A 57,671-nucleotide genomic window follows, 5' to 3' on the forward strand; every position below is an offset into this window, starting at 1 on the left:
AAAAAAAAGAAAATAAATGTTCAAGTTTTTGATACAAAAAATGAAAAAAAGAGGATAAAAAATTTCATCCATTCATATAATTTATCTAATACTCATGCTATTATAGGTCCTTTTTTTCGTTCTTCTTTAGAAGAAGTTGCTAAAAATAACAAAAATACGCCTATTATTTCTCCACTGATAGCTTCTGACTCTTTAAATTATTATCCAAATGTTATTCAATCAGAAACAAAAGATATTTATCTTGTAGAACCTATTTTAGAAAAAATAAAATTTATTTATCAAAAAAATAAAATAAAAACTTTGTATTTGATAGGTGAGGATCCATCTAAAAAAATGACAAATTTTCTAAAAAAGAAGCTATTACAATGGAATATTCATTTTCAAATTTATTATTTGAAAAATAATTTTGTTCATATTAGTCAAAATATTCCTTTTTTTGCTATTTTTTTAGGAGGAAATCCTGTATTAGGAAAAGATTTTATTGATTTTATTAAAAATAATGAAAAAATAATCCCTTTTGGAGTAGGTTATCATAATATTTATGACAAAAATATTTCCTTACTCAGAAAATATAAATTTATATTCACAAAAAAATATCATTTGAATCAAAATGATGAAAATAAAAGAAAAATGTTTCATTTTATAAAAAATAAATTTGTAAATCACTTAAATAAATACCAATTATTGGGATTCGATTTAACTTATGACATCCTAGAAAAACTTTTTGAAAACAAAAATTTATTTAAGACAATAGACAAAAGATCTTTTTCAGGATTAATCAGAAAATATAAATATCATAAAGTATCTGATAAAGGAGGATATATAAATAAGGGATTGTGGGTTATACGTTTTTGATTTTTAATTTCTAATATAAGGATTTTGTCTTTTTACAATATTCATTTTTTTCATTTGAATTTTTATAATTTGAATTTGATCATGTAACAATCCAGAAATATCTGTTTTTTTCGCTTCCCACAATAAAAGTTCAGCTCTTTTCTTATCTCCTTTTGATAAAGACGCTATTGCAAGATTCAATTTTGCAATGGCTATGTTTTGTTTAAATTTGAGTCCAAAATCCAAAGCCTTCTGCATATAATTTTCTGATTGAAGTATATTTTTTTCTGAATACAAAATTCCATTTAAAAAATAAAAATAAGCCATTTGATTCTTAGTAAGTTGTAATTCAGGGTTTTTAACATATTCTAAATACTTTTTTAATCCATTCATATCTTTTTTACGTATTTTTAAAAAAGCCAATAATAAAAATTCATTTCTAAAAATAAAAAAAATAGGGATCAAACTTAATAAAAATAGAATACTTCCATAGAAATAATTTTTCTGAAAAAATAGAAAAATAGATACTAAAAAAATTAATAAAAATAATATTACTTTTGAATACTTACTCATGATTGAATTTTTTATTCAAATATTTTTTTTTTTGATCCAATTAATAAGATCTTGGTAATTTAGACTATTTAAAGTATGTCCAGATTCATATTCTTTGTAATGTAAAGAAAGGATTTTCTGCTTATTAAGAAACTTTAATCCTCTTTTTGTCCAACTTAAAGGAATTACTGTATCATATTTTCCATGAGATATAAAAAATTCTAAATGAGTATAAATATTTGGATTCATTTTTTCCGTCAAAAGACTTTTTTCTAAATATCCACTCAAAGCGATTACTTTTTTTATTTTATTAGGTTTTTTTAAGGCTATAGCATAGCTCAAAATAGCTCCTTGACTAAAACCACATAACCAAACTTTATTTTCTTTTAATTTATACTCTTGAATAGCTTCATCTATAAAAAAAGATATTTTTTCAATAGTTTTTTGAGCTTGTAAAATATTAATAAATTTTTTTTCATTAGAAAAATCAATATCATACCAAGAATATTTATCTATTCCAATGGAATAAATTCCTTGAATGCTAATTATGAAAAAATTTTCAGGAAGATCTTTTTTGAAAGAAAAAAGATCTCTTTCATTGCTTCCATATCCGTGAATCATCAAAAAAAGAGCAATTTCATTTTCATTGTTCGGTTTTTTTATAATATGTTTAATAGAAAGTTGATTTTTTAAAAGCATAAAATATGTTATTTTTTATTCATTTGATATACTGTTCCATTTTCTATTTTTAGTTTTTCATCAGACATGTCTGCTAATTGCATATTGTGAGTGACAATTAAAAAAGTTTGTTTTAGTTTCTTTCTAAAGAAAAAAAAATTATGTAATTCATCCGCATTTTTTTTATCTAAATTTCCAGAAGGTTCATCTGCAAAAATGATTTTAGGATTATTAATTAAAGCTCTTGCTACAGATAATCTTTGTTTTTGTCCTCCAGATAGTTCTTCTGGTTTTGAATCTTCATATTTAGAAAGATTTAATTGGTTTAATAAATTTTTAGCTTTTCTTTTTACATCGTTTTTATTTTTTCTGTTTATAAATCCCGGCAAACAAATGTTTTCTAATGCAGTAAATTCAGGAAGAAGTAGAGGTGTTTGAAATACAAAACCTATTGTTTGATTTCTTAAAATAGAAAGCTCTTTTTCTGAAAGAGATAAGACATCTTTTCCATTGATTCTTAGAACAGTTTTTATTTTTTTTTTTAGAGTAGGTTTTTCCAAAGTTCCTAATATATGTAACAGTGTACTTTTTCCTGCCCCAGATTCACCCAAAATACACACCATATTACCTTCTTTCACAAAAAGATTCACTCCTTTGATTACTTCATCTTTTCCAAAAGATTTGTAAATATTTTCAGCATGAATCATTTTCCGTAAATTTAAAACTCTTTAATCATAAACCAAATCAACAAGTTAAAGAAACATTTCAAAAATAAGCGAATTTTAGTTTAAATTTACTTATAAATAAAATTATTTTCAATGAATTTACATGAATACCAAGGTAGAGAAATACTGAATTCTTTTTCAATTCAAGTTCCATATGGAATACTTGCTTCTTCTCCAGAAGAAGCTGTAGAAGCAGCAAAAATTATTTTTAAAAGAACTGAAAAAAAATCTTTGGTGATTAAAGCCCAAATACATGCAGGAGGACGTGGAAAAGCTGGTGGTATTCAAATAGCGAAAACTTTAGATGAAGTTTATGAAAAATCGAAAAATATTTTAGGAAAATTTCTAGTTACTCCACAAACTTCTAAAAAAGGAAAGTTAGTTAGAAAAATTTTATTGTCTGAAGATATCTATTCTTACGAGTTAACCCCTCCTAAAGAATATTATCTGTCTATATTACTTAATCGTGACATAGAAAAAAATATGATAATCTATTCCAAAGAAGGAGGAATCAATATAGAAGATCTTTCAAAAAAAAAACCAGATAAAATCTATACAGAAGAAATAGATCCAGTATTGGGATTACAATTATTTCAAATTAGAAAAATTGCTTTTAATCTGGGAATGAATAACGATTCTTTAAAAAATTTTATTTCTTTTTTAATTTCTCTTTATGAAGTTTATATAAATTTTGATGCATTGCTGTTAGAAATCAATCCTTTAATCAAAACATTTGATAAAAAAATTATTCCTGTAGATATAAAAATTGTATTAGATGATAATGCTTTGTTTCGTCATAAAAAATATTCCATAATGGATGATCAAGAAGATCTTGATCTTCTTGAAAAAGAAGCTTATAAAGCTAATTTAAATTTTTTAAAATTGGAAGGAAATGTAGGATGTATGGTCAACGGAGCGGGATTAGCTATGGCTACTATGGATATGATTAAATTTTGTGGTGGAAAACCAGCTAACTTTTTAGATATAGGAGGTTCTGCGGATAAAGAACGTGTAGAAAAAGCTTTTTCTCTTATATTGATGGACAAATCTGTTAAAACAATATTGATCAATATATTTGGAGGGATAGTCCGTTGTGATACAGTAGCGAAAGGAATAATTAATTCATATTCTAAAATAGATCATGATATTAAAATTCCGGTGGTTGTTCGGTTACAAGGAACAAATGAGGAAATAGCAAAAAAAATGCTTCAAAATAGTTTTTTGCCTATTTATTCGACAGATACATTGAAAGATGCTGCTGATAAAATTCAAGAAATTTTGCAGATAGATGCTTATGAATAAGGTTTTTTCTGATAAAATTGTATTAGCTGATAAATATAAACCATTAAAATGGAATGGTTTGGTAGGACAATATAAGATTTCTATCACCCTAAAAAAGGCAATACAAGAAAATCGTTTATCTAAAATTTTATTTTTTTTTGGACCAAAAGGAGTAGGAAAAAATACATGTGCACATATTTTAGCTAATGAATTGAATTCATTTTCCGAATTAGAAGATTTTTCTTTAAATACGTTTGAAATTAACGGTTTTTTTCACTCCTCATTAGAGGATATTTATAAAATTATTCATCAATCTCGCTCTTTTCCTAAAAAGGGGAAGTACAATATTTTTATTATCAAGGAAATACATAGGTTTTCTAAAGATTTTTTTGATTTTCTTTTGAAATTTATAGAAGAAAAAAATCCGCATATATTATTTATTTTTTGCGGTACAGAAGAAAAAATAGTTCCAGAATTTATTCTATCACGTTGTCAAATTTTTGAATTTGAAAGCATTTCTGTAAAAGATATTTTTTTTCATTTAAAAATGATTTCTGAAAAAGAAAACATAGAAATAGAAAATGAATCTTTATTGATTATTTCTAAGCATGTAAAAGGATCTCTGAGCAAGGCTATTCATTTATTTGATAGATTAATATCATGTAATGAAAAAAAAATAACCAAATGTTTCATAATGAATAAATTGGGAATAATTGATGTAAAGTACTATTTTGAAATAGTAGATTATCTTTTAGATAAAAATGTTTATAAAACATTGACACTGTTAAATCAAATTTATCAAAATAAAATTGACTCTTATAATCTGGTAATTGGATTAACTAAACATTTCAGAAATTTATTTCTTTCGAAGAATTATGAAACAGTTTCCATTTTGAAATTTAAAAAGAAAATCATACAATCTTATATCGAACAATCAAAAAAAATATCTTTCTTTTTTTTAATTCATGCTTGGAGTGTTTTCCATCGTTTGGAAAAAGAATACAGATTAAACAATCAAAATTTAAGATTGACAGTAGAAATAAATTTAATTCAATTGGTACATTTTTTTTCTATTCATAAAAGAAATCATGAAAATTCTCTAATAGAAAAAGAGAGTAAAGAATTTTCCTCTTATAAAGAAAATGAAAAAATTCATTTTTTACAAAAAAATTGGATCAAGTTCGTACAAAAATTTTCAGAAAAGATAAATCCTATTTATTTAGATTTTTTGAAAAATGAAATCCAATTTCAAGTCATAAAAAATAAAATATTTTTTATGATTCCTTGTAAACTGGAAAACAGAGATTTTTTATCAATTCAAACCAATTTTGAAAAATTGGTCAAAAAAAAATTAAATAATCCACATTTGGAATTTAAAGTAATAAAAAAAGATTCAAAAAAATATCCAATAGAACAGTACAATTTTTTGTCTCAAAAAAATAAATTAGTAGAAACATTAATAGAAAGATTGAATTTAAAAATATCTTCTTCACAAGAAGAAAAAAACCTTTTATAATCAACAAACTTGATGTTAAAATTTTTCTAAAAAATTTATATTCATTTTCTAAGAAAATTGATAATATGTTTTATCTTTTTTATGAACACTAAACACTTTTAATGATTTTAATTTATGATTCATTATTACTCGTCAAACAGTAGAAAAAAAATTTTTTTCTCTTCTGCTTATTCAGATGAAGATATTGAAAATGATAGTTCTACTTCTTCTTACGGATCTGGAGGAAGTGGAACAGGTTCCGGTTATTATGGAGGAGCCTCAATCAGAAGCAAAACTCCTGTTTTGGATAATTTTGGAAGAGATTTGAATGCTATGGCAATGAAAGGAAAATTAGATCCTGTAGTAGGGAGAAACAAAGAAGTAGAACGTGTATCTCAAATATTGAGTAGAAGAAAAAAAAATAATCCTTTACTCATAGGAGAACCTGGAGTTGGTAAGTCTGCGATAGCTGAAGGATTAGCACTACGTATTGTACAAAAAAAAGTTTCTAGAGTATTATACAATAAAAGAGTAGTTGTTTTGGATTTAGCCAGCTTAGTTGCTGGAACTAAATATAGAGGACAATTTGAAGAAAGAATGAAGGCAATTATAAATGAATCAGAAAAAAATGCAGATTTAATCCTTTTTATAGATGAAATTCACACTATGATTGGTGCAGGAGGGACTACTGGATCATTAGATGCGTCGAACATATTTAAACCTGCTTTAGCAAGAGGAGATATTCAATGTATTGGTGCTACCACGTTAAACGAGTATAGACAATATATAGAAAAAGATGGAGCTTTAGAACGAAGATTTCAAAAAATTATAGTACAACCTTCTTCTGAAGAAGAGACTATAGAAATTTTGAAAAAAATAAAAGTAAAATATGAAAGTCATCACAATGTTCTTTACACAGAAGAAGCAATAAAAGCTTGCGTCACCCTTACTGTACGATACATTGTTGATCGTTATTTGCCAGATAAAGCGATTGATGCTTTAGATGAAGCAGGATCTCGCGTTCATATTAAAAATATAAAAGTTCCACAAGAAATAGTTCTTCTAGAAAAAGAATTGGAAAATATCCGTGAAGAAAAATCAAAAGTAGTCAAAAGTCAAAAATACGAGGAAGCTGCACGTTTGCGTGATACGGAAAAACGTATAGAAAAACAATTAATCAAAGCCCAAAAAGAGTGGGAAGAATCTTCTAAAGAAAATAAAGAAATCGTATCCGAAGAAAATGTTGAAGAAGTTGTATCTATGATGAGTGGAGTCCCAGTAAACAGAATAGCTCAAGCTGAAATGAAGAAATTAAATAAAATGATAGATATATTAAAAGAAAAAATAGTAGGACAAAATGAAGCAGTAGAAAAAATAGTAAGAGCGGTTCAAAGAAACAGAACTGGATTAAAAGATCCTAATTCTCCTATAGGTTCTTTTATATTTTTAGGACAAACAGGTGTTGGAAAAACTTATTTAGCGAAAATTTTTGCAAAAGAACTATTTGATTCAGAAGAATCATTAATCCGTCTAGATATGAGTGAATATATGGAAAAATTCTCTGTTTCTAGGTTAATAGGAGCTCCTCCAGGTTATGTTGGTTATGAAGAGGGAGGACAATTAACAGAAATTATACGTCGTAGACCTTATTCCATCATATTATTAGATGAAATAGAAAAAGCACATCATGAAGTCTTTAATATTTTGTTGCAAATTTTAGATTACGGATATGTAACAGATAGTGTTGGAAGAAAAATAAATTTTAGAAATACCGTAATTATTTTTACGTCAAATACAGGAACACAACAATTAAAAGAATTTGGTAAAGGAATTGGATTTCATACTCAAGCAAGACAATCAAATAATTATATTAAAAATGTGTTAGAAAAAGCTTTAAAAAGAACTTTTTCTCCAGAATTTTTAAATAGAATAGATGATATTATCATCTTTAATTCTCTAACACAAGAAGATATATCGGAAATTACTCATATAGAATTAGAAAAAATAATACTTCATGTATCTAATCTAGGGTATAAATTAATTTTATTTCCTGAAGTAAAAGACTTTATTAAAAATAAAGGATTTGATCATGAATATGGAGCTCGTCCTTTAAAAAGAGTAATAGAAAAATTTATTAAAAATCCTATATCAGAATGTATAATTAGTGAAAAATTAAAAAAAGGAAATCAAATTTTATTAAAGATGAATAAAAAAAACAACGATGTGGAAATTTCTATTCAATAAATATGAATCTTTTGACTAAAAAGACAAAATTGATTGAAAATATATTAGATTTTTTGTATCCAAATCCAATTAGCACTTTATATTATACCAATGAATATACTTTACTCATTGCTGTTATTCTTACTGCAAGAAGTAAGGAAAAAAAAGTAAATGAAATAACAAAATATTTGTTTAAAAAAATTCAAACTCCTAAAGATATAATTCATCTTTCTGTTGAAAAAATAAAAAATTTCATAAAAAATATAGGACTCCATAATAAAAAATCTAAAAATATTTATGATTTATCTACTATTTTGATAAATAAATACAATAGTATTATTCCTAAAAATATTTCAGAATTAAAATTTTTACCTGGAGTAGGACATAAAACAGCATCTGTTTTTTTATCTCATGTATCAAACATTCCTGTATTTCCTGTAGACACTCATATTCATAGGATGATGTATCGTTGGAAATTAAGTGATGGAAAAAACGTTAAAAAAACGGAAAAAGATGCTAAACGTATTTTCAATAAAATAATCTGGAGAAAATTGCATCTTCAAATTATTTTTTATGCCAAAAAATATTCACCTTCTAAAAATTGGGATGTAAAGAAGGACATAATTTATCAAGAATTATTAAGAAAAAATTTGTTATAAGATTAGAAAGGTAAATCATCAAAATCGTCAGAAGATAAAGATGGAGATATAGCAGAAGTTTTTTTTGAAGAACCTGGAGAATAATCTTCTATTTTCCATCCTTGGATAGAATTAAAATATTTAATCACTCCTTCAGGATTCGTCCATTCTCTTCCACGAATATTGATAAAAACTTTTATTTTATCTTTTGGTCTTATATTTTCTAATAAGTCTACTTTATCTTGAATAAATTCAATTAATATATTTTGAGGATATGGTTCTTCAGTAGTGATAACAATTTCTCTTTTTCTAAATCCACTGTCAAATTTCTGAGATTCAAACAATTTTTTAACTTTTCCTATAATTTCCATGAAATTTTATAATTTATTTTTTTTGCTATTGTTTTTCTTTTTAAGTGTTTCTCCAATTTGATTAGAAATATTAAATGAAGTAATCATATTATTCAACATTTCACTAGCTGCTCCTGGTGAATTCGGCAATAAAATTAAATTGGTGTTACTTCCTTCTCCCATGGCCTGAAGAGTATCATAATGTTGTGTTACCACAATCAAAGCAGAAGCTTCTTGTGAATTGATTCCTACATTATTTAATACCTCAACAGATTCCAATATTCCTCGAGCTATTTCTCTACGTTGATCTGCTGTCCCTTTTCCTTGTAATTTTTTACTTTCAGCTTCTGCTTTAGCTTTAGCAACAATTTTAATTCTTTCAGCTTCTGCTTTATATTCAGCCGCTACTTTTTCTCTTTCAGCTGTATTGATCCGATTCATAGCTTGTTTCACTTGTTCATCTGGGTCAAGATCTGTAACTAACGCTTTAATGATAGAATATCCATAATCTAACATAGAACCTTCTAATTCTCCTTTTACTGCAAGAGCAATGTTATCTTTTCTCTCAAAAACATCATCCAAACGCATTTTTGGTACCTCTGCTCTAACAACATCAAATATATAAGAAGTAATTTGAGCATGAGAATTATCTAATTTATAAAAGGCTTCGTATACTTTTTCTTTAATCACTTTAAATTGAACTGATATTTTTACTTTTACAAAAACATTATCTTTAGTTTTTGTATCCACTAAAATATCTAGTTGTTGAATTTTCAAAGTGAGTTTTCCTACTATATGATCTAAAATAGGAATTTTAAAATTCAATCCAGCATAACGGATGCTATGAAATTTTCCCATTCTTTCAATAATAGATGCTGTTTCTTGATTAACTATAAAAATGAAACTGGAAAAAAGAGATAAAATTAAAAGAGTTAATATTCCATAAAATAGTAAACTAAAAATACTCATACTTAAAAAATTTATAATAAACCTAATTCTAAACGAGCTTCTTCACTCATAAACTCTCTACTCCAAGGAGGATCAAATGTTAAAACAACATCTACATTATTTATTTCTTTTAAAGACTCAATTTTTTTTTTGACTTCTATAGGTAAACTCTCTGCTACTGGACAATTTGGAGTAGTTAAAGTCATTACTATTTTAACCTCTTTTTCACGAAAAACTTGAATATCATAAATAAGACCTAACTCATAAATATCTACCGGTATTTCAGGATCATATATACTTTTCAGCACTGAAATAATACGATCTTCTAAGGAATGATCTTTACTCATTTATCATTTTTTTTTAATAAAGATCCAAATTGATCAAAATAACGAATAGGATAACCTAATTTCTTTATACTGGGTAAAATATCATTAGCTTTTCCAACAATTATAATTCTACCATTCTTGATAGAAAAAAGTTTTTTACATGATTGATGTATTTCATCTGCAGTAACTGATTTTATTTTTTTTAAGTAATTTCTATAAAATCCACTTGGAAGATTATTTTTCAATTCGCAGATAAAAAGATCACTAATTCTGTTTGGATCTTCTAAATCAAGAATAAATTGGCCACTTATTTCTTTTTTCTTAATATTCAATTCTTCATAAGAAACTTTATCCTTTTTTATTTTGATAATTTCTTTTAAGATATCTTTGATCGCTTTTTCTGTAACTTCATTTCTAACTTGAGTATAAACTGAAAAATAACCGATATTTTTATCCGATTTCAAAACAGAATAAGCCCCATATGTATAAGCTTTTTTTTCTCTAAGATTTAAAAACAAACGACTTTGAGGTCCTCCACCTAAAATTCCGTTTGCTAATATAGAAGAAAAATATGAAGGATCACTTTTCTTAAAACAAATAGGTCCTCCGAAACAAATAGTAGATTGTGTAAGAGATGGAAGATCTACTATATTGATTTCTGTTTCAGAAGGAATCAGATATTCTTCTTTAGAAGGTTCATCAAAATATGACTTACTCTCCCATTTAGAAAAATAAAGATCACAGAATTTTTCTGCTTCTTTTTTGGAAATATCCCCTACAAAAGAAAGATAAGATATATTTGGAATATAATATTTTTCGTATAATTTTTTTAAATCATCAAGAGTTATATTTTTAATAGTATCATAAGTTTCATATTCTCCATAAGGATGATCTTTTCCAAAATATAAAACATTTCTAACACGTTGTAAAATAGCATTAGGATCTTTTTCTGAAAGATGAAGATCTATAATTCTTTGTTTTATTATTTTTTCTAATTCTTTAGAGTTATCAAATCTACTATTCAGTAAAATATCACTCATAATGAAAACGGATTTATTCAAATGTTTCTTTAAAGTAGAAATAGATATTTCAAAAAAAGAAGTATACAAATTAGATCCTATATAATCAATCATTTCATCTAATTCTTCCTTGGAATGATTCTTTGTTCCAGAACGAAGCATTTGACCAAAAATTTTTTTTATTCCAGCTTTATCTTTTTCTAAAAAAGGTTGAGAGTCAAATTCTAAACCAACTCTAACTAAAGGAAGTTTATGATTCTCTACAACCATAACTTTCAATCCATTTTTCATTTGAAAAAATTCAGGTTTTTCAACATTAATAGTCGTTTTTCTTTTTAAAGATTTAGGGGGAATATTACGATTAACAGTATGAGCAAACATAATTGTTGTATGAAAAAAAATTGTTATAATAAGAATAATTTTTTTGAAAAGTCTATTTGTTGTCTGGAACATTGTATAAACGAACTCTATTGTTTTTATTTAAATACTTGTTAGCTACTCTTTTGATATCTTCTACAGTTATTTCACGATATTTATCGATATCGGTGTTAATTAAATTCGCATTTTGATAATATAAATAATAGTGAGATAAATTTTCAGAAATACCGCTCATGGAATAATTATCGAATAGAAATTTTTTTTCAAAAAAGTTTCTTTGTTTTTCTAATTCATATTCTGTGATTCCTTTTTCCTTCAGTAGATCAATCTCTTCATCTATGATTTTAGTTAATTGGTCTAAAGTAATTCCAGGATTGATAAGTCCATATATAATAAAAATTCCATAGTCTTCCATTGTATCGAAAAAAGAACCTGCATAAGAAGCCATTTGTTTAGAATTAACAATATTTTTCATGATACGTGAGCTTTCTCCAGAAGACAATACATGATCTATTATCTTTAAGACATAAGAATCTTTATTTGTCATTTTTGGAACTCTATATGATAAAAAGACTCCAGGAACTTTAGTATTTTTATCCACATATGTAGAAAATATTTCTTCCTTAAGAGGCTCTTCTTCTATTCTTTTCATTCTAAAATCTATTTTTCCTCTTGGAATGGAAGAAAAATATTTTTTGATTAGTTTCCTTGCTTCATTCATATCAAAATCACCCGATACAACTAAAACAGCATTATTTGGAACATAATATGTTTTATAAAATTCCTTATAATCATTTTCTGTAGCTGTATCTAAATCTTTTTCGAATCCAATAATAGGATATCTATATGGGTGTTTTTTGAACAATAAAGAAGGAATCACTTCCGAAAAGGCTGTCACATATGGCTGATTTTCTATACGCATCTTTTTTTCTTCTTTTACCACTTCTCTTTGTACATTAATGCTTTCTTCATCCACTTTAGCATGAAGCATTCTTTCCGATTCTAACCATAAAGCCAATGGAAGGCGATCAGATGGCAAAACTTCATAGTAACAAGTCTCGTCATGGTTTGTATATGCGTTATTTTTCCCCCCATTAGATGCTATATACTTAAAAAATTCTCCTTTTTTAATATTTTTAGACCCTTCGAACATAAGATGTTCAAAAAAATGAGCAAAACCAGATTTTCCGGGAGTTTCATTTTTGCTTCCTACATGATATAAAACAGAAATAGAAACTAAAGGGTTTGTATTGTCTTGATGCAAGATAACATGCAGTCCATTTGATAATTTTTCTTCTAAAAATTTTATTTTATACAAATTCTTGTAATCTTTGGAGTTTAAATGATTAAACATCGTAGCTAACATTATTAATAAAAAACAAATCCTGTACATAAACATAAAACAAAGTTAAAGATTAACAAAAGAAATTTACAAATTTTTTTTTCCAAAAAATGGAATTTTTTTCTTTTATTCTATTTTTGTTGAATAAAACAATGTATGAATTTGTTTATTTATATGAAAAAAATTTTATTCTCTATTTTCATTTTATCTTTTTCTTTTTTTTCTTTCTTAATAGCTGAAGAGATACAAGGAGATGCTGAAGAAGGAGCAAAACTTTTTAAAAAAAATTGCACAGCATGTCATTCTATGGATTTAGAAAAACAAATGATAGGTCCTGCTCTATCTAACGTAACCGAAAAAAGAAGCCGTGAATGGTTACATAAATGGATTATAAATAATAAATCTTTGAGAGAAAGTGGAGATAAAGATGCTATAGCTATTTACAAAGAATATGGAAACTTGGAAATGAATTTATTCCCTCAACTCTCTAATAAACAAATAGATGATATTTTATTTTTTATTCAAAATCCAAATTCGATAAAAAAAAAAGAAAAAATAGAAAGTCATGAAATAAACCGTGAAAGTGAAATAGAAGAAAAACAATTTTTAACTAAATTGATTGTTTTTTGTTTTAGCATTCTATCTTTAATTTTACTTTGGACTTTATACAGAATTCAACTTCTAACTAAGTTATTAAGTGAAACAAAAGATCCCATTTTCGACAAAAAAGATTTTCTTATAAAGATTTTATACAATAAAATTTTAGGAAAAAAAAAGATAAGATGGAGATTCCTATTCTGTTTTGTAGGTTTTTTATTTTTGCTAGGAATATATGGGATTTGGAATTCTCTAATGAAAATAGATGTAAATAAAGGGTACAAACCTGTACAACCGATTTATTTTTCTCATAAAATTCACTCTGAAATTAATGGAATTGATTGTCAGTATTGTCATTCTTCTGCAAAATATGGAAAAGTATCCGGTATTCCTTCAGCAAATATTTGCATGAATTGTCATATCACTATTGATGAATATAAAGGAGATTATTTAGAAAAAGGAAAAAATAGAGACGAATACAATCAGGAAATACAAAAAATATATCACTCTGTAGGATGGAATCCGGAAACCAGGAAATATTCTAAAAAAACTCATCCTATTCAATGGATCCGTATCCATAATATGCCAGATTTTGTTTATTTTGATCATTCTCAACATGTTATAAATGGAGAAAAAATGATCAAAAAACTTAAGAAAGTCAATTTGGTTTGTAATGCTTGTCATGGAGATGTCCAAAAAATGGATCAAGTAGAAATGTCTAATGATTTTACCATGGAATGGTGTATTTCCTGTCATAGAAATATAGAAATCGATATAAACAATCAATATTATAAGAAGTATTTTTCGAATGATATAAAAAAAGAAAATAAAATAACTGTAGATATGGTTGGTGGAACAGAATGTGCTAAATGTCATTATTGAAAAATAAATGAAAGCGATTAATAAAATTATTATGAAATTAAAAAATAAAAAAGTAGTTTCAAATTATAACCCAATTAAAGATCTTTTTAAAGAAAAAACATCTAGACGTGATTTTCTAAAATGGATAGGTTTTAGCACAGCTTCAGTCACTTTAGCTGCTTGCAAAGGACCAGTCATTCAATCTATCCCTTATGTTGTTAAACCAGATTCTATAACTCCTGGAATTCCCAATTATTACGCTTCCACTATGATTGATTCTTTTGATATAGGAAGTGTTTTGGTGAAAACAAGAGAAGGACGTCCTATAAAAATAGAACCTAATTCAACTTCAAAATACTTCAACACAACTTCGGCTAGAATACAATCTTCTTTATTATCTCTTTATGATGAAGAAAGATTAAAATATCCTTTTTTAAAAGGAAAAAAAAGTTCTTGGATCAAAATAGATAATTATATTATTCAACATTTGGAAAATATATCTAAAACAAAAAAAAATATAGTATTCCTTTCTTCTTCTTATCCAAGTTTTTCCACCAAAAAGTTAATTCAAGATTTTAAAAAAATATATCCTAATACTAAGTGGATTATTTATGATGCTATTTCCTATTCCAAAGTATTAGATGCATCAGAAAAAATATTTGGAGTTCGTGCTTTTCCCTTTTTTGATTTGGAAAAATCTGAATTAATAGTTTCGTTTGATGCTGATTTATTAGGAGATTGGAGTCCAGAAAATATGGGGCCATCTTATGTATCAAATAGGAATCCTAAAAAATCAATGATGCAACATATTCAAATAGAAAGCAATATGACTATTTCTGGAGCAAATGCAGACATTAGAATAGCGAAAAAACCTTCTGACATTAAGAATATGTTATTTGAAATTTATCAAAAAATTTTTTTTGAAAAAGAACCTAAAAATCAACATGCAAAGGAAATAGCACTTTTAATTGAAAAAGCAGGATCCAAAAGTGTAATTCTTGCAGATGGAGACCAGGAATCTTATGAACTTTCTTTTTTAATTAATAAAAAAATTAAAAGTAATGCATTGCAAAATAATCAATATATTTTATCAAAAGAAAGCAATGATCAAGAATTAGATAAATTTTTAAAAAATTTGGAAAAGGGAAACATTGGATGTTTATTTATTCACAATACTAATCCTATTTACAGTTTTCCATTATCTATTTACAAAAAAATAAAAAAATTCATAAGAGAAATACCCTTAACTGTATCATTTTCTATGAATAAAGATGATACTAATGAAATCATAGATGTATTAGCACCTACTCCTCATTGGCTAGAATGTTGGGGCGATATGAATCCTATTACTAATATTTTCACGCTGATTCAGCCCACCATTCAACATATTTTTGATACAAGACAATTGCAAGATTCCTTAATTATTTGGGGTAAAATGAAATATAAAAATTATTATGATTTCTTGAAAAAAACCTGGAAAGAAAATATTATTCCTGAATCTAATCTTTCATCTTTTAATGAAGCATTGTTTCATGGAGTTGTGCAAACGAAGAATCAAAAATTTATTAAAAAACTTGTAGTGAATGAAAAGAAAATACAAAAATATGGTCAAAAATTAATTAATTATGAAGAAGGAATAAAAGAACATTTTGAACTAAGATTATATACAAAAACAAGCATGGGAGATGGACATCAATATAATAATCCTTGGCTACAAGAATTTCCGGATCCCATCACACGTACTACTTGGGATAACTATTTAACCATGTCATATTTTGATGCAAACAGAATGAAATTAAAGAATTGGAATGTAGGAGATGGATCTTTAAATGGAAATTGTGTAGACTTAATTAGAAATAATAAAATATTAATTCGAGATGTTCCTGTTTTGATTCAACCTGGACAAGCTATAGGATCTATAGGCTTAGCTTTCGGTTATGGACAAAAAAATGGAAAGTTATCCAAATTATGTAATGGAAAAAATGCTTACAGAGTTTATGAAAATTTTTCTATTCTACAAAAAAATATACAAATAAAAAAATCCGAAAGGATACATAAGTTTTCTTGTATTCAATTGCAAAATACAACAGTAGGTAGAAATTTAGTGAGAGAAACAAATTTAGATACCTTTTTAAGAAATCCTAAAGAAATTTGGAATAAAGAAGAAGAAATTTATACTCATAAAGGAAGATTTTCTCCACAAGAAATTTCTCTTTGGGATCAAAAAGAAGGAAATAAAAAAAATGGGCATCATTTTAATTTATCTGTAGATTTAAATGCTTGTATTGGATGCGGAGCTTGCATTATTGCATGTCATTCAGAAAATAATGTTCCTGTTGTTGGAAAAGAAGAAATAAGAAAATCTAGAGATATGCATTGGTTACGTGTGGACAGATACTATTTCAATAATAAAGAAAATCATGATCATAAATCATTAAATATTTATAATAATCCAAAAGTTTCTTTTCAACCTATAATGTGTCAACATTGTGATTATGCTCCTTGTGAAACGGTATGTCCTGTGGGAGCAACTGTTCACGGAAAACAAGGACAAAATATGATGGCTTATAATCGTTGTGTAGGAACTCGTTATTGTGCAAATAACTGTCCTTATAAAGTTAGGCGTTTTAATTGGTTCGATTATGCTAATAATCAAAAATTTGATTTTAATATGAATAATACTTTAGGAAAAATGGTTTTAAATCCGGATGTAGTCGTTAGAACTAGAGGTGTTATGGAAAAGTGTTCTTTATGTATACAAAGAACACAATATGTTATAGGAATAGCAAAAAAGGAAAAAAGAAAAATAAAAGACGAAGAATTTGAAACAGCTTGCAGTATTTCTTGTCCTACAAAAGCCATTACTTTTGGAGATGTTAATGATCAAAATAGTCTTATTTCCAAAAAAATAAAAGATTCAAGATTTTATAAACTTCTCGATTTTATAGGAATCAGACCTAATGTTTCTTATCAAGTGAAAATAAGAAATGATAAAAAACAGTAAAAATGAAATAGAAAAATTATGTCAAATCATTATGAATCTCCTGTTAGAAAACCGTTAATTTTAGGGAAAAAAACATTCAAAAATATTACTGATGACATATTAAGACCTATAGAAAATAAAGCTGGAAATCTATGGTGGATTGCCTTATTTATTTCTATTTTAGCTTTTTTATGGGGATTAGTATGTATTTTTTACACAATCGAAACGGGTATTGGAGTATGGGGATTAAATAGAACAATAAACTGGGCTTGGGATATTACTAATTTTGTATGGTGGGTTGGAATTGGTCATGCGGGAACTTTAATTTCTGCTGTTTTATTATTATTTCGTCAAAAATGGCGTTTATCTATCAACCGTTCAGCAGAAGCAATGACTATTTTCGCAGTTATTCAAGCTGGTTTATTTCCTATTATTCATATGGGTAGGCCATGGAATGCTCATTGGGTATTGCCTATTCCTAATCAATTTGGAACTTTGTGGCCCAATTTTAATTCTCCTTTATTGTGGGATGTTTTTGCGATTAGTACTTATTTTTCTGTTTCTACTGTTTTTTGGTTTATGGGATTAATACCTGATTTTGCTATGATACGAGATAGGGTATCAGATCCTTTTCAAAAAAAGATTTATAGCATTCTTAGTTTTGGATGGGGAGGAACATCAAAAGATTGGCAAAGATTCGAAGAAATTTCCTTGATTTTAGCTGGTTTATGTACTCCATTAGTTTTTTCTGTTCATACTATAGTTTCATTTGATTTTTCAACTTCTGTCATCAAAGGTTGGCATAGTACGATATTCCCTCCCTATTTTGTAGCAGGAGCTATATTTTCTGGTTTTGCTATGGTACAAACTTTGCTTGGTGTAGCAAGAAAAGTTCTTTCTTTAGAAAGTTATATCACGAAAAATCATATCGAATATATGAATATGATTATTTTGCTAACAGGAGGAATCGTTTTATTGGCTTATATTTCAGAATTTATTCTTTCGTGGTATTCAGGAGATTCCTTTGAGAAGTTTATTTATTTTTCTCAAGAAGCAGCTAAAGGTCCATTTTGGTGGGCTTTTTGGGCATTGATTATTTGTAATGTTATAATTCCTCAATTTTTATGGATCAAATCTGTACGTAGAAGTTTTTTTTGGTCTTATGTTATAGCTATAATTATAAATATTGGAATGTGGTTTGAAAGATTTGACATTATTGTTTTAAATCTAAGTCATGACTATCTTCCTTCTTCTTGGACCGGGTTTATTCCATCATTTGTAGATGTTGGAATATTTATAGGAACTATTGGATTATTTTTTTTTCTTTATTTATTATACATACGTTCGTTTCCGGTCATCTCACAATCAGAATTAAAAACAATATTGAAACCTGACAATAAAAAACAAGAAAATGAATAAATATGTACATGCATTATATGATAATGATTACACATTAATAAATAGTATTAAAGTTATTCAAAATCATGGATTTAGTATACATGAAGTTTATTCCCCTTTTCCAATTCACAATTTGGACAAAATTTTGAAATTAAAAAAAACTAATTTATCTTTTTTATCTTTCATATATGGATTGTCTGGTTTTTGTTTAGCAAGCATATTAACTTGGTATGCTATGATTTTTGATTGGCCTCAAAATATTGGCGGTAAACCATCTTTTTCTTGGATAAGAAACCTTCCTTCTTTCATTCCTGTAATATTCGAATTATCTATTTTCTTTTCTGCACATTTTATGTGTATTACTTATCTGATTCAATGTAGATTATTTCCAGGATCTTTTCCTAAAAATCCAGATTCAAGAACCACTGATAACATGTTTTTAATGGAGATTCATACGAAAGAAAATACTAAAAAATTAGTGAACTTATTAAAAGAAAATGGAGCGATGGAAGTCATTATAAAATAAAAATTAACTAACTCAAAGTAATTTATTTGATTTATGAAAAAATGTTTTTATGGAATTGTTATCATTTTAAATGTTATGTTGTTATTAGAATCTTGTTGGTTAGATAAAAAAAAGCCAAATACAGTGTATATGCCAAATATGTATTATTCAGATGCATATGAACCCTATTCAGATCCTTATTTCAATTATAATAAAAAAATTAAGAAAATTCAAATTTCTCTATTTTTAAATGGAAAAACTTCTTCACTTATCCCAGTAAAGGGAACTGTTCAAAGAACTGATTTTTATGATTCTATTTCTGATGAAATAGAAAACAAAGGATTTGATTATTCTAAAAAAATAATTACATATCCCTTTTATAAAAATATAGGAACAAAAGAAGATATTCTGAAAAACGGAGAAAAATTATATCAAATTAATTGTTCTATATGTCACGGAAATGATGGAGATGGACAAGGTCAATTAGTAAAAAATGAAAAAATTTTAGGTATTCCTAATTATAAAGATAGGGATATGACTATTGGAAGTGTTTATTATGTTATTACATATGGTAAAAACAATATGAATTCTTATGCTTCTCAATTAAATAAAATAGACAGATGGAAAATATCGGAATATGTCATGTATCTAAAAAACAAATAAACATGTATCAATTTTCTAAAAAAAATAAAAAAATTATTATTCTTATAATGATTATAGGTTTGATTTTCATTTTTTTGGATAAAATTTTTTTAGAAAAAAAGAAAAATTTTTCGAATTTCAACAAGGTAAAAAACATAAAAGAAATAAAATATGAAGAAAAAAAGAATAAGCCTTGGCCAGGTTTATATATTTCTATTTTTTATTTCACTTCTATATCTTTAGGATCTTTATTTTTTTTAGGAATACAAAATGTCTCAAAATCAGGATGGTCTGTTATTCTTCATCCTATTATGGAGAAAATAGCTTCTTTTATTCCATATGGATGTTTGATGATTTTTATCATTTTATTATTAAATGCAATGGATTTCATTCATATGTTTCATTGGATGGATTCTGATTTATACGACCCATATTCTGCTAAATATGATCAAATTATTGCAAGTAAAAAATTATTTTTAAACATTCCTTTTTTTTTAATAAGAAGCGTTATCTATGTATTAGGATGCATTTTTTTTTATTCAAAGATTAAAAAAATATCTTATACGTTAGATTTAACACATTCTTTAAATGATTATAAAAAATTAAATCTTATATCTGTTATTTTTATTATATTTTTTTCTATTATTTCCATATTTATGGCATGGGATTGGATTATGTCTTTAAATCCACACTGGATTAGCACTTTATTTGGATGGTATGTTCTTAGTAGTTATATAGTAACAAGTATAGGAACTATTTCTATAATAGCTATTTATATGAATAAAAAAGGATATTTCCCCTTATTCAAAAAAAGTCATTTACACGATTTGAGCAAATATTTATTTTCTAGTAGTTTATTGTGGACTTATCTTTGGTTTTCACAATTTTTACTTTATTGGTACGGAAATATTCCAGAAGAAATTTACTATTTTTTAAAAAGAGAAGAAATGTATAATTCAATTCATTTTTGGATGCTTATCCCCAATTTTATAATTCCTTTTTTTGGATTAATAAGTAGTAAAAATAAAACTAATCCTAAAATAGTGTTCACTATTTCCTTAATTTTACTAATTGGACATTACATGGATATATACAATTTAATAGCTCCAGATATCAATAAAAAAGGAATTAAATTTGGAGTATCCGAAATAGGTTCTTTATTATTAATAGGTGGTTTTTTCAGTTATATTTTGTTTTCAAATTTAAAAAAACTCAATTCTGCTACAGGAAATCCTTTTTTTCATGAAAGCAAAAATTACAAATACCCCTACATGTGAACATTATAAAAATTTTTTACAAGAGAAAAAACTTCTTTTAAAGAAGTTTTTTTAGGAATCCATATTTTTTTATGCAAAAAATTTGAAATAAATTTAGCAGTGGTTTTTCCTATAGCAAAAATTTCTGTTTTTGTATTATTTTGTATTTTATTTTTTGAAAAAAAAGATTGTACACCAGAAGGACTAAAAAAAATAATTCCATGATAATCAGATAAATTTTTGATTTTACGAGGAGTTAAAAATGTTTGATAAACTTCATATCGATTTATGTTTTTTTCTTTGAAAAAATTGATGTCTCTACTTAAAGTATTTGTGTTTCCACAAAACCAATCGTAATATTGATTAGATCTTGTTTTTATAATTTCTTCTATTATATCTTGCACATAATTTTTTTTCAAAAAAAAACAATAAGGAAAGTGTTTTTTGATAAAAAAAAATGTTTTTTCTCCTACTACATAGATCTTCTTTTGAATACTTTATTGACAAAAAATCATAAGATTGAATAAAAAAATATTTTTCTGAAAAAATAGAAAAGTCCACAGATTTAGTCATAAGAATATTAATCATTGCTTAACTATTTTTTATCTTTCACAAAATTCATTATAGATTTGTTAGAACCAAAGAGAGTTAATATATCCCCTTTTTGTAAAACAGTATCCCCTGTAACTAATCCAATAACTTTTCTTGTGGAATTTATTTTGGAAGACATAGGATTTTTTATATCTCGTATTACGGTAATTAAAGAAACAGAATATTTTTGCGTTAGTTTTAAACTTTTAACAGATTGTCCATTAAAAGAAGATGGAGAAAAAACTTCTGCTATAGAGTGTTTATTATCCACTCTAAAATAATCTAAAGCATAATTAAAAGATATTTGTTTAGTCAACCTAAAAGCTGCATCCTGTTCTGGATGCACAACATCACTAATTCCCATAGCTTCTAATATGGTGTCATGTATTTTTGATAAAGATCTACTAACTATTCTAAGATTTTTATACTTTTTTTTAAGTATAGCGGTAGTTACTATTGATGACCCTTCGTTTTCTCCGATAGCTACAATACCTAAATCTGCTTGTTGAATAGGTAATACTTTATAAGCGGCTTCATTATTAGCATCCATACATACTACATTTGCTATATGATCCTTTAATAAATCTACTTTTTCCATTTTATGATCTATGCCAAATACTTCATGTCCATTATCTGTTAAATTGAGAGCTAAAGATCTTCCAAAATTTCCTAATCCAACAATTATAATCTTCATGTTTTTTTCATTAATCAATTAATAAGAATATCCCCCTTGGGATACCTGTAATAATAATGAGAACTAATTTTATTTCTTTTTAAGAATCCAATCATTACATTGAATACACCTATTCTTCCTAATAACATTAAACATATTAAAACCAATTTACTTCCATTTGATAAACTAGAAGTAATTCCTAAAGATAAACCTGCCGTAGAAAAAGCAGAAAAAACTTCAAAAGAAATAGATAAAAGATCTTTTTTAGGATCCAAAAAAATGATAATTAAAATACTCATGTATATTACAATTAATGATAACATAATAATTGAAAAAGCTAAACGAATAGATTCTGAAGATATTTCTTTTCTTTGTATCTCTAGTCTATTTTTTCCTCTAGATAAAGAAATAATATTCATTAAAGCCAATGCAAAAGTGCTTGTCTTAATTCCACCACCAGTAGAAGCTGGAGAAGCCCCTATCCACATTAATAAAATAGTGAATAAAATAGTTACTGGAGCTAAACTATTCATGTTTATAACATGAAACCCCGCTGTTCTAGATGTTGCAGAAGAAAAAAACGAAGCAATCCATTTTCCATAAAAAGAATAATGTTCTGAAAGAGAAGAATGATATTCACTGATATAATAAAAAATAGTTCCAAAAGAAAGTAAAAAAAAAGTTGTTATTACAACAATTTGTGTATTTAAAGTCACTACATGTGCAGGATAATGAAAATATTCATCTTTAAAAATTCTATAAAAATATTTTTTTATAGTTAACCATATATATGTAAAAAAATTAAATAAAATATTGAAACCTATTCCGCCCAATATCAATAAAAAAGCGATGATTAATTGGAATAAATAATTAAATCTTACAGATTGTGAATATAGTCCTTGACTCAGAGTAGAGAACCCACTATTACAAAAAGCAGATATAGAATGAAAAATAGAGAAAAATAGAGGATTATCAGATGTATTTTTATCCTTAATGGATAAATAAATGAATAAAGTACCTATAGATTCTACTGTTAGAGTGAACATTACTACTTTAACTGCTAAACTAAGAACGTTACTTGTGGTTTTTATATTTAAAAAATTACTAACAAAAATAGCTTCTTTAAAAGAAAACCCATCTCTAAAAAAATAACTAAAAAAAGAAGTTATAGTTAAAATTCCTAAACCACCCAGTTCAACTAAAATAAGTATGATCACTTTTCCTAAATAAGTAAAATCTTTAGCTGTGTCTAAGACAACTAATCCTGTTACGCATACCGCGCTGGTAGAAGTAAATAAAGCATCTATAAATGATATTTTTTTGACTGTAGATGATGGAAGCATTAATAAAAAAGATCCTAATAAAGATAAAAAGACAAAACTTATAATAAATATAAAAGCGGGATTATGTATTTTTACGTATACTATTCGCATAAAATAAGTAACACGAATAAGTATATATAAAATCAAACTAATCAATAAAGATATTTTTATATCATCTGTAATTTTTCCTTTATTATATAGGAATATTTTTCCAAAAGAAAAAATAAGAAAAACTATTAATACAAAAAAAGATAGAGAAATCATGGATTTATAATCTCTTTTTGAGTTGTGATCAAAAAGAATAAAAATGTGTAAAATGCTTATACTTAATACTATTCCTATAATGATTTCTGCGTTGAAAAATAGGAAAGTTTTCCACCCTAAAGAAAAAATTATATAAATAAATATAATTGGAGTTGCAATTTCTAAAAAATTTCGGAATCTAATTTGAGTCATGATTTTTTATGAAATATTTTTTTTTATTTTTTCTAATATTTCTCTTCCTCCTTCTTTTAAAATTTCTTCAGAACATTGAAATCCAATCAGATCATAATTAGTACCTATCTTAGTTTTTTTGATTTTATGCATTCCATCTAAACTGAGCAATATTCCAGTAAAATAAATAATTTTGTTTTTGATGATGGCGTGAGCTCCTATAGGACTTATGCATCCCCCTCCTAAAGTTTTTAGGAATTGACGTTCTATATTTGCAGATAATCTAGTTTTTTGATCATCTAATTTTTTAATTAGACAATTAATATTTTCATTATTTTCAAGAGTAGAAACGACGATGACTCCTTGTTCTGGAGAAGGGATCATCCAATCTAAAACTTCACAATTAAAACATTTAAAATTATTTAATATTCCTAAACGTTCTACCCCTATTTTAGCAAAAATAGTACCTTTCCAAGGATTCTTTTGTAGTTTATTCAATCTAGTATTTATATTTCCTCTTAAATTAATCAATACATGGTGTGGATAACGATTCTTCCAAAAGGCACCTATTCTAATACTTCCAGTAGCTATCACTGCATGAACTTTTGGATCGTATAAAAAATCATTTTCCCCTTTATACACTAGTGAATCAAAAAAACTTCCTCTTTTTAAATAAGCAGATAATACAATCCCTTTTGGAAAGTTGATAGGAACATCCTTTAAAGAGTGAACAGCCATATCTATTTCCCCTGAAAGCATAATATTAGTTTTTTTTTTGTAAAAATTCCTACATTTTTTAATGTATGAATAGGAACATTTTGAATTAAATCACCTTCAGATTTTATTTGAAATAAGTGAGAAAGATAACCTTCTTTATTAAGTAATTTTTGGACTTTTTTTGCTTGAAAAACAGCTATAGGACTGTTTCGTGTACCAATTCTAATAATCTTTTTCAAAAAAATTATGGATTTTAAATCATTGTTATACTATATAAAATTTAACAACTTTATAAATAAAAAGGGATAAATTTTTCAATATCATCGAATTCTCTATCACAAAATTTAACGTAAGAAATGAAAGACATGTCCATTGCAGATGGATAAACTTTAATAAAAAATCTATTATTAGAAAATATTTTTTGATCTATAAAATCAATATCTCCTATGAAATAGACTTTTTCATTTTTCATTAAGCATGTAAAAAAATTATCATAAATTTTTTTTTTAAAAATAGAACTCAATCTTTTTTTTGATTTATTGAATAATGAAGTATAAAATAAGTCAGATTTAGCATGTATCATTGGAATCAAAAATCCACTTTTTATATTTATTTTTTGACTCAGAATAGTTAAAGTATCCAAAGATAATAAAGGAATTCCTAGCGAAAAACATAATCCTTTGGCAGCTGATAACCCGATTCTTAAAGAAGTATACGATCCTGGTCCTTTACTGACACAAACAGATTTTAAATCTTTAAGACGTATTTTAGAAATTTCTGTAGCATATTGTATGAATGTATGTAATTTATCTGAATGAAAAGGTTGTTTAGAACACTCTTCTACAGAAATTAGACATATTCCATTTTTAGCAATACTTACCGAACAATTTTTAGTAGAAGTTTCTAAATTTAGAATTAAAGACATATAAATTTTAAAATTTTATTTTCTAAAAATTATGAAAACAAAAAAGATAATCAAATATATTGTATCCTGGTTAAAAGAATATATTCATAAATCTAAATCAAATGGTTTTATAATTGGAATATCTGGAGGAATAGATTCTTCTGTTACTTCTTTTTTAGCATCCATGACAAAATTTCCTACAATAATACTAGAAATGCCTATTTTAGAAAAGAAAAAAAATTTTTTGTCAGAAAAACATGCAAAATTTTTGACTGAAAAATTTCCAAACGTTTGTTATCTAAAAAAAGATTTATCGATTTTATTCACTTCTTTTTGTCATGTTATCAATGATAAAAATAAAAAATATTCTCTGGCATTAGCTAATGTTCAATCTCGTATTAGAATGTTGACTTTATACTATTACGCTAATATGAAAAATTATCTTGTTGTTGGAACTGGAAATAAGGTAGAAGATTTTGGTGTAGGTTTTTTTACAAAATATGGGGATGGAGGAGTTGATTTACATCCCATAGCAGATTTGAAAAAAAGTGAAATTTGTATGATTGCCAGAGAATTAAATATTGCAAATGAAATTCAAAAAGCAAAACCAACAGATGGACTTTGGGAAGATCAACGATCGGATGAAGACCAATTAGGAGCTACTTATGAAGAGTTAGAATGGGCTATGGAAATGAAAAAAAAAAAAATTATAATTTTTTAAAAAAAAAAGAATACGAAATTTTCAAAAAATATCAAATCTTAAATCAGAAAAATAAGCATAAAATGATACTCGTTCCTGTTTGCAAAATTCCTTCCTATTTAAAATAAATCATATCAAGAAAAATATGATAGAATAACCATACAGAATCCTTTTCGTAACTTTGTCCCCCTATGGATTAAGTTCATTTTATGATGGAAGAAAAAGAGAAAAAAATTTTAAAAAAAAAAACACTAATAAAAACCATATTTTGAATTATTCAATCAATCATGAAAGTTCTTCACAAAAACAGGCTTTTTTGATGAGTGATGAAGAAAAAATTGAAAAAATAGAAAAACATTTTTTTCAGATTATGAAAATATTAGGTTTAGATATGAGTGACGACAGTTTACGCCGAACACCAAAACGTGTAGCAAAAATGTTTATTCAAGAAATATTTAGCGGTCTTAATCCAAAAAACACTCCTAGTCCTTCTATTTTTGAAAATAAATATAAGTATAATCAAATGTTGATCGAAAAAAATATAACAGTTTATTCCACTTGTGAACATCATTTTCTTCCTATTGTAGGAAAAGCTCATGTTGGTTATATTTCTAATGGAAAGGTGGTAGGGCTTTCTAAAATTAATAGAATCGTGAATTTTTATGCAAAAAGACCACAAGTTCAAGAACGTTTGACCATGCAAATTGTTGAATCTTTACAAAAAATGTTAGAGACACAAGATGTAGCATGTGTGATAGAAGCAAAACACTTATGCGTAAACTCTCGTGGAATTAGAGATATAGATAGTAGCACTGTGACAACTGAACTAGTAGGATCCTTCAAAAAAAATTCAGTAATTCGAAGAGAATTTCTGCACCACATTGGAATTTCTTAAAGAAAAAGATATGGAAGAAATAAATTATATGCAAAATAATTTAAAAATATATAATTCCTTAACAGGAAAAAAAGAATTATTTAAGCCTATTCATGAAAAATATGTAGGAATTTATGTTTGTGGTCCTACAGTTTACAATCACTTGCATTTGGGTAATTGTCGTACGTTTATATCATTTGATATTGTTTTTCGTTACTTAAAACATTTAGGTTATAAAGTTCGTTATGTTAGAAATATTACTGATGTTGGACATTTAGAAAATGAAGAAAACGATTTAGAAGATAAAATTTCTAAAAAATCTCGCATAGAAGGACTTGAACCTATGGAAATAGTTCAAAAATATACTCTTTCTTTTCATAATTTATTAAGTCTTTTAAATGTTCAGCCTCCAAACATAGAACCTACAGCAACGGGCCATATCATAGAACAAATAGATATGATTCAAAAATTAATTAAAAAAAATTTAGCATATGAAATAAATGGTTCTGTTTATTTTAATTTAAAAGAATATAAAAAGTTATATTCTTACGGAATTCTTAGCAAAAACAAAATCGACAAACTTTTTAATCAAAAATTAAATTTTTCAGAAGAAAAAGATAGTTTACAAGATTTTTCTCTTTGGAAAAAAGCTCATCCTAGTCATATTATGAGTTGGAATTCTCCATGGGGAAAAGGATTTCCTGGTTGGCATATAGAATGTACTGCTATGAGCACAAAATATTTGGGAGAAACTTTTGATATTCATGGAGGAGGGATAGATCTCAAATTTCCTCATCATGAATGTGAATTAGCACAAGCTACAGGTGTTTATAACAAAAATTGTCTTGCACATTATTGGATGCATACCAATATGTTAACTTTAAATGGGAAAAAAATGAGTAAATCCACAGGAAATATTTTGGAATTAAAAGATATAATTCACAATAAATTTTGTCAAAAACCTTTTTCACCTAGCATTATCAGATTTTTCATTTTGCAATCCCACTACAGAAGCGTTATGGATTTTTCAAATCAAGGACTCATTAATGCAAAAAAAGGATATTCTAGAATCATGAAATCTGTAAAAATATTAAAAAAATTACATCCAAAAACATCAACAAAAAATCATCATATTTTTAATGTATTCCATTGGATTCAATGTTGTTATAAAGCTATTAATGACGATTTTAATATTCCTCTATTAATTTCTCATTTATTTAAAGCTACTCATGTTATTAATTCTTTTTCTATGAATGATATAGAAAAATCTCATGTAAATTTATTGAAAAAATACATGATTTATTTTGTTTTCGATATTCTTGGTTTTCAAGAAGAACAAGAAACAGAAAAAAATCCTTCTGAAGAAAAATTGAAAATACTTATCGAGAGATTAATCAAATTTCGTACCGAAGCAAGAAAACAAAAAAACTGGATCCTGTCTGATAGAATTCGAGAAGAACTATCCAATATAGGAATTCCATTTCATGATGAAAAATTATTTTAAGGCTTGGTCTATATCTTCTATGAGATCTTCTACGTTTTCTATTCCTAGAGATAAACGAATAAGAGAATCCTGTATTCCAGAATTCCTTCTAACATCCAAAGGAGTAGATTTATGAGTCATAGTGGCTGGATGGCAAATTAAACTTTTTGTTCCTCCTAAGCTTTCTGCTAGCTTAAACAGCTTAGTCGATGTTACAATTTTTTTTGCTGATTCTATTGTATCTTTCTTAAGGCTAAAAGAAACAACCCCTCCAAAATACCGTTGTTGTTTAACTGCTATCAAATGATTTTTATGACATTGTAATCCAGGATAATAAACCTTATCAATACAGTAATCTTTTTTCTTTTCTAAAAAAGAAGCAACTTTAAATGCATTTTTAGATTGTTTTTGAACACGTAAATACAAAGTTTGACTACCTCTTATTGTTAACCAACAATCAATAGGAGATAAAACTCCTCCGGTTGCATTCTGAATGTATTTCAATTTTTCATATAAATCCGGATCTTTTACTGTAATTAATCCAGCTAACACATCTGAATGTCCTGCTAAATATTTTGTAGCACTGTGAATGATTATATCTGCACCTAATTTGATAGGATTTTGAATAGCAGGAGAAGCAAAAGTATTGTCTACTACAACCAGTAGTTTTGGATTTTTCTTTTTTGATTCTTTACTAATGTATTCTATATCAGATATCTTTAAAGTAGGATTTGTAGGACTTTCCAACCAAAACAATTTTGTATTATTAGAAACAACTGATATAGCTTTTTCTGCATTAGTCGTATCTACAAACTTAGTAATAAGTCCTAATTTTTTATACAAATTCAATAAACGAAAAGTTCCCCCATAAATATCATTTACAGCTATTATTTCATCTCCACATTCTAATAATTTTAAAACAGCATCGACAGATGCTAATCCTGAAGAAAACGCTAAACTACCATAACCATATTCCAAATCAGTGATTAAACGTTCCAGAATTTTTCTTGTAGGATTATTTGTTCTTGTGTAATCAAATCCTTTATGAACTCCAGGAGATTCCTGTACATAAGTTGATGTTTGATATATTGGTGTAGAAATAGAACCAGTAAGAGGATCTGATAATATGTTCTGAATGAGCTTTGTTTCTTCCTTCATTGTAAAATTTCATAAAAATATTGTATGCAAATGTACTCAAAAAATGAAAATATAATTTTTCGAAAAAATTATTTTGAAAAAAAACAATACTTTTTTTTGGAAAAAATATAAATTTGTTTTCTGTTTTTTGATTCTTAATAAATGATTTCAAAAAATTTGTTATTCTTGTTTTTGCCTTTTCTTTTTCTTTTATCTTCTGATGTTGAAATTCGAAAAAGCAAAAGTCAGGAGGACAATAAAATGGATATAGCTAATACGATTTTTGAGCATGTTAGTGATTCTCATGAATGGCGCATTGCAGGTTCTCATAATAATGGAATTGTTTTATCCTTGCCTGTTATCTTGTGGAATAATGGATTAGAAATTTTTTCTTCATCTAAATTATTATGTGGAAAAGTGGTTCAAGGAAAGCATGGATATTATAAAATGTTTCAGGGGAAAATATATAGTACTAATTCAATTGGAAGATTTCATTTAGATCCAAAAGGAATTCCAATCAATGAGAAACCTTGGGATTTTTCTATTACAAAAAATGTGGTTGCTCTTTTGATTTCTTTTTTTTTATTATGTTACCTTTTTATTCGAATGAAACAGAGTTACAAAAATTATCAAACCAAATGGAATTTGGGGATTTTTTTAGAATTTTTGATTTTGTTTATACGTGATGAAATAGTGATTCCTAATATTGGAGAAAAAAAATACAAAACTTATCTACCTTTTTTGTTAACATCCTTTTTCTTTATATTATCTAATAATTTGATGGGTCTTATTCCAGGATTTCCAAACGTTACTGGAAACATAAATATCACATTTGTTTTGGCTATAACTACATTTATCATTACCAATATAAATGCAAGTAAAAGTTATTGGAAACATACTTTTTGGATGAAAGGGGTTCCAACAGGAATTAGATTTTTATTAGCTCCTATAGAGTTTATTGGAATTTTTGTTAGACCATTAACTTTGTGTATTCGTTTATTTGCTAATATAACTGCTGGACACATAATTATTTTAAGTTTTATTTGTCTTATTTTTGTTTTTAAAAATTTTTTTATAGCTGGTTTTTCCATAATTTTCGGTTTTTTCATTTCTATGTTGGAAATTATGGTGGCCTTTTTGCAAGCTTTTATTTTTACTACTTTATCTTCTTTACTTATAGGAATGGCTGTCAAAAATTATGAAAGTGAAACGCATGGATATTAATAAAAATATTAATCATATGGATATAGATTTAACTTACTCGGGTTTAGCAGCTTTAGGAGCTGGTATTGCAGTAGTAGGAGCTGGATTGGGAATTGGAAGAATAGGAAGTTCTGCAATGGATGCTATTGCTAGACAACCTGAAGCTTCAGGAAAAATACAAAATGCAATGATTATTGCAGCTGCACTGATTGAAGGAGCAGCTCTTTTTGGGATAGTCACTACATTGTTAGCTGTATTTAAATAATTTTTTACCAATGGATCTGGTTACACCTTCTTTTGGATTGATTGTTTGGCATTCTATAATATTTGTAACACTTATATTATTTCTTTCAAAATTTGCTTGGAAGCCAATCATTAATTTTATTGATCAAAGAGAAGAAAAAATTAGAATGTCTATTGAAAAAGCGGATAAAGTGAAAAATGAATTGAAAAATGTAGAAAATCAGAAAAACAAAATATTAAAAGAAACTCGTGTGAAAAGAGATATGATTTTGAAAGAAGCTATTCAAATTAGAGAAAAAATCAAATTAAAAGCAAAAGAGGAAAGTTTGATAGAAAAGAAAAAAATTATAGAAGAAACAAAAAAAAGTATTCAAATAGAAAGAAAGGCAGCTATTTATAAATTAAAAAATCAAATAGGAGGTATTTCTATCAAAATAGCTGAAAAAATATTAAAAAAAGAGTTGAATCAAACGAATCAACAAGATAAATTAATCAAAGAATTGGTAAATAAATTACATTAAATGTTTTCAAATAAAAAAGTAATTAAACATTACGCTAGAGTTTTTTTTGAATATTCTATCAATAATGATTTTTTTTATCATAAAGTTAAAAAAGTATTTTCTTTATTGTATCAAAATGTAGATTTAAGTAAAATTATTTATACACCATTGTTAAGTTCAAAAAACAAAATAAGAATTTTCGAAAAAATTCTTTATCCTTTTGATGTATCAATCTTTCAATTTGTAAAACTTTTAATCATACGAAAAAGAGAATCTCTTTTAAAAGAAATTTTTTTAGAATATCAAGAAATATATGAAGAAGAAAAAAAAGGACTGATAAAATGTATTGTTATTTCCGCGTTTTCTTTAAATATAGATATGAAAAAAATAATTACACATAGAATAATTAAAATGTGTCCTAAATATCAGAAAAAAAAATTTCACATAATTAACAAAATAGATCCATCTATCATTGGAGGTTTTTTGTTCCGTATAGGATACAAAGAATGGAATTTTAGTGTTAAAGAGCAATTATTTTGCATTAAAAAAATATTTAAAAATTCTTAAATAAAGATTTTATTTTCATGTCAGATTTAAAATATTCTGAAATATCATCAATTCTTAAAGAACAATTATCGAATTTACAATTCGAATCAAAATTATCTGAATATGGTATTATCATTCAAGTAGGAGATGGGGTAGCTAGATCGTTTGGTCTAAATTCAGCTTTTTATGGAGAATTAGTAGAATTTCATACCGGAGTCAAAGGTATAGTTTTGAATCTTGAAGAAGATCATGTGAGTATTGTTCTACTTAGTCCATCAAAAAATATCAAAGAAGGAGATATAGTTAAAAGAACAAGAAAAATTTTTTCTATAAAAGTAGGAGAAGGAATGTTAGGTCGTGTTGTCGATATATTAGGAAATCCTATTGATGGAAAAGGACCTATAGAAGGAAAATTATTTGATATGCCTTTAGAAAGAAAAGCTCCAGGTGTCATTTACAGAGAGCCTGTCAAAGAACCCCTTCAAACTGGGATCAAGTTTATAGATTCCATGATACCCATAGGAAGAGGACAAAGAGAATTGATTATTGGAGATCGACAAACGGGAAAAACAACTATAGCTATTGATGCTATTATCAATCAAAAAAAATTTTATGATAAAAATCAGACAGTTTATTGTATTTACGTAGCTGTTAGTCAAAAAGGATCTACAATAGCGAGAGTTGCCAAAATTCTACAAGAAAAGGGAGCTATGCCATACACAGTAATAGTTGCAGCTAAATCTTCTGATCCAGCTTCCATCCAAGTTTTTGCTCCTTTTTCAGGAACTGCTATAGGAGAATATTTTCGTGATATTGGTCGTTCTTCTTTGGTAATATATGATGATCTTTCAAAGCAAGCTGTCTCTTATAGAGAAATTTCTTTGTTATTACGACGTCCTCCTGGTAGAGAAGCATATCCAGGAGATGTTTTTTATTTACATTCTCGTCTTTTAGAACGTGCAGCTAAAATAATCACAGATCAAAAAATGGCTGAAAAAATGAATGATATTCCAGAGTCTATTAAAAAAGAGGTCAAAGGTGGAGGATCTTTAACTGCTTTACCTATTATTGAAACTCAATCTGGAGATATATCTTCTTATATTCCGACCAATGTTATTTCTATAACAGACGGGCAAATTTTTTTAGAAAAAGATTTATTTCATTCTGGAGTTCGTCCAGCAATTAATGAAAGTATATCAGTCTCTCGTGTAGGAGGATCCGCTCAAATTAAATCTATGAGAAAAATATCTGGAACTTTGAAATTAGATCAAGCTCAGTTTAGAGAATTGGAATCTTTTTCAAAATTTGGTTCTGAATTAGATCCATCAACTATGGAAATTATAAAAAAAGGAAAAATTAACATAGAAATATTAAAACAAACACCTCATTCTCCATATGATATAGCAGATCAAATAGCTATTATTTATGTTGGAACCAAAAATATATTAAAAAATATTCCTATTCATAAAATTTCAGATTTTGAAAAAGAATATCTTTTTTATTTGAAAGAAAAACATGAAGATTTATTAAATTCATTAAGAAATGGAATGTTTGATGATCAAATATCTGGAATTTTGGAAAAAATTGCTTTGGAATTAAGTAATAAATACGTATCCTAAATTTTTTTTTATGTCCAATCCAAAAGAGATCAAAAGAAGAATATTATCTATAGAATCAGTTATTAAAACTACAGAAGCTATGAAAATGATCTCTATCATCAAATTACGAAAAACAAAAAAATTACTGAAAAATATCAAAACTTATTTTGATCATATAGAATTACTTTTTTCAGATTTTTTTTTAACAGAAAAAAAGGAAAATTTTGAAAAAAATAAATATTTCTTAGAAGAAGGAAAAAATAAATTATTTATTGTGTTTACTTCTAATCGTGGATTATGCGGTTCTTTTAACTCCTTAATTTTTGAAAAAATTAATTTTTTTTTTCAAAAAAAAGGTTACTCACATAATGAGTGTATGTTTTTTTCAATTGGTAAAAAAGGATTCGATTTTTTAGAAAAAAAATATGAAATATATGACAAAAATAACAATTGGATAGATTGGGGAGATGATTTAACTAAAACGAATGAAAAAATCAAACTTTTAACAAAAAAATTAATTTCAAACTTCATTCAAAAAAAATTTTCTTCTATTTATTTGATATATAACAATCTTCTAAAAAAATCCTTATTTCAAGAAATAGTTGTGGAAAAATTTCTTCCATTTTCTATGGATTTTCAAAAAAAAAAAACTGGAATTTATTCTATTTTAGAACCTTCCAAAAAAGAAATATTTAATTATTTAATTCCAAAATTTCTACATGCAAAATTATTAAAGATTTTTTTGAAATCTTCTGCATCAGAACATACAGCACGTATGATTTCCATGCACCAAGCCACAGAAAACGCATCTGACATCAAAAATGATCTAGTATTAAACTACAATAAAGAAAGACAAACTACAATTACTAAAGAAATACTTGAAATTATCAGTGGATTAGAATCTTTAAATGAAAAAAGATAATCAAGTTTTCAATTGAAAATAAATAATTAGTTTAGTTTATTTAATTATACATTTGTTTACAAAAAACAATTATGGAAAAAATATTAACAGGAATTAGAAGTACAGGGACTCCTCATTTAGGAAATATTTTAGGTGTTATAATTCCATCTGTAGGCATTGTTAATAGAAATGAAAAACATTCTTCATTTATATTTATAGCAGATTTACATTCTATGATTCAAATAAATAATATAAAAACAATAATAAACAATACTTATCAAATTGCTGCAGCATGGTTAGCTTTTGGATTGAATACGGAAAATTGTTTTTTTTATAGACAATCTGATGTTTCCGAAGTGACTGAGTTAGCTTGGTATTTCAGTTGCTTTTTTCCTTATCAAAGACTTACATTAGCGCATTCATTTAAAAATGAAATATCTAAAATAGATAAAAGAAAAATTAGTATGGGTTTGTTTGCTTATCCTATTTTAATGGCTGCTGATATTTTGCTTTATAACGCTCAAATTGTTCCCGTAGGAAAAGATCAATTGCAACATATAGAAATAACTAGACGTATAGCCACTTCTTTTAATCAAAGAATAGGTAAAAAATTATTTGTATTGCCTAATGCTTTCTTGCAAAAAAAAACTATGTCTGTACCTGGAACAGATGGAAAAAAAATGAGTAAATCTAAAAAAAATTGGATCAACATTTTTTCTTCAGATGAAATTTTGAAAAAGCAAATTATGAGCATTCGGACGGATAGTAAATCCTTGGAAGAAAAGAAAGATCCTGAAACAGATTATGTAATGTCCTTATACAAATTAATAGCTCCTTTAGACAAAATAGATAAAATGAAAAAGAAATATCTAAAAGGAGGATATGGATATTCTGAGGCTAAAATAGCGTTATATGAGCTTATAATTCATAAATTTTCAACAGAAAGAAAAAAATTTTTTTCTTTCATAAAAAACAAATCTTTATTAGATCATATTCTTTCTTTGGGAGCTGAAAAAGCAAAAAGGATAGCTAATGAAAGATTGAATGATATCAGAAAATGTTTAAAATTAAAACCTATCAAATCAAATTGATTTAATTAAAAAATGTCATAATGACATAATTAAAATTGTGGCAAATCTTTTGCTTTTAGTCCATAGAATTGTGTTGAAAATATTTTTATATTATGGATATTAATCAAAAAAATACTGAAAAACAGTTAGATCCATCTAAAGAAGCTTGTAATGTAGGATCTTCTTCTTGTCAAGTAGAAAAAAAGGATCCATTAAAGAAAGAAATAGAGCTTATTCAAGAAGAATTAGAAAAAGAAAAAAACAAGTTTTTACGTCTTTTTGCAGAATTCGAAAATTATAAAAAACGTATTCAAAAAGAAAGATTTGATATTTTTAGAGCTGTTCATGAACAAATTTTGATAGATTTAATTCCGATTTTAGATGATTTTGAACGAGGACTTAAAGAGTTGAAAAAATCTAAAGATGAACTTATCGTTAAAGGAGTTTCTTTAATACAAGAAAAACTTATTAAAATTTTAAAAGAAAAAGGATTAAATAAAATAAAAATAAAAAAAGGAGATGATTTTAATACAGATTTACACGAGGCTATTTCACAAATTCCAGCTGTTACAGAAAATTTAAAAGGAAAAATCATAGAAATTATAGAAGCTGGATATATTCTTAAGGAAAAAGTCATACGACATGCTAAAGTCATAACCGGAAAATAAATTTTTATCTTCATGGTGAAAAAAGATTATTACGAAGTATTAGGAGTTTCTAGAAATGCCTCTTCAAAAGAAATTAAAAAAGCTTATAGAAAATTAGCAATAAAATATCATCCAGATAAGAATTTGGATGATAAAAAAAAAGCAGAAGAAAAATTTAAAGAAGCAGCTGAAGCTTATGAAATTTTAAGCAATCCAGAAAAAAGGCAACGTTATGATAAATTCGGACATTCTGGGGTAAAAGGGAGCGGTACTGGTTCAGGAATGAATATGGAAGATATTTTTACAAATTTTGGAGATATTTTCGCTGATGCATTTGGAGAAGGTTTTTCTAGTTTCGGATTTGGAAGATCGAATCGACATAAAACTATTAAAGGAAGTGATTTAAGAATAAGAGTAAAGCTTTCATTAGAAGAAATAGCTAATGGAGTAGAAAAAAAAGTTAAAGTAAAAAGGCTTAAAGTAGCTAAAGGAATCAAATTTAAAAATTGTTCCTCTTGCAACGGAACTGGTCAAATTATACGTGTTACCAATACTATTTTAGGAAGAATGCAAACTACTTCTCAATGTCATACATGTTTAGGTACTGGAAAAAATGTTGAAAATATACCTTATGGAGCTAATAAACATGGATTGATTAAAGAAGAAGAATTGGTAAATATTAAAATTCCCGAAGGACTTACTGAAGGAATTCAACTTAAAGTTTCTGAAAAAGGAAATGAAGCTCCATTTGGAGGAATTCCTGGAGATTTAATTGTGTTAATTGAAGAAATTCCTCATCCTCAATTGAAAAGAGAAGGAAGTAATCTCCATTATGATTTATATATATCTTTTCCAGATGCAATATTGGGTGCTTCAAAAGAAGTTCCGACTATTAATGGAAAAGCAAGAATTAAAATAGATCCAGGGACACAATCAGGAAAAACTCTTAGACTAAAAAATAAAGGATTACCTAATATTGAAGGACATGGATATGGAAGTTTTTTGATTCATGTTAATGTTTGGACTCCAAAGAAAATTGATGAGGAACAAAGAAAATTTTTCGAAAAAATGAGAAAAAATGAAAATTTTCTTCCTCATCCCGGTAATTCAGAAAAATCGTTTTTTGATCGTGTAAGAGAAATGTTTTCTTAAAACGTTTATATAATTATTTCTAAATTAGTCTTAAAGTTTTTTCGCAATGCTAAACAACATAGGGAAGAGTTTTCTATTTTTTTATATTAATATCCACACTTTTTACAGAATGTAATTTACCTTATAACAACAATAATATCATACATAATGCAAAAGGTAAAAATAGTAGTTGGACTTTCAGGAGGAGTTGATTCAAGTGTTGCTGCATTAATTCTTAAAAAGAAAGGTTATGAAGTTATTGGTTTATTTATGCATAATTGGGAAGAAGAAGATTCCGTTTTCAATAAATGTACTACTTGGAAAGAAGACAAGATTGATGCTATGCTAGTGGCTAAACAATTAAATATTCCTTTTCAAGTAATTGAAATGAAAAAAGAATACAAAAAACATGTTATTAATTACATGTTTAATAACTATAAATCAGGAAAAACTCCTAATCCAGATGTATTGTGTAACAAAGAAATTAAGTTCAATATTTTCTTAAAAAAAGCCATTGATTTAGGAGCAGATTTTATTGCTACAGGTCATTATGTGAATAAAGAAAAAATTATCAAAAACAAAAAAATAATTTATCGTCTTTTAATAGGAAAAGATCTTAATAAAGATCAATCGTATTTTTTATGTCAATTGACACAATATCAATTGGAAAAATCACTATTTCCATTAGGTTTATTAACGAAAAATCAAGTTCGAAAAATAGCAGAAAGAAATGGATTACGCAATGCTCATAAAAAAGAATCACAAGGTCTTTGTTTTGTAGGAAAAATTAATTTGCAAAAATTTCTCCAAAAAAAAATTTTTCCAAAAAAAGGAGATGTGGTTTACATCAATTCTGATGCTTTAGTATATCAAGAAAAAAAAATTTTTCTTTCTAAGGAAGAAGAGTTACTTTTTTTATCAAGAAAAAAAAAGTATAAAAAATCAGATGGAAAAATAATTGGATATCATGAAGGAGCTACTTATTTTACTAAAGGACAACGTAAAGGAATAGCTTTAGGAGGTTATAAAGAAGCTCTTTTTGTTATTGAAACCGATGTGAAAGAAAATATTGTTTATACTGGAATGGGGAAAAAACATCCCGGTTTGTATAGAAAATCTTTGTTTATTCAGGAAAAAAATATTCATTGGATCAGACAAGATCTTAGTCTGAGTGAAGGAGAAAAAATGGATGTTTTTTGTAGAATTCGTTATAGACAACCATTACAAAAATCAAAATTATATAAAATAAAAAAAGGAATGTTCATCGAATTTGAAACAATGCAATGTGCTATAACAGAAGGACAGTTTGCGGCTTGGTATATTGGAAAAGAATTAGTAGGATCAGGAATTATTTCTTAAAGTATTTTACATTTCATATTTATTTTGTTAAATATTGAATATATTTTACAAATGTAAAATTTGATTTTTTTCAAAAAAAACCATTTTTTTTTTATTATTAATAATAATACGTTTCAGAGAGAATTTTTGATTATAAACTTTACAAGATATTCATAAATCAATTGAAAAATGATGATTTTACAAAAATAAAACACTAAAAAATGCTTTTATATAATCTATTTTTTTCATATTTTTGCATATTATATAATTCATCTTTTGGATAGTTTTTAGAAAAAATATATTCAAATTGAGTGTTATTTTTTTATCCCTACTAACCGGTAGGGCTTTTTGATTTATAAAACATCTCATGGAAAAAATAATTAACAATTTTAGCAAAAAAATAACTGAAGAACCTAATTTACCAGCGGCACATGCTATGTTATATGCTACAGGAATGAAAGAATCTGATTTTTGTAAAGCTCAAATAGGAATAGTCAGCAATTGGTACGAGGGAAATCCTTGCAACATGCATTTGGATAAATTGGCAAAAAAAATAAAATCATCGGTTATAACTAAAAATTTAGTAGGATTTCAATTTACTACTATTGGAGTCAGTGATGGAATCACTATGGGAACTTCAGGAATGAGATACTCTTTGCCTTCTAGAGAATTAATAGCGGATAGCATAGAAACAGTAGTTGATTCACATCATTATGATGGAATAATTGCTATTCCAGGATGCGATAAAAATATGCCAGGAGTTATGATTGCCTTACTTAGATTGAATCGTCCATCTATCATAGTGTATGGAGGGAGTATTTCTTCAGGTTATTATAATGGTCAAAAATTAGACATAGTTTCTTCTTTTGAAGCTCTAGGAAAAAAAAATACTTGCAAAATTACCGAAACAGAGTACAAAAACATCGTCAAAAATTCTTGTCCAGGACCAGGAGCTTGTGGAGGGATGTATACTGCAAATACTATGGCTTCTGCTCTAGAAGGAATGGGGATGATGCTTCCTTATTCTTCTTCATCTCCTTCAACAAGTGATAAAAAACAAATAGAATGCGAAGTAGTTTCTACATATATTAAAAAACTTTTGGAAAAAAGAATAAAACCGAAAGATATAATCACAAAATCTTCTATAGAAAATGGAGTTAAATTAGCTATGTGTTTAGGAGGTTCTACCAATTTGGTGTTACACTTTTTAGCTATTGCTAAATCTGCAAATATTGATTTTTCTTTAAAAGATTTTCAAAGAATTAGTGATCAAGTTCCTCTCATTGGAAATTTAAAACCAAGTGGAATTTTCTTAATGGAGGATATTCATAATATAGGAGGAATGCCTATTATTATAAAATACTTATTAAATGAAGGAATATTATCAGGAGGTTGTCTAACCGTTACTGGAAAAACATTGTCTGAAAATATGAAAAATGTTCCTAATATAACTTTTGATCAAAAAATCATTCGTCCTTTAGATAAACCTATCAAAAAAAACGGACATATCAGAATTTTATATGGTAATCTTTCTCCAGAAGGATCTATAGCTAAAATCACTGGAAAGGAAGGAACTATTTTTCGTGGTAAAGCTAATGTTTTTAATTCAGAAAAAGAAGCCAATAAAGCAATTTTAAATAATCAAATTTTTCCTGGAGTTGTAATTGTCATCAGATATGTAGGTCCTAAAGGAGGTCCTGGAATGCCAGAAATGTTAAAACCAACGTCTTATATTATGGGATCAGGGCTAGGAAAAAAAGTAGCTCTTATTACAGATGGTAGATTTTCAGGAGGATCACACGGTTTTGTAGTAGGACATATTACTCCAGAAGCACAATCTGGAGGTTTGATCGCTTTGGTTCAAAATGGAGATTTTATTAAAATAGATGCGGAAAATAATACCATTACTCTTGAAGTGGAAAACGAGGAAATCCAAAGAAGAAAAGAATCATGGATCCAACCTTCATTGAAAGTAAAAAAAGGATATTTATACAAATATACAAAAATAGTTTCTCCAGCTTCTGAAGGGTGCATTACAGATCAATTTTAATTATATGGAAAAAAAGTTATTCTCCGGTTCAGAAATAGTAATAAAAGCACTCTTAGATGAAGATGTAGAATACATATTTGGTTATCCAGGTGGAGCTATTATGCCTATCTATGATTCTTTACACGACTATTTAAATTTAGTTTCGCATATTTTAATGCGTCACGAACAAGGATCTATTCATGCTGCACAAGGGTATGCTAGAGCAACTGGAAAAATAGGTGTATGTTTTACAACTTCAGGTCCAGGAGCTACTAATTTAATAACTGGATTAGCAGATGCCTTGATAGATAGTACTCCTATTGTTTGTATTACTGGACAAGTATCTTCTCATTTATTGGGAACCGATGCGTTTCAAGAAACAAATATTATAGATATTTCTATTCCTGTTACTAAATGGAATACTCAAGTATTAAAAGCTAAAGATATTTGTGATTCAATTCAAAAAGGATTTTTTATAGCTAAAAAAGGAAGACCAGGACCTGTATTGATAGATATCACTAAAGATGCTCAATTTCAAGAAGCTGAATTTAATTATCAACGTTGTAAATACGTAAAAAATTTTCATCCATATCCTTGTATAGAGGAAAAAAGAATAATAGAAGCTTCTAATTTAATCAATACAGCTAAAAGACCTTTAATTCTTGTAGGTCAAGGTGTTGTATTATCTGAAGCAGAAGAAGAATTTAAAAAATTTGTTGAAAAAACAGGAATTCCAGTAGCTAGTACTTTATTAGGATTAGGGGCTTTGTCCAGTAATCACTATCTATATGTAGGAATGTTAGGAATGCATGGAAATTATGCTCCAAATATTTTAACCAATCAATGTGATATTCTTATTGCAATAGGTATGCGTTTTGATGATCGTGTTACAGGAGACGTGAAAAAATATGCAAAACAAGCTAAAATCATTCATTTAGAAATTGATTCTTCAGAAATTAATAAAAATATATTATGTCATATTCCGATTTTGGGAGATTGCAAATCTTCTTTAATAAAATTAATGAACTATGTTCATGAATCAACTCATGAAGAATGGATAGAAAAGTTTTTTTATCTGAAAGAAAAAGAAAAAACTGTAGTTATACAAGCTGATCTTAACCCAAAAAAAAAAGGAATGACTATGGGTGAAGTAATTAAATGGATTAATCAATATAAACAAAAAAATGCTATTCTTGTAACTGATGTAGGACAACATCAAATGATTGCTTCAAGATATTTCAATTTTACCTGCAAAAAAAGTCAAATAACTTCTGGAGGATTGGGGACAATGGGTTTTGCTTTACCAGCTTCAATAGGAGCTAAATTAGGAGCAAAAAAAAGACAAGTTATTTGTATTGTAGGAGATGGGGGAATTCAAATGACAATACAAGAGATGGGGACCATTTTACAGAATAATATTTCTGTAAAAATTATATTACTGAATAATAATTTTTTGGGAATGGTACGTCAATGGCAACAGCTTTTTTTTGATAAACGTTATTCGTGTACAGAATTAATTAATCCAGATTTCATAAAGTTAGCTAATGCTTATAACATCAAAGCAAAAAAAGTGAGCAAAAGAGAAGAATTAAAAGAATCTGTAAAAAAAGCATTGAATAATGAAAAAACTTTTTTGTTAGAAGTTGTAATAGAAAGAGAAGACAATGTTTTTCCTATGATTCCTGCAGGAGCTGCTGTAGATGAAATTCGTTTGACATAATTAATAAAAAATATTTATATACTATGAAGCATCAATTCAGAGTAATAATTTTAGGAGAAAGAGAAACAAGATTATTGAGTAGGATCCTTATTATATTGAATAGAAGAAATTTGAAAACTAATCATATCAACGTATCTAATAATGAAAATGAAACTATTGGAAATGTTCAATATGTTTTAGATTTAGAATGTAAAGAAGAACAATTGATTAAAGTTAAAAAATTAATTGAAAAATTAATTGGAATCATTCATGTTTATTATTTTAGAATAGAAGAAAAAAATTCTAGAAAAAATTCATGGAAAAAAATAGATTTACCGTTAGCAACATCTTAAATTAAATAAAAATCATGAAAATTAAATTTGGATCAGTAGAAGAAACTATTGTAACAAGAGAAGAATTTCCATTATCAAAAGCTAGAGAAATATTAAAAAGAGAAACTATTTCTGTACTAGGATATGGAGTTCAAGGTCCTGGACAATCTCTCAATTTGAAAGAAAATGGATTTCAAGTTATTGTAGGACAAAGAAAAAATTCTATTTCTTGGGAAAAAGCACTAAAAGATGGATGGATAGAAGGAAAAGATCTTTTTTCTTTAGAAGAAGCTTCTGAAAGAGGGACTATACTCATGTATCTATTATCAGATGCAGGTCAAATCTCTTTTTGGCCAACTCTTTCTAAATATCTCACTAAAGGAAAATCTTTATATTTTTCGCATGGATTTGGATTAACTTTTTGTGATAAAACAAAAATATATCCATCTAAAGATATTGACATTTTTTTAGTAGCTCCTAAAGGATCAGGAACTAGTTTAAGAAGACTTTTTTTACAAGGAAAAGGAATTAATTCTAGTTATGCTATTTATCAAGATTATAGTGGAAAAAGTTTAGAAAAAGCTTTATCTATTGGAATAGGAATAGGATCTGGATATTTATTTGAAACCAGTTTTAAAAGTGAGGTATACTCTGATTTAGTGGGAGAAAGAGGGACTTTAATGGGAGCTATACAAGGAATTTTTGCTGCACAATATCAAATATTAAGAGAAAAAGGGCATTCTCCTTCAGAATCTTTTAACGAAACAGTAGAGGAACTAACTCAAAGTCTAATGCCATTAGTATCGGAAAAAGGAATGGATTGGATGTATGATAATTGTTCTACAACAGCACAAAGAGGAGCTTTAGATTGGTGGAAGAAATTTAGAGATGTTACGTATCCAATATTTAAAGAATTATATCATGAAGTTTCTTCTGGAAATGAGGCTGAAAGAATTATAAAAGCTAATAGTGATATAGATTACAGAATAAAGTTAAAAAAAGAGTTACAAGATCTTAAAAAAAGTGAATTATGGAAAGTAGGATCAATTATTCGTGATCTTAGACCGGAGAAAAAACATAAAAAATAGTTTTTTTTTAAATAAATTAATTAATAATTACACTTTTTATTATTATTTTTAAAAGATTGAAAAATAGATTAAAAGGTTACTTTCCTTCTTATAAAGAAGTAATCAAAGCTAAAAATGTATTAAAAAATATCATTTATGAAACTCCGTTACAGAGAAATTCTCTTTTGTCAGAAAAATATAAAGCTAATGTTTTTTTGAAAAGAGAAGATCTACAAATTATACGTTCATATAAAATTAGAGGGGCCTATAACAAAATGAAAAGTCTATCTCACACAGATTTAAAAAAAGGAATTGTATGCGCTAGTGCAGGAAATCATGCACAAGGAGTTGCCTATTCTTGTCATATATTAAAGATAACAGGAAAAATTTATATGCCTAGTACTACTCCAAAACAAAAAATAGAAAGAGTAAAAATGTTTGGAAAAGAGTATATTGAGATTATTCTGATTGGAGATACTTTTGATGCAGTTAGTTATGAGGCTATGAAAGATTGCAAAAAAAATGAAAAAATTTTTATTCATCCTTTTGATGATATTCAAATTATTGAAGGACAAGCTACTGTTGGATTAGAGATTTTACAACAATCCATTTCAAACATAGATTATGTTTTTATTCCTATTGGAGGAGGAGGGTTAGCTTCTGGTGTAGGAAGTCATCTGAAAGAATTTAGTCCAAAAACTAAAATTATAGGAGTAGAACCTCAAGGAGCTCCATCTATGAGTTTTTCTTTAAAAAAAGGAAAAGTTGTAGAGTTAAAAACAATAGATAGATTTATTGATGGAGCTTCAGTAAAAAAAGTAGGAGAATTAAATTTTAATATATGCAATCAAATATTATATGATATCAAAACCGTTCCAGAAGGAAAAGTTTGCACAACTATTCTAGATTTATATAATTTAGAAGCCATTGTTGCAGAACCGGCTGGAGCACTTTCAATAGCAGCATTAGATTTTTATTCTGAAAAAATCAAAGGAAAAACTATTGTTTGTATTTTAAGTGGAGGGAATAATGATATTACCAGAACGGAAGAAATACGAGAAAGATCTCTTTTGTATGAAGAAAAAAAGCATTATTTCATAGTTAAATTTCCACAAAGAGCTGGAGCTTTGAAAGAATTTGTTAATAATATTTTAGGACCAAAAGATGATATTGCCTATTTTGAATATTCCAAAAAAACTTCCAAAGAAGAAGGACCTGCTGTAATAGGAATAGAATTGGCAGATAAGAATGATTTCTCCGCATTATTAGGAAGGATGAAAAAGCATAGAGTTCATTTTCAATATTTGAATCAGAATCCAGATTTATTTCGTGTTTTGATATGAATTGTACCCACGACTGGATTTGAACCAGCACATCCTAATTTAATCGGATACCACCCCCTCAAAGTGGCGTGTCTACCATTTTCACCACGTGGGCTGAAAAATCATAAATTTACTTGATTAAAATTATTTTAATCCTATGATAATTGCTTTTTTTACATTCCAAATATATAATAAATTATTGGAATTTTATCAAAAAAAAATATGATCTATCTTTGAATGAATTTTTTAAAAAAAAGATAATTCTCATGAATATAGCAATAATAGGGTATGGAAAAATGGGAAAAACCATAGAAAAAATAGCGAAGATTAGAAATCATAAAATTTCATTGTGTTATGATGAAACTCCTTCTCCATTTTTATTGAAAAATTCAGATGTAGCAATAGAGTTTAGTCAACCTGATTCTGCTTTCAATAATGTAAAAATTTGCATAGAAAATAACGTTCCCACAGTATGTGGAACTACAGGTTGGATGGAAAAATTTGAATTTATAAAAAAAATATGTATAGAAAAAAATGGCTCTTTTTTGTATTCTTCTAATTTTAGTATTGGAATGAATATTTTTTTTGAAATTAATAAAAAGTTATCAAAACTATTATCTCCTTATTCTGAAAGTTATGAAGTAAAAATTCATGAAATTCATCACAAAGAAAAAATAGATAGACCTAGTGGAACTGCTATATCTTTGGCAAAAGATATCGTTAATAACAGAATGAAAGAAACATGGACTTTAGATGCTACAAAAAAAACAAAAAATCAAATTTTAATTCTTTCAAAAAGATTCGAAAACGTAGCAGGAACACATGTTGTGAAATATGAATCTAAAATAGAAGATATTGAAATCCAACATAAAGCTCATAGCAGAGAAGGTTTTGCTATTGGTGCTGTGATTGCTGCTGAATGGATTCAAAATAAAAAAGGTATTTTCTCTATGAAAGAAGTGTTAGGAATATAAAAATATCTTTATTTTATGCACCGATATTTTTTTTTTAGTGGTGTTTTTTTATTTATTGAATATCTTATTCATATTTTAGGAACATGGAGATTTTATCAAAAATCCGGAATTAACTTATGGAAAGTTTTTATTCCTATATATAATATTTTCATTCTTTTAAAAACTTATAATCGATCCATATGGTATATGTTTCTCTTATTAACTCCATTAACAAGTATTATTTTGTTTTTCATTTTGTGGATGGATTTAATTCATGTTTTTGGAAGAGGAAGAAGAAAAGACATTTTTTTTCTATTTTTTTCTGCAGGGTTATATATTTTTTACATCAATTTTTTTGAAAAAATCCAAAAAATAGAAAAAATCCAAAAAAAAGAAGATAACACAGGAATATTATTGGCTATCATTTTTTCTTTTATTACACATACTTATGTAGTTCAACCTTTTGTTATTCCTACTTCTTCTATGGAAGGTTCCTTATTAGTAGGAGATTTTATACTAGTTAGTAAAATTCATTATGGGTTGCGAATGCCTATGTCTCCTATTTCTATTCCTTTTACACATAATAACATTATTGGAAATGTAAAATCTTACATATCTATTTTACGGTGGCCTTATTTTCGTTTTCCTCCCATACAATCTATACAAAGAAATGATATAGTTGTATTTAATTTTCCTAAAGATTCTAATCATAAAATTATAGATAGGAAAGATTATTATGTTAAACGTTGTATAGGATTGCCAGGTGATTTAATTTCTATTAAAAAAGGGGTTTTATTTGTTAATCATAGAAAAGAAAATTTTTTATCAAAAAAACAACAGGCTTATTTGATTAAAACGGAAAACGTTCCTTTAAACACAGAATATCTTAAAAATAAAATGGATATTGAAGATATTGAATTGATTGAAGAAAAAAATGATGAATATTTTTATCAAATTATGTTAACCAAAAAAAAAGTAATTCAAATAAAGAATTTTTTTGACAATGTAGTTTTTATAAAAAAAAATATTTTTCCAATTCACTTTAAAGAAGATTATATATTTCCAAATCATTCTGGTTGGAATAGAGATTTTTTTGGGCCATTACATATTCCTAAAAAAGGAGAATTAATTAAATTAAATTTAAAAAATATTCATATTTACAATGATATTATCACTTATGAAAAAGGAAAAAAAATCAATGATCCTTCAGAAAGGTTCTACAAAATAAAAAATAATTACTATTTCATGATGGGAGACAATAGACACAATTCATATGATTCTCGTTATTGGGGTTTTGTTCCAGAAGATCATATAGTAGGAAAACCCATATTGATATGGATGAGTATTGATTGGGATCGAAAAAATCCTTTGAATTTTTTCAATTGGAAATTACGTTGGAATCGTATTATGAAAAAAATGAACTGACTTAGTTTTAAACATCAAAAATTTTTTTCATTTTTTAAAAAAAAACTTACTATAAAATAACCAGACAAAATTCCTCCAATATGGGCAAAATGAGCCACTCCAGGTGCTAAATTGAAAATAGCTGATATCAAACTTCCGAAAATAAAAATTATAAGAGCTTTTCTAACAGCAATTGGAAAAGGAAAAGGAAGGATAAAAATTTTATGTTCTGGAAAAAATTTAGCAAAAGCTCCCACTATTCCACTTACGGCTCCAGAGGATCCCATCATAGGAGAATACATGGAACTATAAAGATTAATTTTTTGTTCTTCATTTAGATAATCCAATGTTCTTTTAGCTTGTGAAAAGTCTAAGGTTTGAACAAAATAATACATCACGCTAGTATTGAAAATTATTTGTAAAAATGCGGCAAAAATTCCTGATAAGAAATATATTATTAGGAATTTTTTGATTCCTAACAAAGTTTCTATTTGCCCTCCAAACATGAACAAAGCTAACATATTGAAAATTATATGTAAAAATAGACGTTTGGAATGTACAAACATATGAGTTAAAATCTGATATAATTCAAATTGTTCATCTAAAGGATGATACAAAGAAAATATATCTTCTATTTTATATTGTGAAAAAACAAAAGCAGCTGTATATACAAGTATATTAATACTAATTAAATGTTTTACAGCATCTGAGTTGAGATTTGTATAAAAATTCACTTTTTAAAAAAATTTTTTCTTAAAACAAAAAATATAGGATCTCCTGAATCCGTATAATTTGGATTATGACAAGAAAATAAATCTCTAATTAAACATTCCATTTTATCAGGGTATAATTCTGTTCCGTATTTGATAGATGCGGATTTAGATATTGATTGAATAAGTATTCTTTTGTTCTTTTTTTCTCCTTTAATGAAATTATACTTTAAAATATTTTGAAAAATTTCAATCAAAATATTTTGATGTATATTTTCAGGAATAGAATACAAATAAGCTGAATCATTACAGAAGTATAAGTGAAATCCAAAATTGATCAAATCATCTTTTATATTTTTTAAAGAAATGAATTCTTTTTTCAAAAGTCTCACTTTTATAGGAAAAAGAAACTGTTGACTTATTAAGTTTTCTTTTCTTAAAAAAAATTCAAATAATATGTTCTGATGCGCTTTTTGTTGATCTATTAATATGATATATTCATTATTCAATGTAAAAATTATGTATTTCCTATTAATTTGAAGAGTATTTATTTTTTTTTCATTAGAAATATAACGAGATAATTGATTTGTTAAATGAACATTTCTTTTTAAAATAGAAGAATCATTTAATCGTAACCAATCTTCTAATTGAATTATTTTTTCTTTATAAGAAAGTTCTTCAAAACATAAATCATTCAAAAAAGAGTCTTTCAAATTACAGTATAAAAGAACATCAGAATTTTTCAATTCTTTGTTTTTTACTTCATATTGATAAAACAAAATATTTTTGATTTCCTGTTGAATCATACAACCAATAAACTCTTCTTCTTCTAATTTAACTTCTTTTTTTGCAGGGTGTATATTCCAATTTACTAAACTTGAATCTATATGAATAAAAATAAAATAAGAAGCTGTTTTCAAATCTTTCAAAAAACCATCATAAGCATGAATAATTTTTTTGTGTAAAAATAAATGAGTAACACAACGTTGATTTACCAATATCAATTGGTCTCCTTTTTTTATAGAAGGATCTGGAACACTCACAAATCCTTCTACAAGAATTCTATTTTTTCTTATTAAAATAGGCGTTAATATCTTATTTTTGTTTTTAAAAATTTCTTTAATTCTTTCTATTAAAGAAGATTCTTGAAAAGAAAAAATAATTTTTTCATTATGATAAAAACGATATAAAATATTTCTATGTGCTAAAACTATTTTATAAAATTCATGAACGATATGTTGAAATTCTATTCGTGAAGATTTTAAAAATTGCCTTCTAGCAGGAAGTTTATAAAAAATATTTTTTACCGAAATCCTTGTTCCTTTAAGCATGTTTATAGGAATTTCTTCTTTTATTTTACCTTCTTCTACAAAAAGGTGAATTCCTACTAAATCTTCTTTATTTTTAGTTTGTATTTCTAGTTGAGAAATAAGAGCAATGGAAGCTAAGGCTTCTCCTCTAAATCCTTTTGTTCTAATTTGAAAAATATCATCAGATTTTTTTATTTTTGAAGTAGCATATCTCTGAATGCTCATTTTTGCATCATTTATACTCATTCCGTCTCCATCATCTATTAACTGAATTAACGTTTTCCCTGAATCTTTGATAAAAATATCGATCATTTTTGCGTTTGCATCTATTGCATTTTCTAAAAGTTCTCTTAAAACAGAAGAAGGACGTTGTATAACTTCTCCTGCAGCTATTTGACTGATCACATTTACAGGTAAAAATTGAATAATATTTTTCATTTGATATCTTTTCTAAATAAAGACATATATATAGCTGTTTTAGCACATTCTACTCCCTTATTACCATTTTTTCCACCTGATCGGTCAAAAGATTGTTGTATATTTCTATCAGTAAGAACACAAAATATAACAGGAACATCATATTTTATATTAATATCTTTGATCCCTTGCGAAATAGATTGACATAAATATTCGAAATGATGAGTTTCCCCTTGTATCAGAGACCCAATTGTAATAATTGAATCATAATTATAGCAATGTGCTATTTTTTTAGCAGAATAAATTAATTCATAACTTCCAGGAACTTCCCAAGTTTGTATTTTATCTTTCAAAATTCCTGATTGAATGAAAGTTTCATAAGCTCCTTTATATAATCTGCTAGTAATTTCTTTATTCCATAGAGAAACAATAATTGCAAATTTCAAATTTGCGTCTTTTATTTTTTTTTTATCGAATGAATAAATAGGACATGTTTTCATAAATATAATTTATAATTTATTTTCAATAAACATGAGATATTTTTCTACATTTTTTCTATACAAAAAAAAAGGATATTTATTTTCTATTTTTTTAAAAAAATATTTAGAATTTTTGTATTGATTCATAGAAAAACTTAATAATGCAGCTTTGTAATAATAAAGAGGAGTGGTTATTTCATTTTCTCTGATATTTGCTGCAATAATATAATTTTTTAAGGCTTCTTTTTTATTTTTCATTTGTGTAAAAGCATCACCTATCATTCCATATTTTATAGCAGGTAACATTTCATCTTTTGCAGAAAAATTTTTCATCATTTTGATAGATTCTTTGTAATAACCCAATTTATAATAGCAAATTCCTGCATAAAATTTAGAAATATTTCCTGCTTTTGTAAAAGGATATTTAGAAGCTATTCCAGAAAATCCTAAATAACTAATTTTATCCTTTTTTTTATTTAAAGCTTTATCTATAAAACCTTGGTATAAATATTGTTGAGCATAATTCAATTCTTCCATAGCTTTTTTTTCTGAAGGGTGAAAAAACAATTTTTTGAAAAAAAAACATATACCAATTCCTATTATTAATAAAAATATGATGGAAACAAAAATTATATTCTTTTTTGTTAAACGTTTCTTTATTTCATTCATTATGTATAAATAAATAATAGTAGAATTATAGATCTATAAATTTAATTAATTATAATTAGTTTTTTTTCTTATTACTTCTATGGTTTTTATTCTTTTATTATCCATACTTCTTATAATAAAGGAATAATTTAGAAAATTTATCTTTTGTTTTTTTTTTGGAAATTCTTTATTTATTTCCATGATGAAACCACCTAAAGTATCTGCATCTCCTTTTTTTTTCTCAAAAAAAATTTCTTCTTTAATTTCCATAATACGATAGAAATTAATTAAGGAAGTCTTTCCATCAAATAAATAATTATTTTGATTTAATTTAGAGTAAGACATATCTTCTTCATCAAATTCATCAATAATATCTCCTACTATTTCTTCAATTACATCTTCAAGTGTAACTAATCCACAAGTACCTCCATATTCATCTACTACAATGGCTAAATGAATCTTTCTTTTTTTAAAATCACTTAAAAGATCATCTATCTTTTTTTTTTCTGGAACAAAAAAAGGAGGATGAATTAATTGAGTCCATTTAAAATTTTTATCATAAATAAATGGAAGAAGATCTTTAGCAAAAAGAACTCCTTCTATATCATCAATGCTATCTTTATAAATAGGTATGCGAGAATATCCTTTATAACGAACTAATTCTAAAACATCAGAAAAGGTTGTGTTATTATTTAAGGAAAACATATCTATTCTTGGAGTCATAATTTGATGTGTTTCTGTATTCCCAAAATCAACAATTCTTTGCAAGAATTGGCATTCTTTAACATTTTTTTGATTTGAAGATGTGATTTTCAATGCTTTTGAAAGTTGATCTACAGAAATTAGATTCTTTTTTTTAATCACTTTTTTTTCTATAAACTTTGAAATAAAAATTATTATCTTGCTAATAGGATCCAGAATTTTACTAAGAAATATTAATGGTTTTGACATAAAAATAGCAAAAAGAAAATTATTTTTACTAGCATATATTTTAGGTATAATCTCTCCAAATAGAAGCAAAATAAAAGTAAGAAGTCCCACCTCTAAAAGAAAATTAATAGGAACATGAAACTGATTATAAACAATCAAACATTCATTTTCTAAAAACTCTGTTATTAAATAGGAACTTAATATCACGATTCCAATATTAGAAAAATTGTTGGATATTAATATTGTTGCCAAGAGTTTTTTTCTATCTCTAAGAATTTTTAATACTAAATTTCCTTTATGAGAGTTTTTTTTTCTCTCTCTGTCAATAGTTTTTTTCTCAAGACAAAAAAAAGCAGTTTCTGATCCAGATATTAGTGCAGAAAATAATAGAAGTATTATTATTAATGCAAAATAGAAAACTAAATATAAAGTACTTTCTAAAAAAACATTCGTCGAAGATTCTTTTTCCAATAGATTAAATTTTGATGATAATTTTTAGAAAATAAAATTGCGAAAATAAAATTGTATAATTCATTCCATATATAAGTTCATCACTAAATTATTTTCTCATGTTTTAAAAATAAGACAATAGGACTAGGAAAAGGATACTTTCCTATTTTATCATGTGGGACAAAAAAAAAATTATCAAAAAATATCTTTTTTTTAAAATATCGTAAAATTTCACAACTCAAAAATTGAATAAATAAAATTTGATGACTAATTCTATGTTTGATTTGATAAATAATCATGAAATTAGAAGAAACAATTCTAAATTTTTTCCAAATTTTATCTTTAATTTCATGATCAGTAAGATTTTTTTTTGATTCTATCAAAGGAAAATCATAAAGATTTTTCCATATATCTTTGGAAGATCTTTTATTGAGACAAATATTTTTATTATGATCACACATGAAAATATAATAAAAAAATCTATGTTTTAGAACAGATTTTTTTATTCTTTTTACAGGAAATTTGTATACAGTATCATTTTTAATGGAAAAACAAGAATCTTTAACTGGACATAATAAACACTTTGTATTTTTTGGAGTACATAAAATGGAACCTATATCCATAATTGCTTGATTAAAAATTCCTGGATATTCAAAATCCATCATTTTTAAAATGATAGTTCTAAACATATTTTTTGTAGCAGTAGATGTTATATCATCGTAAATTCCCAAATATCTGGAAAATACTCTGTAAGCATTCCCGTCAACAGCAGGAATCACTTCATTAAAACATATAGATGCAATAGCGGCTCCTGTATATGGACCTATCCCCTTATATTTTATTAATTCTTTATATTTTTTCGGAAAAAGATTGTCTTTTTTTAATTTTTTAGCAAAAGAATGTAAATTTTTTGCTCTTGAATAATAACCTAATCCTTCCCATTCTTTTAACACGTTTTTTTCTTCTGATTGAGCTAGTTTTTCTAAATTTGGAAATTTTTTTATAAAATTTGAATAATATTTTATAGTTTTTGAAACTCTTGTTTGTTGCAACATAAATTCTGAAACTAATATATAATATGGATTTTTAGTCTCTCTCCAAGGAAGTTTTCTATGATTTTTTTTGTACCAATTTATTATTTTTTTAGAAAAATCCATATCTGTTTAATTTTAGAGCAATTTTATAAAAAATTGGTATATTTAGGAAACCGAATTTTGTTATTCGATATAATGATTTAACATGACAAAAGCAGATATAATAACAGAAATCATATCAGAAACTGGATCTGAGAGAATTGATACGCAAAAGGTGATAGAAACATTTATGAAAAAAATAAAACAAAGCCTTACTTCTGGAGAAAATGTTTATTTAAGAGGATTTGGATCATTTATTATTAAATATCGAGCGAGAAAACTTGGACGTCATATTTCCAAGGATGAATCTATTGTAATTCCTGCGCATAACATTCCAGCATTTAAGCCGGCAAAATCTTTTACCGAATTAGTAAAGAAAAATGTTCCTATAAAAAAATAATTATATATAGACAATGTAGGAATATGAATCAATAACGATATATTATATAAAATTATGCCCAACGGAAAAAAAAGAAAAAGACGTAAGATAGCTACCCATAAAAGAAAAAAAAGAAATAGAAAAAATAGGCATAAAAAAAAATAAAATTTAATTAATCTATTGTTTTTTCCTTGTTTTTGTGTATTATGAATAAAGAGTTAATTATAAATGCAGAAGAACAAGAAGTAAAAATAGCTCTTTTAGAAGAAGGTAAATTACTAGAGCTTCATCGAGATGTTTTCAATCAAGAATTCTCTGTAGGAGATATCTATTTAGGAATAGTAAAAAAAATTTTGTATGGATTAAATGCTGCCATTATCGACATAGGACATTCAAAAGGTGCTTTTTTACATTATAACGATCTTGGATTTCAATCAAATAAAATGTTAGAGTCAATTTCTATGAATAAAAAATTTGTATCTAACAATTTTGAAAAAATTGAAAAAAAAGAAAGCATAAATTCTATAGATAAGATATTATATCCTGGCCAAAAAATTTTAGTTCAAATTTCTAAAGAACCTATTTCTAATAAAGGACCAAAATTAACTGCAAAAATCTGTATACCAGGAAGGTATTTAGTTCTTATTCCTTTTTTGGAAAAAATTTCTATTTCTAAAAAAATAAAAAATGCAAAAGAAAAAAGTAGATTGCTTTCTTACATAAAAAAGATAAAACCTAATGAATTTGGTATTATCATTCGTACAGCTTCCTATAATAAAATAGAAGAAGTTTTGAATAAAGAACTGATTTTTTTGATCAAAAAATGGAAAAAAACATTAAAAAATCTGATCAAATTACCTCCAATTAGAGTTTTGAGTGAAATTAGCAAAACTTCTTGTTTATTAAGAGATACATTAAACGATGATTTGAAATCTATTTATTGTAATAATAGTTTTCTTTGTCAAGAAATTCATTCATATTTATCTTTAATTGCTCCGGAAAAAACTAACATAATTAAATATTATAAAGGAAATATTCCCATATTTGAAAAATATGGAATAGAAAAACAAATACAAATTTTTTTAGGGAGAAATGTTCCTCTTGAAAATGGGGCTTATATTATCATAGAACATACTGAAGCTTTGCATGTTATAGATGTTAATAGTGGAATGAATAACCATATGAAAAAAAATTGTACTGAATCGGAAAGAATTGATAATATATTAAAAATTAATTTATTAGCGGCAACCGAAATAGCTAGACAACTTAGATTAAGAGACATGGGAGGTATAATTGTGGTGGATTTTATAGACATGTCTGAACCTATTCAGAGGAAACAGTTATATGAACATTTAAAGGAAAAAATGAAAAATGACAGGGCAAAACACAAAATTTTACCCCCAAACAAATTTGGTTTAGTTCAATTTACTCGTCATAGAGTGAGACCTGAATTGAAAATAAATATTGATAATAAATATAAAGATTCTGCTATGAATTATATTAATCGTTTAGAATTTGTTATAGAATCTATTATAAAAAACAAAAATCATCAGGGAATACAATTACACATACATTCTTTCGTTTCATCTTATCTGAAAGAAGGATTTCCTTCTATTCAACAAAAATGGTTATTAAAATATAAAAAATGGATTAAAATCATTCCAAGAGACACATTCGGGTATACGGAATATCAAGTAATCAATAAAAATCATAAAATTATATCTTCTTCTTTTCATTGATTTTACAAATAATTCGTATTAGAAAAGTGGGCGTGGTGAAATTGGTAGACACCTCAGACTTAGGATCTGATGCCTCCTATTAGGCGTAAGGGTTCGAATCCCTTCGCCCACATTTTCTTCTGATTTTATATTATATTCCTTTTTTTGTATCCTATATAAATTTGTCTAGGTCTTCCTATGGGATCTCTATTAAATTTCATTTCTTTCCAATGAGCCATCCACCCTGGTAATCTTCCTAAAGCAAACATCACAGTGAACATATCTTTTGGAATGCCTATAGCTTGATAAATAATTCCTGAATAAAAATCAATATTAGGATAAAGTTTTTTTTCCACAAAATAAGAATCTTGAAGTGCTTTTTCTTCAAGACTTTTTGCCAATTCTAAAATTGGATCAAAAATTTCTAATTTTTTGATAAGATTTTCAGCTACTTCTTTCGCTATTTCCGCTCTAGGATCAAAATTTTTATAAATTCTGTGTCCAAATCCCATTAATCGAAATGGATCTTTCTTATTTTTTGCTTTTTCTACCCATTTTTTTATATTTCCTCCACTTCTTAAAATAGTTTCTAACATTTCAATTACAGCTTGATTAGCTCCTCCATGCAATCTTCCCCAAAGAGCACTAATTCCTGCAGATATAGATGAAAATAGTCCTGAATGAGCAGAACCCAATAAACGGACAGTGGTTGTTGAGCAATTTTGCTCATGATCAGCATGCAATATTAATAGTTTATCCAAAGCATCCGTAATAATCGGATTTTGTTGATAAGATTTATTGGGAACAGAAAAAAACATTTTTAATAAATTGGAAGTATAATCAAGATTATGATCTGCATAAGAAGGAGGAAGTCCTGCTTTTTTTCTGTAAGTTAAAGCAGCCAATATGGGCAGTTTAGCTAAAAGATGAAGATACATATCTTCTTCTTGTTGACAATTTGTAAACGCAGTTAAAATATAGGTTAAAGAAGATAATATTCCCATTGGATGATAATTATCAGGTACTTTATCAAGTATTTGATAAATTTCTTGATTAAGATAATTGAATTTTTTTATTTTTTCAGAGAAAAATTTTAATTGTGCAGTATTGGGGAGTTCTCCATTTAAAATTAGGTAACTCGTTTCCATAAACGAACACTTATTAATAATTTGTTCAATAGGATATCCTCTATATAAAAGCTCTCCTTTTTCGCCATCTATAAAACTGATAGAGCTTTTTGCAATTCCTGTATTTTTCAATCCTGGATCAAATGTGATCAATCCTGTATTTTCTCTTAATTTAGAAATATTAATGGCTTTTTCGTAAAAAGTTCCATAAACTATAGGAAGCTTATAATGACATCCATTAATATCGAAATGAACAACACTGCACATAAAAATAAATTTTAAAATATATAAAATATAAATAAAATGTAGCTCTCCATATTTTTAGATAATCATCTCATCAAATGAAATTAGTGTGTGAAATCCTTTCTTAGAAAAATAATTTCTCATTCCTTTCCTAAAGCTGATCAAAACAAAATCCCCTCCCCAAGCTCCTAAACTTTTAATTAATCCTAAATAATCTGGAAAATATGTTTCTTTAATAGTAGGAATATTCAATATTTTTGATATAATCATCTCATGT

General features: G+C 26.4%; 53 protein-coding genes, 2 tRNA genes and 2 pseudogenes (2 of these 57 cut by a window edge). 34 read left to right on the plus strand and 23 right to left on the minus strand.

The window, feature by feature from the left end:
• A protein-coding gene (locus H0H67_RS00230; protein ID WP_185859357.1) for a hypothetical protein crosses the window boundary here: on the plus strand, positions 1–855 show its 3' portion. The gene continues 270 nt to the left of window position 1, outside the view; only the last 855 of its 1,125 coding nucleotides appear in the window; the start codon falls outside the window, past its left edge; the stop codon is at positions 853–855.
• A gap of 3 nt (positions 856–858) precedes the next feature.
• On the opposite strand, the gene H0H67_RS00235 is transcribed toward H0H67_RS00230, so the two are convergent.
• The 3 genes from H0H67_RS00235 to H0H67_RS00245 are packed head-to-tail and all read right to left on the minus strand — an operon-like array spanning position 859 to position 2,771.
• Complete coding sequence (locus H0H67_RS00235; RefSeq protein WP_185859358.1) at positions 859–1,407, minus strand: hypothetical protein; 549 nt, start codon at positions 1,405–1,407, stop codon at positions 859–861.
• Between the two features lie 15 nt (positions 1,408–1,422).
• Positions 1,423–2,085, minus strand: coding sequence for an alpha/beta hydrolase (locus H0H67_RS00240; RefSeq protein WP_185859359.1), 663 nt, complete (start codon positions 2,083–2,085; stop codon positions 1,423–1,425).
• 8 nt (positions 2,086–2,093) lie between these two features.
• The gene (locus tag H0H67_RS00245; protein ID WP_185859360.1) at positions 2,094–2,771 is read right to left on the minus strand and encodes an ABC transporter ATP-binding protein; all 678 of its coding nucleotides are present in this window, start codon (positions 2,769–2,771) and stop codon (positions 2,094–2,096) included.
• A gap of 111 nt (positions 2,772–2,882) precedes the next feature.
• On the opposite strand from H0H67_RS00245, the gene sucC reads away from it, so the two are divergent.
• From sucC to H0H67_RS00265, 4 genes are all read left to right on the plus strand, one after another.
• Entirely contained in the window at positions 2,883–4,091 is a 1,209-nt protein-coding gene (sucC, locus tag H0H67_RS00250; protein ID WP_185859361.1) for an ADP-forming succinate--CoA ligase subunit beta, read from the plus strand.
• Entirely contained in the window at positions 4,084–5,586 is a 1,503-nt protein-coding gene (locus H0H67_RS00255) for an AAA family ATPase (protein ID WP_185859362.1), read from the plus strand. The genes sucC and H0H67_RS00255 overlap by 8 nt, the downstream gene beginning before the upstream one ends.
• 114 nt (positions 5,587–5,700) lie before the next feature.
• Positions 5,701–7,809: an ATP-dependent Clp protease ATP-binding subunit gene (locus H0H67_RS00260; protein WP_185859363.1), complete on the plus strand. Its 2,109-nt coding sequence runs from the start codon at positions 5,701–5,703 to the stop codon at positions 7,807–7,809.
• A 2-nt stretch (positions 7,810–7,811) separates the two neighbouring features.
• Entirely contained in the window at positions 7,812–8,447 is a 636-nt protein-coding gene (locus H0H67_RS00265) for an endonuclease III domain-containing protein (protein ID WP_185859364.1), read from the plus strand.
• Between the two features lie 2 nt (positions 8,448–8,449).
• Here the strand turns inward: H0H67_RS00265 and H0H67_RS00270 are convergent, their stop codons facing one another.
• From H0H67_RS00270 to H0H67_RS00290, 5 genes are read right to left on the minus strand one after another with little or no spacing between them, the layout of a single operon-like run.
• Positions 8,450–8,797, minus strand: coding sequence for a DUF3127 domain-containing protein (locus tag H0H67_RS00270; protein WP_185859365.1), 348 nt, complete (start codon positions 8,795–8,797; stop codon positions 8,450–8,452).
• A gap of 6 nt (positions 8,798–8,803) precedes the next feature.
• A complete protein-coding gene (locus H0H67_RS00275; protein WP_185859366.1) occupies positions 8,804–9,745 on the minus strand; it encodes an SPFH domain-containing protein in 942 nt (313 codons plus the stop codon).
• Between the two features lie 11 nt (positions 9,746–9,756).
• Positions 9,757–10,071 (minus strand): iron-sulfur cluster assembly protein, encoded by a 315-nt coding sequence (locus H0H67_RS00280; protein ID WP_185859367.1) that lies wholly within the window; start codon positions 10,069–10,071, stop codon positions 9,757–9,759.
• A complete protein-coding gene (locus H0H67_RS00285) occupies positions 10,068–11,522 on the minus strand; it encodes a M16 family metallopeptidase (RefSeq protein WP_185859368.1) in 1,455 nt (484 codons plus the stop codon). The genes H0H67_RS00280 and H0H67_RS00285 overlap by 4 nt, the downstream gene beginning before the upstream one ends.
• Positions 11,503–12,813 (minus strand): M16 family metallopeptidase, encoded by a 1,311-nt coding sequence (locus H0H67_RS00290; RefSeq protein WP_238784575.1) that lies wholly within the window; start codon positions 12,811–12,813, stop codon positions 11,503–11,505. Before H0H67_RS00290 ends, H0H67_RS00285 begins: the two co-directional genes overlap by 20 nt.
• A gap of 150 nt (positions 12,814–12,963) precedes the next feature.
• Here H0H67_RS00290 and H0H67_RS00295 point away from each other — a divergent pair, with 150 nt between their 5' ends.
• The 6 genes from H0H67_RS00295 to H0H67_RS00320 are packed head-to-tail and all read left to right on the plus strand — an operon-like array spanning position 12,964 to position 21,052.
• On the plus strand, positions 12,964–14,268 hold the full coding sequence (locus H0H67_RS00295; protein WP_238784576.1) for a c-type cytochrome: 1,305 nt from the start codon (positions 12,964–12,966) through the stop codon (positions 14,266–14,268).
• A gap of 31 nt (positions 14,269–14,299) precedes the next feature.
• Entirely contained in the window at positions 14,300–17,251 is a 2,952-nt protein-coding gene (locus tag H0H67_RS00300) for a 4Fe-4S dicluster domain-containing protein (protein WP_185859583.1), read from the plus strand.
• 18 nt (positions 17,252–17,269) lie between these two features.
• Complete coding sequence (gene nrfD, locus H0H67_RS00305) at positions 17,270–18,649, plus strand: NrfD/PsrC family molybdoenzyme membrane anchor subunit (RefSeq protein WP_185859371.1); 1,380 nt, start codon at positions 17,270–17,272, stop codon at positions 18,647–18,649.
• A complete protein-coding gene (locus H0H67_RS00310; RefSeq protein ID WP_185859372.1) occupies positions 18,642–19,154 on the plus strand; it encodes a DUF3341 domain-containing protein in 513 nt (170 codons plus the stop codon). Before nrfD ends, H0H67_RS00310 begins: the two co-directional genes overlap by 8 nt.
• A gap of 33 nt (positions 19,155–19,187) precedes the next feature.
• The gene (locus H0H67_RS00315; protein ID WP_185859373.1) at positions 19,188–19,796 is read left to right on the plus strand and encodes a c-type cytochrome; all 609 of its coding nucleotides are present in this window, start codon (positions 19,188–19,190) and stop codon (positions 19,794–19,796) included.
• Positions 19,754–21,052 carry a hypothetical protein gene (locus H0H67_RS00320; protein ID WP_317168104.1) on the plus strand — a complete coding sequence of 433 codons (1,299 nt, stop codon included), beginning with the start codon at positions 19,754–19,756 and terminating at the stop codon, positions 21,050–21,052. Before H0H67_RS00315 ends, H0H67_RS00320 begins: the two co-directional genes overlap by 43 nt.
• Here the strand turns inward: H0H67_RS00320 and H0H67_RS00325 are convergent.
• The 5 genes and pseudogenes from H0H67_RS00325 to tsaB all read right to left on the minus strand — a co-directional run bounded on the left by H0H67_RS00325 (position 21,043) and on the right by tsaB (position 25,694).
• Positions 21,043–21,525: a uroporphyrinogen-III synthase gene (locus H0H67_RS00325; protein WP_317168117.1), complete on the minus strand. Its 483-nt coding sequence runs from the start codon at positions 21,523–21,525 to the stop codon at positions 21,043–21,045. The two genes, H0H67_RS00320 and H0H67_RS00325, sit on opposite strands and share 10 nt — an antisense overlap.
• A gap of 101 nt (positions 21,526–21,626) precedes the next feature.
• Positions 21,627–22,316, minus strand: a complete 690-nt coding sequence (locus H0H67_RS00330; RefSeq protein WP_185859374.1) for a potassium channel family protein — start codon at positions 22,314–22,316, stop codon at positions 21,627–21,629.
• Between the two features lie 14 nt (positions 22,317–22,330).
• Positions 22,331–24,073 (minus strand): TrkH family potassium uptake protein, encoded by a 1,743-nt coding sequence (locus tag H0H67_RS00335; protein ID WP_185859375.1) that lies wholly within the window; start codon positions 24,071–24,073, stop codon positions 22,331–22,333.
• Positions 24,074–24,079: 6 nt separating this feature from the next.
• Positions 24,080–25,008, minus strand: a pseudogene (gene hemC, locus H0H67_RS00340) (hydroxymethylbilane synthase).
• 50 nt (positions 25,009–25,058) lie between these two features.
• The gene (gene tsaB / locus H0H67_RS00345; RefSeq protein WP_185859376.1) at positions 25,059–25,694 is read right to left on the minus strand and encodes a tRNA (adenosine(37)-N6)-threonylcarbamoyltransferase complex dimerization subunit type 1 TsaB; all 636 of its coding nucleotides are present in this window, start codon (positions 25,692–25,694) and stop codon (positions 25,059–25,061) included.
• Between the two features lie 31 nt (positions 25,695–25,725).
• On the opposite strand from tsaB, the pseudogene nadE reads away from it, so the two are divergent.
• From nadE to cysS, 3 genes and pseudogenes are all read left to right on the plus strand, one after another.
• Positions 25,726–26,501 (plus strand): annotated as a pseudogene (gene nadE, locus H0H67_RS00350) (NAD(+) synthase).
• 137 nt (positions 26,502–26,638) lie between these two features.
• Complete coding sequence (folE, locus tag H0H67_RS00355) at positions 26,639–27,268, plus strand: GTP cyclohydrolase I FolE (RefSeq protein ID WP_238784590.1); 630 nt, start codon at positions 26,639–26,641, stop codon at positions 27,266–27,268.
• Between the two features lie 10 nt (positions 27,269–27,278).
• Positions 27,279–28,751, plus strand: a complete 1,473-nt coding sequence (gene cysS, locus H0H67_RS00360; protein WP_185859585.1) for a cysteine--tRNA ligase — start codon at positions 27,279–27,281, stop codon at positions 28,749–28,751.
• On the opposite strand, the gene H0H67_RS00365 is transcribed toward cysS, so the two are convergent.
• Complete coding sequence (locus H0H67_RS00365) at positions 28,743–29,888, minus strand: trans-sulfuration enzyme family protein (protein WP_185859378.1); 1,146 nt, start codon at positions 29,886–29,888, stop codon at positions 28,743–28,745. The genes cysS and H0H67_RS00365 overlap by 9 nt on opposite strands.
• 141 nt (positions 29,889–30,029) lie before the next feature.
• Here H0H67_RS00365 and atpB point away from each other — a divergent pair, with 141 nt between their 5' ends.
• The 15 genes from atpB to ilvA all read left to right on the plus strand — a co-directional run bounded on the left by atpB (position 30,030) and on the right by ilvA (position 45,514).
• Complete coding sequence (atpB, locus tag H0H67_RS00370; RefSeq protein WP_185859379.1) at positions 30,030–31,091, plus strand: F0F1 ATP synthase subunit A; 1,062 nt, start codon at positions 30,030–30,032, stop codon at positions 31,089–31,091.
• A 16-nt stretch (positions 31,092–31,107) separates the two neighbouring features.
• The gene (atpE, locus tag H0H67_RS00375) at positions 31,108–31,335 is read left to right on the plus strand and encodes an ATP synthase F0 subunit C (RefSeq protein ID WP_185859586.1); all 228 of its coding nucleotides are present in this window, start codon (positions 31,108–31,110) and stop codon (positions 31,333–31,335) included.
• Positions 31,336–31,345: 10 nt separating this feature from the next.
• Positions 31,346–31,834, plus strand: coding sequence for a F0F1 ATP synthase subunit B (gene atpF / locus H0H67_RS00380; RefSeq protein ID WP_185859380.1), 489 nt, complete (start codon positions 31,346–31,348; stop codon positions 31,832–31,834).
• A complete protein-coding gene (gene atpH, locus H0H67_RS00385) occupies positions 31,835–32,380 on the plus strand; it encodes an ATP synthase F1 subunit delta (RefSeq protein WP_185859381.1) in 546 nt (181 codons plus the stop codon).
• Positions 32,381–32,397: 17 nt separating this feature from the next.
• Positions 32,398–33,978, plus strand: coding sequence for a F0F1 ATP synthase subunit alpha (atpA, locus tag H0H67_RS00390; protein WP_185859382.1), 1,581 nt, complete (start codon positions 32,398–32,400; stop codon positions 33,976–33,978).
• Positions 33,979–33,988: 10 nt separating this feature from the next.
• Positions 33,989–34,879 carry an ATP synthase F1 subunit gamma gene (gene atpG / locus H0H67_RS00395; protein WP_185859383.1) on the plus strand — a complete coding sequence of 297 codons (891 nt, stop codon included), beginning with the start codon at positions 33,989–33,991 and terminating at the stop codon, positions 34,877–34,879.
• Between the two features lie 71 nt (positions 34,880–34,950).
• Complete coding sequence (gene trpS, locus H0H67_RS00400) at positions 34,951–35,949, plus strand: tryptophan--tRNA ligase (protein WP_185859384.1); 999 nt, start codon at positions 34,951–34,953, stop codon at positions 35,947–35,949.
• Positions 35,950–36,041: 92 nt separating this feature from the next.
• Entirely contained in the window at positions 36,042–36,596 is a 555-nt protein-coding gene (locus H0H67_RS00405; RefSeq protein ID WP_185859385.1) for a nucleotide exchange factor GrpE, read from the plus strand.
• 12 nt (positions 36,597–36,608) lie between these two features.
• Complete coding sequence (gene dnaJ / locus H0H67_RS00410; protein WP_185859386.1) at positions 36,609–37,727, plus strand: molecular chaperone DnaJ; 1,119 nt, start codon at positions 36,609–36,611, stop codon at positions 37,725–37,727.
• 147 nt (positions 37,728–37,874) lie between these two features.
• Positions 37,875–39,065 (plus strand): tRNA 2-thiouridine(34) synthase MnmA, encoded by a 1,191-nt coding sequence (gene mnmA / locus H0H67_RS00415; protein ID WP_185859387.1) that lies wholly within the window; start codon positions 37,875–37,877, stop codon positions 39,063–39,065.
• Between the two features lie 346 nt (positions 39,066–39,411).
• The gene (ilvD, locus tag H0H67_RS00420; RefSeq protein WP_185859388.1) at positions 39,412–41,094 is read left to right on the plus strand and encodes a dihydroxy-acid dehydratase; all 1,683 of its coding nucleotides are present in this window, start codon (positions 39,412–39,414) and stop codon (positions 41,092–41,094) included.
• Between the two features lie 4 nt (positions 41,095–41,098).
• Complete coding sequence (gene ilvB, locus H0H67_RS00425) at positions 41,099–42,793, plus strand: biosynthetic-type acetolactate synthase large subunit (protein ID WP_185859389.1); 1,695 nt, start codon at positions 41,099–41,101, stop codon at positions 42,791–42,793.
• 23 nt (positions 42,794–42,816) lie between these two features.
• Positions 42,817–43,125, plus strand: coding sequence for an acetolactate synthase (locus H0H67_RS00430; protein WP_185859390.1), 309 nt, complete (start codon positions 42,817–42,819; stop codon positions 43,123–43,125).
• Between the two features lie 14 nt (positions 43,126–43,139).
• Complete coding sequence (gene ilvC / locus H0H67_RS00435; RefSeq protein WP_185859391.1) at positions 43,140–44,192, plus strand: ketol-acid reductoisomerase; 1,053 nt, start codon at positions 43,140–43,142, stop codon at positions 44,190–44,192.
• A gap of 56 nt (positions 44,193–44,248) precedes the next feature.
• Positions 44,249–45,514 carry a threonine ammonia-lyase gene (gene ilvA, locus H0H67_RS00440; protein ID WP_185859392.1) on the plus strand — a complete coding sequence of 422 codons (1,266 nt, stop codon included), beginning with the start codon at positions 44,249–44,251 and terminating at the stop codon, positions 45,512–45,514.
• 4 nt (positions 45,515–45,518) lie between these two features.
• Here ilvA and H0H67_RS00445 read toward each other — a convergent pair.
• Positions 45,519–45,608: transfer RNA gene (locus tag H0H67_RS00445), tRNA-Leu, on the minus strand.
• 151 nt (positions 45,609–45,759) lie between these two features.
• On the opposite strand from H0H67_RS00445, the gene dapB reads away from it, so the two are divergent.
• Both dapB and lepB read left to right on the plus strand, forming a co-directional pair.
• Positions 45,760–46,467: a 4-hydroxy-tetrahydrodipicolinate reductase gene (gene dapB, locus H0H67_RS00450; protein WP_185859393.1), complete on the plus strand. Its 708-nt coding sequence runs from the start codon at positions 45,760–45,762 to the stop codon at positions 46,465–46,467.
• Positions 46,468–46,482: 15 nt separating this feature from the next.
• Complete coding sequence (gene lepB / locus H0H67_RS00455; protein ID WP_185859394.1) at positions 46,483–47,871, plus strand: signal peptidase I; 1,389 nt, start codon at positions 46,483–46,485, stop codon at positions 47,869–47,871.
• 14 nt (positions 47,872–47,885) lie between these two features.
• Here lepB and H0H67_RS00460 read toward each other — a convergent pair whose 3' ends face one another.
• From H0H67_RS00460 to mutY, 6 genes are all read right to left on the minus strand, one after another.
• On the minus strand, positions 47,886–48,584 hold the full coding sequence (locus tag H0H67_RS00460) for a rhomboid family intramembrane serine protease (RefSeq protein WP_185859395.1): 699 nt from the start codon (positions 48,582–48,584) through the stop codon (positions 47,886–47,888).
• Positions 48,581–50,308 carry a DNA mismatch repair endonuclease MutL gene (mutL, locus tag H0H67_RS00465; RefSeq protein WP_185859396.1) on the minus strand — a complete coding sequence of 576 codons (1,728 nt, stop codon included), beginning with the start codon at positions 50,306–50,308 and terminating at the stop codon, positions 48,581–48,583. Before mutL ends, H0H67_RS00460 begins: the two co-directional genes overlap by 4 nt.
• A complete protein-coding gene (gene ribH / locus H0H67_RS00470) occupies positions 50,305–50,787 on the minus strand; it encodes a 6,7-dimethyl-8-ribityllumazine synthase (protein WP_185859397.1) in 483 nt (160 codons plus the stop codon). The genes mutL and ribH overlap by 4 nt, the downstream gene beginning before the upstream one ends.
• Positions 50,788–50,796: 9 nt before the next feature.
• On the minus strand, positions 50,797–51,435 hold the full coding sequence (locus tag H0H67_RS00475; RefSeq protein ID WP_185859398.1) for a tetratricopeptide repeat protein: 639 nt from the start codon (positions 51,433–51,435) through the stop codon (positions 50,797–50,799).
• A 45-nt stretch (positions 51,436–51,480) separates the two neighbouring features.
• On the minus strand, positions 51,481–52,815 hold the full coding sequence (gene gldE, locus H0H67_RS00480) for a gliding motility-associated protein GldE (RefSeq protein ID WP_185859399.1): 1,335 nt from the start codon (positions 52,813–52,815) through the stop codon (positions 51,481–51,483).
• An 83-nt stretch (positions 52,816–52,898) separates the two neighbouring features.
• Positions 52,899–53,951 carry an A/G-specific adenine glycosylase gene (gene mutY, locus H0H67_RS00485; RefSeq protein ID WP_185859400.1) on the minus strand — a complete coding sequence of 351 codons (1,053 nt, stop codon included), beginning with the start codon at positions 53,949–53,951 and terminating at the stop codon, positions 52,899–52,901.
• Between the two features lie 82 nt (positions 53,952–54,033).
• On the opposite strand from mutY, the gene H0H67_RS00490 reads away from it, so the two are divergent.
• The 3 genes from H0H67_RS00490 to H0H67_RS00500 all read left to right on the plus strand — a co-directional run bounded on the left by H0H67_RS00490 (position 54,034) and on the right by H0H67_RS00500 (position 56,157).
• Positions 54,034–54,327 carry an HU family DNA-binding protein gene (locus H0H67_RS00490; protein ID WP_185859401.1) on the plus strand — a complete coding sequence of 98 codons (294 nt, stop codon included), beginning with the start codon at positions 54,034–54,036 and terminating at the stop codon, positions 54,325–54,327.
• 185 nt (positions 54,328–54,512) lie between these two features.
• Positions 54,513–56,045 carry an Rne/Rng family ribonuclease gene (locus H0H67_RS00495; RefSeq protein WP_185859402.1) on the plus strand — a complete coding sequence of 511 codons (1,533 nt, stop codon included), beginning with the start codon at positions 54,513–54,515 and terminating at the stop codon, positions 56,043–56,045.
• Between the two features lie 26 nt (positions 56,046–56,071).
• A tRNA-Leu gene (locus tag H0H67_RS00500) sits at positions 56,072–56,157 on the plus strand.
• A gap of 13 nt (positions 56,158–56,170) precedes the next feature.
• On the opposite strand, the gene H0H67_RS00505 is transcribed toward H0H67_RS00500, so the two are convergent.
• Both H0H67_RS00505 and H0H67_RS00510 read right to left on the minus strand, forming a co-directional pair.
• Entirely contained in the window at positions 56,171–57,418 is a 1,248-nt protein-coding gene (locus tag H0H67_RS00505) for a citrate synthase (RefSeq protein WP_185859403.1), read from the minus strand.
• 54 nt (positions 57,419–57,472) lie between these two features.
• Positions 57,473–57,671, minus strand: partial view of a GYDIA family GHMP kinase gene (locus tag H0H67_RS00510; RefSeq protein ID WP_185859404.1) — the 3' portion only. 722 nt of this gene lie beyond the right edge of the window; 199 of the gene's 921 nt are visible here — the last part of the coding sequence; its start codon lies beyond the right edge, outside the window — the gene reads right to left on this strand; its stop codon occupies positions 57,473–57,475.

Source organism: Blattabacterium cuenoti (assembly GCF_014251575.1).
GTDB lineage: Bacteria > Bacteroidota > Bacteroidia > Flavobacteriales > Blattabacteriaceae > Blattabacterium > Blattabacterium cuenoti_N.

Bases quoted from the DNA above. Each gene is read 5' to 3' on its own strand.
- H0H67_RS00280 (WP_185859367.1), bottom strand. From the start codon at position 10,071: ATGAGTAAAGATCATTCCTTAGAAGATCGTATTATTTCAGTGCTGAAA.
- ribH (WP_185859397.1), bottom strand. From the start codon at position 50,787: ATGAAAACATGTCCTATTTATTCATTCGATAAAAAAAAAATAAAAGAC.
- H0H67_RS00320 (WP_317168104.1), top strand. From the start codon at position 19,754: ATGGAAAATATCGGAATATGTCATGTATCTAAAAAACAAATAAACATG.
- H0H67_RS00295 (WP_238784576.1), top strand. From the start codon at position 12,964: ATGAAAAAAATTTTATTCTCTATTTTCATTTTATCTTTTTCTTTTTTT.
- H0H67_RS00245 (WP_185859360.1), bottom strand. From the start codon at position 2,771: ATGATTCATGCTGAAAATATTTACAAATCTTTTGGAAAAGATGAAGTA.
- dapB (WP_185859393.1), top strand. From the start codon at position 45,760: ATGAATATAGCAATAATAGGGTATGGAAAAATGGGAAAAACCATAGAA.
- H0H67_RS00335 (WP_185859375.1), bottom strand. From the start codon at position 24,073: ATGACTCAAATTAGATTCCGAAATTTTTTAGAAATTGCAACTCCAATT.
- dnaJ (WP_185859386.1), top strand. From the start codon at position 36,609: ATGGTGAAAAAAGATTATTACGAAGTATTAGGAGTTTCTAGAAATGCC.
- H0H67_RS00490 (WP_185859401.1), top strand. From the start codon at position 54,034: ATGACAAAAGCAGATATAATAACAGAAATCATATCAGAAACTGGATCT.
- atpA (WP_185859382.1), top strand. From the start codon at position 32,398: ATGTCAGATTTAAAATATTCTGAAATATCATCAATTCTTAAAGAACAA.
- H0H67_RS00475 (WP_185859398.1), bottom strand. From the start codon at position 51,435: ATGAATGAAATAAAGAAACGTTTAACAAAAAAGAATATAATTTTTGTT.
- H0H67_RS00495 (WP_185859402.1), top strand. From the start codon at position 54,513: ATGAATAAAGAGTTAATTATAAATGCAGAAGAACAAGAAGTAAAAATA.
- H0H67_RS00300 (WP_185859583.1), top strand. From the start codon at position 14,300: ATGAAATTAAAAAATAAAAAAGTAGTTTCAAATTATAACCCAATTAAA.
- trpS (WP_185859384.1), top strand. From the start codon at position 34,951: ATGGAAAAAATATTAACAGGAATTAGAAGTACAGGGACTCCTCATTTA.
- ilvB (WP_185859389.1), top strand. From the start codon at position 41,099: ATGGAAAAAAAGTTATTCTCCGGTTCAGAAATAGTAATAAAAGCACTC.
- tsaB (WP_185859376.1), bottom strand. From the start codon at position 25,694: ATGTCTTTAATTCTAAATTTAGAAACTTCTACTAAAAATTGTTCGGTA.
- H0H67_RS00365 (WP_185859378.1), bottom strand. From the start codon at position 29,888: ATGAAGGAAGAAACAAAGCTCATTCAGAACATATTATCAGATCCTCTT.
- H0H67_RS00270 (WP_185859365.1), bottom strand. From the start codon at position 8,797: ATGGAAATTATAGGAAAAGTTAAAAAATTGTTTGAATCTCAGAAATTT.
- H0H67_RS00240 (WP_185859359.1), bottom strand. From the start codon at position 2,085: ATGCTTTTAAAAAATCAACTTTCTATTAAACATATTATAAAAAAACCG.
- H0H67_RS00505 (WP_185859403.1), bottom strand. From the start codon at position 57,418: ATGTGCAGTGTTGTTCATTTCGATATTAATGGATGTCATTATAAGCTT.
- cysS (WP_185859585.1), top strand. From the start codon at position 27,279: ATGGAAGAAATAAATTATATGCAAAATAATTTAAAAATATATAATTCC.
- mnmA (WP_185859387.1), top strand. From the start codon at position 37,875: ATGCAAAAGGTAAAAATAGTAGTTGGACTTTCAGGAGGAGTTGATTCA.
- H0H67_RS00330 (WP_185859374.1), bottom strand. From the start codon at position 22,316: ATGAAGATTATAATTGTTGGATTAGGAAATTTTGGAAGATCTTTAGCT.
- H0H67_RS00405 (WP_185859385.1), top strand. From the start codon at position 36,042: ATGGATATTAATCAAAAAAATACTGAAAAACAGTTAGATCCATCTAAA.
- H0H67_RS00430 (WP_185859390.1), top strand. From the start codon at position 42,817: ATGAAGCATCAATTCAGAGTAATAATTTTAGGAGAAAGAGAAACAAGA.
- atpF (WP_185859380.1), top strand. From the start codon at position 31,346: ATGGATCTGGTTACACCTTCTTTTGGATTGATTGTTTGGCATTCTATA.
- H0H67_RS00255 (WP_185859362.1), top strand. From the start codon at position 4,084: ATGAATAAGGTTTTTTCTGATAAAATTGTATTAGCTGATAAATATAAA.
- mutY (WP_185859400.1), bottom strand. From the start codon at position 53,951: ATGGATTTTTCTAAAAAAATAATAAATTGGTACAAAAAAAATCATAGA.
- H0H67_RS00260 (WP_185859363.1), top strand. From the start codon at position 5,701: ATGATTCATTATTACTCGTCAAACAGTAGAAAAAAAATTTTTTTCTCT.
- lepB (WP_185859394.1), top strand. From the start codon at position 46,483: ATGCACCGATATTTTTTTTTTAGTGGTGTTTTTTTATTTATTGAATAT.
- atpG (WP_185859383.1), top strand. From the start codon at position 33,989: ATGTCCAATCCAAAAGAGATCAAAAGAAGAATATTATCTATAGAATCA.
- H0H67_RS00265 (WP_185859364.1), top strand. From the start codon at position 7,812: ATGAATCTTTTGACTAAAAAGACAAAATTGATTGAAAATATATTAGAT.
- ilvC (WP_185859391.1), top strand. From the start codon at position 43,140: ATGAAAATTAAATTTGGATCAGTAGAAGAAACTATTGTAACAAGAGAA.
- atpB (WP_185859379.1), top strand. From the start codon at position 30,030: ATGATTTCAAAAAATTTGTTATTCTTGTTTTTGCCTTTTCTTTTTCTT.
- atpE (WP_185859586.1), top strand. From the start codon at position 31,108: ATGGATATAGATTTAACTTACTCGGGTTTAGCAGCTTTAGGAGCTGGT.
- atpH (WP_185859381.1), top strand. From the start codon at position 31,835: ATGTTTTCAAATAAAAAAGTAATTAAACATTACGCTAGAGTTTTTTTT.
- nrfD (WP_185859371.1), top strand. From the start codon at position 17,270: ATGTCAAATCATTATGAATCTCCTGTTAGAAAACCGTTAATTTTAGGG.
- H0H67_RS00285 (WP_185859368.1), bottom strand. From the start codon at position 11,522: ATGTTCCAGACAACAAATAGACTTTTCAAAAAAATTATTCTTATTATA.
- H0H67_RS00315 (WP_185859373.1), top strand. From the start codon at position 19,188: ATGAAAAAATGTTTTTATGGAATTGTTATCATTTTAAATGTTATGTTG.
- sucC (WP_185859361.1), top strand. From the start codon at position 2,883: ATGAATTTACATGAATACCAAGGTAGAGAAATACTGAATTCTTTTTCA.
- mutL (WP_185859396.1), bottom strand. From the start codon at position 50,308: ATGAAAAATATTATTCAATTTTTACCTGTAAATGTGATCAGTCAAATA.
- H0H67_RS00235 (WP_185859358.1), bottom strand. From the start codon at position 1,407: ATGAGTAAGTATTCAAAAGTAATATTATTTTTATTAATTTTTTTAGTA.
- H0H67_RS00290 (WP_238784575.1), bottom strand. From the start codon at position 12,813: ATGTTAGCTACGATGTTTAATCATTTAAACTCCAAAGATTACAAGAAT.
- H0H67_RS00310 (WP_185859372.1), top strand. From the start codon at position 18,642: ATGAATAAATATGTACATGCATTATATGATAATGATTACACATTAATA.
- H0H67_RS00275 (WP_185859366.1), bottom strand. From the start codon at position 9,745: ATGAGTATTTTTAGTTTACTATTTTATGGAATATTAACTCTTTTAATT.
- ilvD (WP_185859388.1), top strand. From the start codon at position 39,412: ATGGAAAAAATAATTAACAATTTTAGCAAAAAAATAACTGAAGAACCT.